Annotated in this window: 39 protein-coding genes, 1 tRNA gene and 5 pseudogenes; 35 read left to right on the top strand and 10 right to left on the bottom strand. The window is 67.5% G+C overall.

The genetic code is table 11. From position 1 onward, the window contains the following. From BQ7388_RS05465 to ffh, 3 genes are all read left to right on the top strand, one after another. Positions 1-1,141 (top strand): AAA family ATPase (locus tag BQ7388_RS05465; RefSeq protein WP_159430794.1); only part of this gene is annotated, 1,141 nt, incomplete at its 5' end. Next, a complete protein-coding gene (gene ftsY / locus BQ7388_RS05460) occupies positions 1,141-2,046 on the top strand; it encodes a signal recognition particle-docking protein FtsY (RefSeq protein WP_009279312.1) in 906 nt (301 codons plus the stop codon). The genes BQ7388_RS05465 and ftsY, both read left to right, overlap by 1 nt. 3 nt (positions 2,047-2,049) lie before the next feature. Continuing rightward, the gene (gene ffh / locus BQ7388_RS05455; RefSeq protein ID WP_072499936.1) at positions 2,050-3,486 is read left to right on the top strand and encodes a signal recognition particle protein; all 1,437 of its coding nucleotides are present in this window, start codon (positions 2,050-2,052) and stop codon (positions 3,484-3,486) included. A gap of 125 nt (positions 3,487-3,611) precedes the next feature. Here ffh and BQ7388_RS05450 read toward each other — a convergent pair whose 3' ends face one another. After that, positions 3,612-4,832: a L,D-transpeptidase family protein gene (locus tag BQ7388_RS05450; protein WP_234946869.1), complete on the bottom strand. Its 1,221-nt coding sequence runs from the start codon at positions 4,830-4,832 to the stop codon at positions 3,612-3,614. A gap of 47 nt (positions 4,833-4,879) precedes the next feature. Between BQ7388_RS05450 and BQ7388_RS05445 the strand changes: the two are divergent. Together BQ7388_RS05445 and BQ7388_RS05440 are read left to right on the top strand one after the other, a co-directional pair. Further along, positions 4,880-5,362: pseudogene (locus tag BQ7388_RS05445) on the top strand (signal recognition particle-docking protein FtsY); the annotation flags it as partial. 3 nt (positions 5,363-5,365) lie between these two features. Beyond that, positions 5,366-6,016: pseudogene (locus tag BQ7388_RS05440) on the top strand (signal recognition particle receptor subunit alpha); the annotation flags it as partial. Positions 6,017-6,096: 80 nt separating this feature from the next. Here the strand turns inward: BQ7388_RS05440 and BQ7388_RS13475 are convergent. Then, positions 6,097-6,492: pseudogene (locus BQ7388_RS13475) on the bottom strand (L,D-transpeptidase family protein); the annotation flags it as partial. A 326-nt stretch (positions 6,493-6,818) separates the two neighbouring features. Between BQ7388_RS13475 and BQ7388_RS05430 the strand changes: the two are divergent. Further along, positions 6,819-7,640, top strand: coding sequence for a TrmH family RNA methyltransferase (locus tag BQ7388_RS05430; protein ID WP_072500465.1), 822 nt, complete (start codon positions 6,819-6,821; stop codon positions 7,638-7,640). 164 nt (positions 7,641-7,804) lie between these two features. On the opposite strand, the gene ftsH is transcribed toward BQ7388_RS05430, so the two are convergent. From ftsH to BQ7388_RS05415, 3 genes are all read right to left on the bottom strand, one after another. Beyond that, positions 7,805-9,700, bottom strand: a complete 1,896-nt coding sequence (gene ftsH, locus BQ7388_RS05425; RefSeq protein WP_062530996.1) for an ATP-dependent zinc metalloprotease FtsH — start codon at positions 9,698-9,700, stop codon at positions 7,805-7,807. 225 nt (positions 9,701-9,925) lie between these two features. After that, a complete protein-coding gene (locus BQ7388_RS05420; RefSeq protein WP_083558280.1) occupies positions 9,926-11,869 on the bottom strand; it encodes a fructose-1,6-bisphosphatase in 1,944 nt (647 codons plus the stop codon). A gap of 338 nt (positions 11,870-12,207) precedes the next feature. Next, the gene (locus tag BQ7388_RS05415; RefSeq protein WP_072499935.1) at positions 12,208-13,302 is read right to left on the bottom strand and encodes a hypothetical protein; all 1,095 of its coding nucleotides are present in this window, start codon (positions 13,300-13,302) and stop codon (positions 12,208-12,210) included. A 752-nt stretch (positions 13,303-14,054) separates the two neighbouring features. Here BQ7388_RS05415 and ileS point away from each other — a divergent pair. Both ileS and lspA read left to right on the top strand, forming a co-directional pair. Next, positions 14,055-16,865, top strand: coding sequence for an isoleucine--tRNA ligase (gene ileS, locus BQ7388_RS05410; RefSeq protein ID WP_072499934.1), 2,811 nt, complete (start codon positions 14,055-14,057; stop codon positions 16,863-16,865). 10 nt (positions 16,866-16,875) lie between these two features. Further along, a complete protein-coding gene (gene lspA / locus BQ7388_RS05405; protein ID WP_062531002.1) occupies positions 16,876-17,382 on the top strand; it encodes a signal peptidase II in 507 nt (168 codons plus the stop codon). 109 nt (positions 17,383-17,491) lie between these two features. On the opposite strand, the gene BQ7388_RS05400 is transcribed toward lspA, so the two are convergent. From BQ7388_RS05400 to BQ7388_RS05385, 4 genes are all read right to left on the bottom strand, one after another. Next, positions 17,492-18,646: a glycosyltransferase family 2 protein gene (locus tag BQ7388_RS05400; protein WP_072499933.1), complete on the bottom strand. Its 1,155-nt coding sequence runs from the start codon at positions 18,644-18,646 to the stop codon at positions 17,492-17,494. A gap of 98 nt (positions 18,647-18,744) precedes the next feature. Then, positions 18,745-19,872, bottom strand: coding sequence for an ABC transporter ATP-binding protein (locus BQ7388_RS05395; protein ID WP_009279302.1), 1,128 nt, complete (start codon positions 19,870-19,872; stop codon positions 18,745-18,747). Positions 19,873-19,881: 9 nt separating this feature from the next. Next, positions 19,882-20,718, bottom strand: coding sequence for an ABC transporter permease (locus BQ7388_RS05390; protein WP_009279301.1), 837 nt, complete (start codon positions 20,716-20,718; stop codon positions 19,882-19,884). 181 nt (positions 20,719-20,899) lie between these two features. After that, positions 20,900-20,974: transfer RNA gene (locus BQ7388_RS05385), tRNA-Asn, on the bottom strand. A gap of 281 nt (positions 20,975-21,255) precedes the next feature. On the opposite strand from BQ7388_RS05385, the gene pyrR reads away from it, so the two are divergent. The 14 genes and pseudogenes from pyrR (at position 21,256) to BQ7388_RS11525 (ending at position 32,950) form a co-directional block, all read left to right on the top strand. Further along, positions 21,256-21,828 carry a bifunctional pyr operon transcriptional regulator/uracil phosphoribosyltransferase PyrR gene (gene pyrR, locus BQ7388_RS05380; RefSeq protein ID WP_009279300.1) on the top strand — a complete coding sequence of 191 codons (573 nt, stop codon included), beginning with the start codon at positions 21,256-21,258 and terminating at the stop codon, positions 21,826-21,828. Beyond that, the gene (locus BQ7388_RS05375; protein WP_009279299.1) at positions 21,829-22,764 is read left to right on the top strand and encodes an aspartate carbamoyltransferase catalytic subunit; all 936 of its coding nucleotides are present in this window, start codon (positions 21,829-21,831) and stop codon (positions 22,762-22,764) included. It begins immediately after the preceding gene. After that, the gene (locus BQ7388_RS05370) at positions 22,748-24,040 is read left to right on the top strand and encodes a dihydroorotase (protein ID WP_009279298.1); all 1,293 of its coding nucleotides are present in this window, start codon (positions 22,748-22,750) and stop codon (positions 24,038-24,040) included. Before BQ7388_RS05375 ends, BQ7388_RS05370 begins: the two co-directional genes overlap by 17 nt. A gap of 65 nt (positions 24,041-24,105) precedes the next feature. After that, positions 24,106-24,903, top strand: a complete 798-nt coding sequence (locus BQ7388_RS05365) for a dihydroorotate dehydrogenase electron transfer subunit (protein WP_200781435.1) — start codon at positions 24,106-24,108, stop codon at positions 24,901-24,903. Then, positions 24,897-25,823 (top strand): dihydroorotate dehydrogenase, encoded by a 927-nt coding sequence (locus tag BQ7388_RS05360; RefSeq protein WP_062531005.1) that lies wholly within the window; start codon positions 24,897-24,899, stop codon positions 25,821-25,823. Before BQ7388_RS05365 ends, BQ7388_RS05360 begins: the two co-directional genes overlap by 7 nt. Beyond that, a pseudogene (locus tag BQ7388_RS05355) lies at positions 25,817-26,170 on the top strand (orotidine 5'-phosphate decarboxylase / HUMPS family protein); the annotation flags it as partial. The gene BQ7388_RS05360 and the pseudogene BQ7388_RS05355, both read left to right, overlap by 7 nt. A gap of 2 nt (positions 26,171-26,172) precedes the next feature. Then, a pseudogene (thiI, locus tag BQ7388_RS05350) lies at positions 26,173-27,234 on the top strand (tRNA uracil 4-sulfurtransferase ThiI); the annotation flags it as partial. 261 nt (positions 27,235-27,495) lie between these two features. Next, positions 27,496-28,059, top strand: a complete 564-nt coding sequence (locus BQ7388_RS05345; RefSeq protein ID WP_062531010.1) for a ComEA family DNA-binding protein — start codon at positions 27,496-27,498, stop codon at positions 28,057-28,059. Further along, complete coding sequence (locus BQ7388_RS05340) at positions 28,046-29,635, top strand: ComEC/Rec2 family competence protein (protein WP_083558277.1); 1,590 nt, start codon at positions 28,046-28,048, stop codon at positions 29,633-29,635. Before BQ7388_RS05345 ends, BQ7388_RS05340 begins: the two co-directional genes overlap by 14 nt. A gap of 9 nt (positions 29,636-29,644) precedes the next feature. After that, positions 29,645-30,310 (top strand): DNA polymerase III subunit delta, encoded by a 666-nt coding sequence (gene holA, locus BQ7388_RS13470; RefSeq protein WP_456319911.1) that lies wholly within the window; start codon positions 29,645-29,647, stop codon positions 30,308-30,310. Then, positions 30,307-30,768 carry a DNA polymerase III subunit delta gene (locus tag BQ7388_RS11940; protein WP_072499930.1) on the top strand — a complete coding sequence of 154 codons (462 nt, stop codon included), beginning with the start codon at positions 30,307-30,309 and terminating at the stop codon, positions 30,766-30,768. Before holA ends, BQ7388_RS11940 begins: the two co-directional genes overlap by 4 nt. A gap of 93 nt (positions 30,769-30,861) precedes the next feature. After that, on the top strand, positions 30,862-31,617 hold the full coding sequence (locus BQ7388_RS05325) for a NifB/NifX family molybdenum-iron cluster-binding protein (RefSeq protein WP_072499929.1): 756 nt from the start codon (positions 30,862-30,864) through the stop codon (positions 31,615-31,617). Between the two features lie 99 nt (positions 31,618-31,716). After that, entirely contained in the window at positions 31,717-32,196 is a 480-nt protein-coding gene (locus tag BQ7388_RS11530) for a hypothetical protein (RefSeq protein ID WP_083558276.1), read from the top strand. A 1-nt stretch (position 32,197) separates the two neighbouring features. After that, positions 32,198-32,950: a hypothetical protein gene (locus BQ7388_RS11525; RefSeq protein ID WP_083558275.1), complete on the top strand. Its 753-nt coding sequence runs from the start codon at positions 32,198-32,200 to the stop codon at positions 32,948-32,950. 150 nt (positions 32,951-33,100) lie between these two features. Here the strand turns inward: BQ7388_RS11525 and rpsT are convergent, their stop codons facing one another. Continuing rightward, positions 33,101-33,364, bottom strand: a complete 264-nt coding sequence (gene rpsT, locus BQ7388_RS05315) for a 30S ribosomal protein S20 (protein ID WP_009279285.1) — start codon at positions 33,362-33,364, stop codon at positions 33,101-33,103. A gap of 138 nt (positions 33,365-33,502) precedes the next feature. On the opposite strand from rpsT, the gene lepA reads away from it, so the two are divergent. The 13 genes from lepA to BQ7388_RS12950 all read left to right on the top strand — a co-directional run. After that, a complete protein-coding gene (gene lepA / locus BQ7388_RS05310) occupies positions 33,503-35,314 on the top strand; it encodes a translation elongation factor 4 (RefSeq protein WP_072499928.1) in 1,812 nt (603 codons plus the stop codon). After that, on the top strand, positions 35,311-36,408 hold the full coding sequence (locus BQ7388_RS05305; RefSeq protein WP_072499927.1) for a tRNA dihydrouridine synthase: 1,098 nt from the start codon (positions 35,311-35,313) through the stop codon (positions 36,406-36,408). Before lepA ends, BQ7388_RS05305 begins: the two co-directional genes overlap by 4 nt. Next, the gene (locus BQ7388_RS13355; RefSeq protein WP_072499926.1) at positions 36,368-37,360 is read left to right on the top strand and encodes a coproporphyrinogen-III oxidase family protein; all 993 of its coding nucleotides are present in this window, start codon (positions 36,368-36,370) and stop codon (positions 37,358-37,360) included. Before BQ7388_RS05305 ends, BQ7388_RS13355 begins: the two co-directional genes overlap by 41 nt. Before the next feature lie 127 nt (positions 37,361-37,487). Beyond that, entirely contained in the window at positions 37,488-37,796 is a 309-nt protein-coding gene (gene mihF / locus BQ7388_RS05295; protein WP_009279294.1) for an integration host factor, actinobacterial type, read from the top strand. After that, entirely contained in the window at positions 37,796-38,389 is a 594-nt protein-coding gene (gene gmk, locus BQ7388_RS05290; protein WP_009279293.1) for a guanylate kinase, read from the top strand. The genes mihF and gmk overlap by 1 nt, the downstream gene beginning before the upstream one ends. Continuing rightward, positions 38,376-38,669 carry a DNA-directed RNA polymerase subunit omega gene (locus tag BQ7388_RS05285; RefSeq protein ID WP_009279292.1) on the top strand — a complete coding sequence of 98 codons (294 nt, stop codon included), beginning with the start codon at positions 38,376-38,378 and terminating at the stop codon, positions 38,667-38,669. The genes gmk and BQ7388_RS05285 overlap by 14 nt, the downstream gene beginning before the upstream one ends. Positions 38,670-38,673: 4 nt before the next feature. After that, positions 38,674-39,039, top strand: coding sequence for a THUMP domain-containing protein (locus BQ7388_RS05280; protein ID WP_072499925.1), 366 nt, complete (start codon positions 38,674-38,676; stop codon positions 39,037-39,039). Then, positions 38,991-39,935, top strand: a complete 945-nt coding sequence (locus tag BQ7388_RS05275; RefSeq protein ID WP_234946868.1) for an RluA family pseudouridine synthase — start codon at positions 38,991-38,993, stop codon at positions 39,933-39,935. Before BQ7388_RS05280 ends, BQ7388_RS05275 begins: the two co-directional genes overlap by 49 nt. Before the next feature lie 25 nt (positions 39,936-39,960). Continuing rightward, the gene (locus tag BQ7388_RS05270) at positions 39,961-41,250 is read left to right on the top strand and encodes a glycosyltransferase family 2 protein (RefSeq protein WP_009279394.1); all 1,290 of its coding nucleotides are present in this window, start codon (positions 39,961-39,963) and stop codon (positions 41,248-41,250) included. A 96-nt stretch (positions 41,251-41,346) separates the two neighbouring features. After that, on the top strand, positions 41,347-42,864 hold the full coding sequence (locus BQ7388_RS05265) for an IMP dehydrogenase (RefSeq protein WP_009279393.1): 1,518 nt from the start codon (positions 41,347-41,349) through the stop codon (positions 42,862-42,864). A 158-nt stretch (positions 42,865-43,022) separates the two neighbouring features. Then, a complete protein-coding gene (locus tag BQ7388_RS05260; RefSeq protein ID WP_009279392.1) occupies positions 43,023-43,325 on the top strand; it encodes an AbrB/MazE/SpoVT family DNA-binding domain-containing protein in 303 nt (100 codons plus the stop codon). Beyond that, complete coding sequence (locus BQ7388_RS05255; protein WP_072499924.1) at positions 43,322-43,654, top strand: type II toxin-antitoxin system PemK/MazF family toxin; 333 nt, start codon at positions 43,322-43,324, stop codon at positions 43,652-43,654. Before BQ7388_RS05260 ends, BQ7388_RS05255 begins: the two co-directional genes overlap by 4 nt. 243 nt (positions 43,655-43,897) lie before the next feature. After that, positions 43,898-44,216 (top strand): hypothetical protein (locus BQ7388_RS12950; RefSeq protein ID WP_234946867.1); only part of this gene is annotated, 319 nt, incomplete at its 3' end.

The raw sequence follows: 44,216 nt of genomic DNA, 5'->3' as shown, positions 1-44,216 counted from the left end.
CGCCGAGGGCAGGCTGTCTGACGCCCGCCTCAAGCTGGCGACCGTCTCCGAGCGGCGCAACCACCTCGCCGTGCGCGAGGAGGAGCTCTCGCGCCAGCTCGCCGACCTCGACCGGAGGCGGGGGACCATGGAGCGCAGCGCCCGCGCACTTGACGTCCTCCAGCTGAGGGTGGAGCCCCTGCACGGGCGCTACGAGGCCGTCCGCGAGCGGGCACTCGCCTGGGCGGCTCGCCTCAAGGACCGCGCGTCGCTTGCCGAGGCGGATTCCGACTCCCTCAAGAAGACCATCTCGGACGCACGCGAGGCGGTGGCACAGGCGAGCCGCGAGCTCGACGCCGCACGGGAGTCCTCGGGCGAGGTGAAGGTCGAGTCAGGCAAGATCGAGGTGCAGGTCCAGAACGCCATCCAGTCCATAGAGGGCAGCGGCTGGGGCCTCGACGACGCCCTCCGGCTCCCCGAGCCCGACGACCGCGCCCAGATGGAGCGCGACGTCGCCCGGCTCAAGGGTGACCTCGCCCACATCGGCCCCGTCAACGAGGTCGCCATGGACGAGTACGAGAGGCTCAAGGAGCGCGCGGACTACATCGGCGAGCAGGTCGAGGACCTCGAGAACGCCCGCAAGTCCCTGCAGAAGATCACCGCGGCGATCGAGCGCAAGATGCGCCGCCAGTTCCTGGTGGTCTTCGACCAGGTGAACGCGAACTTCTCCGAGATCTTCTCCCTGCTCTTCCCGGGCGGCCACGCCCACCTCGAGATGTGCGACCCCGACCACCTGGACGAGACGGGCATAGAGATCGTGGCCCAGCCGCGCGGCAAGCGCATCCAGAAGATGACGCTCATGAGCGGCGGCGAGAAGTCCCTCACCGCGCTCGCCCTCCTCTTTGCCGTCTACAAGACCAGGACGGTGCCCTTCTACGTGTTCGACGAGGTTGAGGCCGCCCTCGACGACTCCAACCTCTCCAAGTTGCTCGACGCCATCGAGCGGCTCAAGGACTCCACCCAGCTCATCGTCATCTCGCACCAGCGCAGGACGATGGAGCAGGCGGACGTCCTCTACGGCGTGTCAATGCAGGCCGACGGCGTGAGCCATGTGGTAAGCCAGCGCCTCGACCGTGCCAGCGGAAAGGTGGTGGAGGCCTGATGGGTCTTCGCGACAGGCTGCGCGAGGGTCTCACCCGCTCGCGCGAGGCGATATCCGAGATCTTCTACATGGGCGGCGAGGTGGACGAGGAGTTCTGGGAGGAGCTCGAGGATCGCCTCGTGATGGGTGACATGGGGGCGGAGGTGGCCATGCAGGTCACCGACGACCTGCGCGAACAGGCCGCGCGCGAGGGCCTCAGGACCTCCCGACAGCTGAAGGAGGCCCTCGCCCAGCGCATAGCGGGGGAGTTCGCGCATGCCGAGCGCGACCCCTTCCGGGACCTCCCGTCCTGCGTCCTCTTCGTGGGCATCAACGGGGCGGGGAAGACCACCACGGTGGGCAAGCTCGCCGGCGTCGCCCGCTCGGAGGGGCGCTCCTGCCTCGTGGGAGGCGCCGACACCTTCCGTGCCGCCGCGATCGAGCAGCTCCAGGTCTGGGGCGAGCGCGCGGGGGTCGAGGTCGTCACGCGGGAGCGCGGCGCCGACCCGGCGAGCGTCTGCTATGACGTGATCGAGAGGGCCGAGCGCGAGGGCTGCGACCTCGTGCTCATCGACACCGCAGGCCGCCTGCACACCTCCCCCGAGCTCATGCGCGAGCTCCAGAAGGTGGTCAAGGTGACGCGCAGGCGCGCGGGCATGCCCGTCTCGGTCGTGCTCGTCATAGACGCCACCACCGGGCAGAACGGCCTCGCCCAGGCCAAGGAGTTCAACGAGGCCCTCGAGCTCGACGGCCTCGTGGTGACCAAGCTCGACGGCACCGCCAAGGGCGGCATCGCCGTCGCCATATCGCATGACCTTGCCCTCCCCATCCTGCGCATAGGCGTGGGCGAGGGAATCGACGACCTCCAGAGCTTCGACGCGCTCGAGTTCTCGCGCGCGCTCGTGGGCGAGGGAGAGGGGGAGTAGACGATGTTCAACAGCCTTTCCGACCGCCTCCAGGGAACCTTCGACAAGCTGCGCGGCAAGGGCCGCCTCACGGAGGACGACATCAACGTCGCCATGCGAGAGATCCGCATGGCCCTGCTCGAGGCGGACGTCAACTACCGCGTCGTCAAGGGCTTTGTGGCGGCGTGCAAGGAGAAGTGTCTGACCTCCGAGGTCATGGAGTCCCTCACGCCCTCGCAGAACGTGGTGCGCATCGTCCTCGACCAGCTCACGCAGCTCCTGGGCTCGACCGAGTCCAAGCTCGTCCTGGCGCAGAACCGCACGCCCAACGTGATCATGCTCGTGGGCCTGCAGGGCTCGGGCAAGACAACGGCCGCGGCGAAGCTCGCCTACCTGCTCAAGCGGCAGGGTCACAGCCCCCTGCTCGCTGCCTGCGACCCCCACCGGCCGGCCGCCGCCGACCAGCTGGCGACCCTGGCGGGAGAGATCGGCGTCGGCGTCTGGCGCGGCGATGTCAAGGATGCCGTCCAGGTGGCCTCGGGAGCCATCCGGCAGGCCGTCGACCACCTCAACGACATCGTGATCGTGGACACGGCCGGCCGCCTGCAGATCGACGAGGAGATGATGCAGGAGGCCGTCGACATCAAGGCGGCCGTCAAGCCCGACCAGATCCTCATGGTGGTCGACGCCATGGCCGGCCAGGACGTGGTCAACGTCGTCTCGACCTTCGCCGAGCGCGTCGACTTCGACGGCGTGATCATGTCCAAGCTCGACGGCGACGCCCGTGGCGGCGGCGCGCTCTCGGTCCGCGAGGTCACCGGCAAGCCCATCAAGTTCGTCTCGATGGGGGAGAAGCCCGACTCCCTCGAGGTCTTCCACCCCGACCGCATGGCCAAGCGCATCCTGGGCATGGGCGACGTCGTGGGCATCATCGAGCAGGCCCAGCAGGTCGCCGACCAGCAGCAGGTCGAGGACGCCGAGCGCATGCTCCGCGAGGGCTTCACCATGGACGACTACCTCTCGCAGCTGCAGCAGATCCGCAAGATGGGCGGTCTCAAGAAGATGATCGGCATGCTGCCCGGAGGAGAGCGCATGCTGCAGCAGGCGGGCGGCCAGATGGGCGACGAGCAGATCGTGCGCATCGAGTCGATCATCCGTTCCATGAGCAAGGAGGAGCGCCTCAAGCCCAAGAAGATCAACGGCCAGCGCCGCAAGCGCATCGCCGCAGGGTCGGGCCGCAGCGTCCAGGAGGTCAACCAGGTCCTCAAGCAATGGGGCGAGATGAACAAGATGATGGGCAAGATGCGGCAGATGACGGGGGCTGCCGGCATGGGCTCCAAGAAGTCCATGCGCCAGATGCGCGGGATGATGCGTAACATGGGCATGGGCGGCGGCGTGGGAGGCATGGACCTCTCGGCGCTCCAGAAGATGTACGGTGGCAAGGGCGGTCGGAAGTTCTAGCGCCATTCGCCGCAGACAACCCGGTCAAGGAGGGCCGCGCTTCGGACCGTTGGGTTCCGGGGTGCGGCCTTTTGCTCGTCTAGGTTAGCTGTGCGAGAGGTACCAGCGCCCCTCTCGCCAGGCGACTAGTAATGCACCACCACGACGTCTCCGACCTTGGCCAGGTCGTACAACTCCTCTGCCTTCGCGCTGGGGAGGTTGATGCAGCCGTGGCTGCCGTCGGTCTGGTAGATGCTCCCGCCGAACCGCGAGCGCCAGCTCGCGTCGTGGAAGGCGTAGAGGTTGTCGATGAAGGGCACCCAGTAGCTCACGTGGCTGACGTAGTCCGGCTCCCCGTCGTGGTCCTCGTCGATGCCCTTGAGGGTCTGGTTGGTCCCCATGTGGGAGTTGACGGAATAGACGCCCTCCGGGGTGCCGTGGTCCTGGCTCGTGTTGCCGGAGACGAAGTCCGACTCCCAGACGAGGCTACCGCCGTCATACATGCGGGCGTGCTGGTTCGTGAGGTCGACGTCGATGTAGCGGTCCCCCCAGTCGGCGGCGCCACGCTTCCCGTACTGCGCGGCGGTGCTCGACCAGGGGAGCTCGACGGAGGTGGCGCTGCCGGCCCTCACGTTCTGTGCGAGGGTTTCCGCGAGCTCGGTGCCGTTGAGGTTCCAGCCGTAGCGTCCGCCACTCACCTTGATGGTGACCCCGTCGGGACGCGTGTACGTGCGCGTGGTGCCCACCGTGTCGAGCTGGCGCGAGAGCTCGCCCGTGGTCCAGGCCTTGATAGCCTCATCGTCCAGGGTGACGGAGAGGTCGTCCTGGACGTGGACCCACTCGGCGATCCTGCCGGCGTCGACCGTTGCGACGGCATTGCCGTCGACCGTGAGGGTCTGGGTCGCGGCGAGGTAGGAGTTGGCAGTCTTGACGGCCTCTGCGAGCCGCCCGTCGCCCGAGAGGATGCTGGGCTGCGCGAGCGCCGACTCGTCGAGCGCAAGCGATGTAGCGCCCTCCTTAAGCGCGGAGCCGACGGCCTTGGTCACGCTCGCGGCGTCGAGGGCCGTTCCCGCCTTCTCGGGGCTCACCACGAAGCCGGAGCTCGTCGGGTCATAGCCGACCGAGGCGTTCACGGGCTGGGTGGCATGGGCGTTGACGGCGTCCACGGCCTTTCCCACCAGCCCGTCGAGCTTGGACGCGTCGAAGGAGGCCTGGGGCCGCACGTCCACCTTGCTGCCCCTAATCGCGGCGACGGGCCAGGCCCAGGCGTTGGTCTGCGCGAGCGCGTCGCGGGCGAAGGCGTCGACGTCGCAGCTGAGGTCCACGTCCGACGCCGAGACCTTGAGGTCGAGTCCCTCGCCCGACACGGCGAGCGCGTAGCTGCTGGTGGCGACGGTCTGCTGTCGGGCCANAGCAGCTCCAGGTCTGGGGCGAGCGCGCGGGGGTCGAGGTCGTCACGCGGGAGCGCGGCGCCGACCCGGCGAGCGTCTGCTATGACGTGATCGAGAGGGCCGAGCGCGAGGGCTGCGACCTCGTGCTCATCGACACCGCAGGCCGCCTGCACACCTCCCCCGAGCTCATGCGCGAGCTCCAGAAGGTGGTCAAGGTGACGCGCAGGCGCGCGGGCATGCCCGTCTCGGTCGTGCTCGTCATAGACGCCACCACCGGGCAGAACGGCCTCGCCCAGGCCAAGGAGTTCAACGAGGCCCTCGAGCTCGACGGCCTCGTGGTGACCAAGCTCGACGGCACCGCCAAGGGCGGCATCGCCGTCGCCATATCGCATGACCTTGCCCTCCCCATCCTGCGCATAGGCGTGGGCGAGGGAATCGACGACCTCCAGAGCTTCGACGCGCTCGAGTTCTCGCGCGCGCTCGTGGGCGAGGGAGAGGGGGAGTAGACGATGTTCAACAGCCTTTCCGACCGCCTCCAGGGAACCTTCGACAAGCTGCGCGGCAAGGGCCGCCTCACGGAGGACGACATCAACGTCGCCATGCGAGAGATCCGCATGGCCCTGCTCGAGGCGGACGTCAACTACCGCGTCGTCAAGGGCTTTGTGGCGGCGTGCAAGGAGAAGTGTCTGACCTCCGAGGTCATGGAGTCCCTCACGCCCTCGCAGAACGTGGTGCGCATCGTCCTCGACCAGCTCACGCAGCTCCTGGGCTCGACCGAGTCCAAGCTCGTCCTGGCGCAGAACCGCACGCCCAACGTGATCATGCTCGTGGGCCTGCAGGGCTCGGGCAAGACAACGGCCGCGGCGAAGCTCGCCTACCTGCTCAAGAGGCAGGGTCACAGCCCCCTGCTCGCTGCCTGCGACACCCACCGGCCGGCCGCCGCCGACCAGCTGGCGACCCTGGCGGGAGAGATCGGCGTCGGCGTCTGGCGCGGCGATGTCAAGGATGCCGTCCAGGTGGCCTCGGGAGCCATCCGGCAGGCCGTCGACCACCTCAACGACATCGTGATCGTGGACACGGCCGGCCGCCTGCAGATCGACGAGGAGATGATGCAGGAGGCCGTCGACATCAAGGCGGCCGTCAAGCCCGACCAGATCCTCANGAGCGCAAGCGATGTAGCGCCCTCCTTAAGCGCGGAGCCGACGGCCTTGGTCACGCTCGCGGCGTCGAGGGCCGTTCCCGCCTTCTCGGGGCTCACCACGAAGCCGGAGCTCGTCGGGTCATAGCCGACCGAGGCGTTCACGGGCTGGGTGGCATGGGCGTTGACGGCGTCCACGGCCTTTCCCACCAGCCCGTCGAGCTTGGACGCGTCGAAGGAGGCCTGGGGCCGCACGTCCACCTTGCTGCCCCTAATCGCGGCGACGGGCCAGGCCCAGGCGTTGGTCTGCGCGAGCGCGTCGCGGGCGAAGGCGTCGACGTCGCAGCTGAGGTCCACGTCCGACGCCGAGACCTTGAGGTCGAGTCCCTCGCCCGACACGGCGAGCGCGTAGCTGCTGGTGGCGACGGTCTGCTGTCGGGCCACGGAGGCCGGCGTCTCGAGCGAGACGTCGACGCCGTTGACCGAGGTGTTGGGCATGAAGACGTTGGACCAGACTGCGACGCCGCCCAGGTAGACCGCGGCGAGACCAGCCACCACGGCGGCCGCGACCTTGGGGGCGCGGCCGGAGCCACCCCTGCCGGGGGTCTCGTCCTGGCGCGTTGGCCCGTCGGCGGGGGAGAAGTGCGAGCCGATCCTCGAGCGGCTGAGGGAGCTCAGCGCCGGGTCGGGCACGAAGGGTGTCGTCTTGGGGTCCTCTTGCAGGCTCATGGCCTCATCCCTTGGTACGTCGTCATTTCCTGCTGCATGGGTAGGGAGTAATAGTACCCTTCGGCTAGGGCATTCTACCAATGGAGGGCGCAACGATGGCAATTCTTCGCATGGCGACGGAGGGCGACCCGCGCCTCGACCCCTACCTACGACTCACCGACCGCCAGCTCAGGAGCCTTCGCGACGAGTTGGAGGCAAGGTGCGTCCTCGAGTCTCTCAACGTCATCGAGCTGGCCGTGGGAGAGGGCCTGGAGCTCGAGTCCGTCCTCGTGGACGAGAGGCACCTGGGCACCCTGCTCGGGCGCGTCCCGCAGCTCGAGGAAGCCGGACTGCCCATCTACTGCTGCGACCGGGAGCTGCTCCAGGACGTGACGGGCATCAGCAAGTCGAGGGGATATCTCGCGGTCGCCCGCAGGCCCCGGCCCCTCTCCGCCGCCGAGGCGCTCTGCGGGGCGTGTCGCGTCGCCGTGCTCGAGAGCCTGGTCGACATCACCAACGTCGGCGCCCTCTTCCGCTCCGCGGCTGCCTTGGGGGTCGACGCGATGCTCCTCTCGCCCAGCTGTGCCGACCCGCTCAACCGACGCGCCATCAGGGTGTCCATGGGAACGGTGTTCAAGCTTCCCTGGGCCGTCGCCGAGGGCGACTGGCCCGGAGACGCCTTCGACGCGCTCCGCTCCGAGGGCTTCCACGTCACGGGCATGGCGCTCGTGGAGGGCGCCCTGCGGCTCGACGACACGTCGCTCAAGGAGCACTCGCGCCTCGCGCTCGCATTTGGCAGCGAGGGCTGGGGGCTCAGCCGCGAGGCGCTCGCCGCCTGCGACGACTGCGCCATCATCCCGATGTCCGCGGGCGTGGACTCCCTCAACGTGGCTGCCAGCAGCGCCGTCGCCTTCTGGGAGCTCTGCGCGAGGCGCTAGGCTCGTCCCCTCCCCACGCTCCTCCATCCGCACGCCGCCCTCGCGCCGGACCTGGAGGAGCGTGCCGACAGAAAGGGCCCCGCCCTCTCCGAATAGGAAAGCGTGGGCTTGATGCTCTTCGCTTGCCGATCGGAGAGGGCGGGGCCTGGGATTGGAGCGTTGCGCTAGTCCTGCTGGTACTTGGGCGCGAAGCCGTCGTCGCGGTTGAGGATGTTCATGAACTCCTCGCCGGTGATGGTCTCCTTCTTCTGCAGGTAGTGCGAAATCTCGTGCAGCTTGAAGCGATTCTCGCGCAGGGTCCTGAGGGCGGTCTGGTGGCCCTCCTCCACGAGCGCGCGCACCTCCTCGTCCACCTCGCGGGCGGTGCCCTCCGAGCAGGTGAGCTGGGAGCCGCCACCCAGGTAGCGGTTGGTCGTCTCGCCCAGGGCGGTCATGCCGAACTTGTCCGACATACCCAGCTGGGTCACCATCGCCCGGGCGATCTTGGTGGCCTTCTCGATGTCGTTCGCGGCACCTGAGGTCATGTGGCCGAAGATCAGCTCCTCCGCCGCGCGCCCGCCGCAGAGCACGGCGATGCGCTGCTTGTACTCCTCGCGGGTGGTGAGGTAGTGCTCGTCCTCCTCCGCCTGCATGGTGAAGCCCAGGGCGCCCGAGGTGCGGGGCACGATGGTGATCTTCGAGACGGGGGCCTTGCCGTCCTGCACGGCGGCGACGATGGCATGGCCGGTTTCGTGGTAGGCGACGACCTCCTTCTCGTGCTCCGAGAGGACCGTCGACTTCTTCTTCTCGCCGGCGATGACGGTGTCCACGGACTCCTCGATGTCGGTCTGGGTGACCTTCTTGCGTCCCATGCGCACCGCGCGCAGCGCCGCCTCGTTGATCATGTTGGCGAGGTCGGCCCCCGAGGCGCCGGGGGTCTGGCGCGCCACGGCGCCGAAGTCGACGCCGCCCTCCATCTTCACGTCGTTGGCGTGGAGCTTGAGGATGGACTCGCGGCCCGCGAGGTCGGGGAGCTCGACGGGGATGCGGCGGTCGAAGCGGCCGGGGCGCAGGAGCGCCGGGTCGAGGGAGTCGGGACGGTTGGTGGCGGCGAGCACCACGATGCCCTTGTGGTTGTCGAAGCCGTCCATCTCGGCCAGGAGCTGGTTCAGGGTCTGCTCGCGCTCGTCGTTGGTGCTCAGGCCCGCGTCACGCCTCTTGCCCACGGTGTCGATCTCGTCGATGAAGATGATGCAGGGCGCCTTCTCCTTGGCCTGCTTGAAGAGGTCACGTACCTTGGCGGCGCCGCGGCCGACGAACATCTCGACGAACTCGGAGCCGCTGATGGAGAAGAAGGGCACCTTGGCCTCGCCGGCGACGGCCTTGGCGAGCAGGGTCTTGCCGGTGCCCGGAGGGCCCACGAGCAGGGCGCCCCTGGGGCAGCGCGCGCCGATCTGGTTGTACTTCTCGGGGCTCTCGAGGAAGCTCACTATCTCCTCCAAGGACTCCTTGGCCTCGTCCTGGCCGGCGACGTCCTGGAAGGTTATGCCGGTCTCCTCCCCCTTGACCTCCTTGGCGCCGGAGCGCCCGAGCCCTGCGCCTCCCAGGCCAAAGCCACCGCCGAAGTTCATCGAGGGTCCGTCCTCGCCCATGGACTTCTTGAGCCTGCGGTTGAGCAGCCAGCCGCCGCCGAAGATGAAGAGCAGAGGGAGGCCATACGAGAGCAGCAGGTAGAACCACACGCTGGAGCTCTGGTCGGGGATGTTTGCCGATATGTCGACGTTGTGCTGTCGAAGCTTGTCAACCAGCGTCGAGTCGCCGGGGAACTGCGTGGTCTCGTATATCTTCTCGCTGTCGCCCTCCCCGGTGGTGAAGCGGATCTTGCCGTTCGAGGTGTCGAGCTGGAGCTGCCTCACCTCGTCCGAGTCCACCATCCCGAGGAACTGGCTGTAGCTGACGCTGGTCACCTGGCTGCTCACGATGCTGGGGTAGAGCGTCGTCCGAACAGCGATGGCCAGGGCGATGGCGATGACCATGTAGAGGATCATCGACTGTCGCTTCTTCCTGTTGTCCATCTCCATCTGGCATTTCTCCTTCTGCCGTGCCTCTGGGCGCGTGCTGGTGTTCGAGCCGTGATTCCCCCGTCCCCTCGCGAGGGGGCGGTTCTGCTTTAGATACCCAAGTTGGGGCGCTTCACTCCCGCTCCACAGGAAGTGGGGCGGGGGAGAGGCGCCTTCCCCCTGCCGCGGAAGCAGGTCGCATGCGAGGCGCATTCGTGCCGGGATGCGGGCCCTCTCGCCTTCGCCCTAGGGGCGCTTGCCCTCGCCCATGCGGCCGGAGCGGTAGGCGTCGAGGAGGCGAGAGAGGTCCTGGATCTGCGCGCGAATGCTGCGCCCGGTGTCGGTGTCGGCGATTTTGAGGGGACGGTCGGCCTGCTCGATGACGGTGACGTCGCTCTCTATGTCCGCGTTCTGGTCGAGTGCCGCGTCCACGCCCTGGAAGGGCTCGTGCGCCTTGATGCGCATGCCGCCCGCGCCGAAGATGAGCGTGTAGCCCGCGATGCCGGTCTTCTTGTGGTAGGCATGGCAGAAGCCGCCGTCTATCACGAGGAGCCTCCCCCCGGCGCGGCAGGGGCTCTCGCCCGCGCGCGCCCTCACGGGGGTGTGGCCGTTGATGATGTGCGAGTGCCTCCCGGTGAGTCCGAACTCCGCGAGCACGCGCTCGCAGACCTCAGGGGAGTTGGTCAGACGGTAGTAGGGGTCCTCCGGCTCCTCCCACGTCGCGCGGTCGGCCACGAAGGTGCGCTCGAAGGTCTTGACGACGCGGCCCGAGAGCGGGGAGTGCCGGCCGCACCAGAGGTACCACATCCAGTCCAGCGCGGGCTGGTCCCCCCGCGTCCACGCGCGGCGCGCGATGCGGTCGCAGAAGTCCATGTACCCGCGGCCCGCGTACTTGACGCCCTCGCCCGTGACGGTGCTGGGGCGCCCGTCCTCGTCGAGCGGCAGGCAGCCATGGAAGAGCAGGTTGCCGTTGCGCACGAGGTAGAGGCTGCCGTGCTCGTAGAGGAAGGCGACGTGGCGACGCAGGCGGTCGCTCGCGCGGAAGGACTTGACCAGGCCGCGCACGACCTCGGCCTCCTCGGGGTCGAGCTCGTAGGGGTGGGCCGTGTTGATGGTGGGGAAGTCGCAGGTCCTGAGCTCGTGCTCCTGTCCGCCGATGGCCACCGTGCCGTCCACCACGTCGATCTTGTCCAGGAGCAGGCGGTCCTGCATGCCGAAGTCGGGGTGCCTCTGGATGAGCTGGCCCTCGAGCTTGAAGAGGATCACGCTGATGGCCTTCTCCATGGGGGAGATGACGTCATAGTCCACATAGGTCTTCTCGGCGAAGAGGGCGAGCTGGCGCAGGCTGATGCCATAGGCGCTCTCGAGCACCTCGAGGGTGCGATAGCGCACGTTGGCGCGGACGACGGCGGCCACGCAGGCCTCGGAGCCGGCCACCGCGCCCATCCAGCAGATGTCGTGGTTGCCCCACTGGATGTCGAGCGAATGGTAGGCCATCAGGCGCTCGATGATCTTGTCGGCGTGCGCGCCCCGGTCAAAGAGGTCGCCTACCACGTGCAGGTGGTCGACGGCGAGTCGCTTGATGAGCGAGCTCAGCGACACGAGGAAGTCATCGGCGGAACCTGTGCCCACGATCGACGAGATGATCTGCTCGTGGTACTCGTGGCGGCTCGTCTCTCCCTGGCCGGAGGCGTGCAGCAGCTCGTCGATGATGTAGGCGTACTCGACGGGCATCGCCTTGCGCACCTTGGAGCGGGTGTAGAAGCCCGAGAGGTAACGGGCAAGGCGCACCAGGCGGAAGAGCGTCGCCGCATACCACTCGTCGGTGTTGGCGCCCGCCGCGCGCACGCGGGCGAGCTTCTGCTTGGGATAGTAGATGAGGGTGCAGAGGTCGGCGCGCTGGCCGCTCCCGAGCTCGGTCGCGAAGATGCGGTCCACCTGCTCGCGGATGACGCCGGAGCAGTTGTTGAGGATGTGCTCGAAGGCCTCGTCCTCGCCGTGGACGTCGCTCATGAAGTGCTCGGTGCCCTTGGGCAGGTTGAGGATGGCCTCGAGGTTGATGATCTCGGTGAAGGCCGAGCGCATGGTGGGGAAGTTCTGCGAGAGGAGCCTAAGGTAACGGAGGTCGTCAGGGCCTCCGTGAGCCTCGTCCGCCGTCGTGCCCGTCGGTTCCAGAGCCTCGCCTGCCAAGGTGTCCCGCCCTTCTCCCCGTCGCGGCCGCGCCAGCTGGGACGAGGCCGCGGAACTCTTGTGCCATGTGCCCATCGTTGGGGACGGCGGCGTCTCTTTCAATGCGCAAGCTGTGGATTTCCGTGCGTGGTAGCCTACGGGCGGCATGGGCGCCGCTTGGCTGCGTGGTCGCGGCGCTTGTGTGGCGTCGGGCTCCGGTGGCGTCAGGCCATCCGTCTTGCCTTTCGACACGGAATTCGCGCAATTCTCGTCAAAAAGCGTGGCAAAAGACAAGATGGATGGCTGGACCCGCCCATCGATCGCCTTGCCGTCGCGTACGGAGCGGCTCTTCGACCATGTCAGCGGCCACCTTCCGGCTCGCGCGCCAGCCGGCTCCTCGGCCAGACCCGCTTGCAGCGCAGCCTCCAGCCGCCAAGCTCCATGGGACGCCACTCTTCCCTGAAGGGGCTTCGCAGGCGAGAGGGGCGTCCCGGCCGCGGGATGCCGTAGCGTTCCAGGAGCGACTCGAAGAAGCCCAGCCTGCAGACGTCCGCAAACGAGAAGCGCATGACGCGCACGCCCGCGGCGCTCAGCCTCGACTCGCGCAACCGTTCCTCCGCCAGTACCTCGACGGCGCTGCGACCCTTGGTCATCTGCGGGTTCACGTACTTCTCGCGCCCGTCCAGCTCGCCGGCGACCCGGTTCCCGTCCGGCAGCGTCCAGAGGAAGTCGACCCGGTAGCTGCGTCCGGGGGCGAACGGGTCCGGCACCTCGACCTGGAGCTCCGGAAGCTCGAAGCCCAGCTCGAGCATCGCTGCGCGGGCGATGGACTCCCCGCCGCTCTCGGCGCGGGGGTCGGCGTGCCGCAGGATGCCAAGCGCCCGGCGGAGTCCCGGCTCGCCGTGATGGAGGGCGATCAGGCGGTCGGCGAGGGTCTCCCAGTCGTCCAGTCCCATGGCCGCCATGCCCGAGTCCGCCACCGCGAGGCCGTCCCTGAAGCCAAGCCTCCTCAGGCAGTCGTAGACGCTCTGCGCAAGGTCGGTGACGTGGACGCCGTCTTTCCAGCACGCCCCTCGTGCCGACGTCGCGTGCCGAACGATTGCTCCGGTGCTTCTCGTGGGCGAGCCAGGGCTGCTCAGGACGTGGAGGGTCCCGACCTCCCGGAGGGGCACCGACAGCCCATGGGCCAGCGCCGCGGACACGTCGCAGAACACCCAGCCGGGATGCCTGGCGCAGAGCGCCCTCATCTTCCAGAGGGCCCTTTCCGGCTCTGTCTGCGCGGCCCAGGCGCTCGTGCGGACGTAGAGGCCATGATGAGGGGAGACCAGCGCGCCCTTGGCTCGCAGCCTCTGCAGCTTTGCCGCGTCCGCCCTCGTGTCGGCATGGACGAGTCTGCGCTCGCGCTCTCCGGCGTCGAGTAGCTTGCCAATCCTCTGGTCCGCGTCGCGCGACATCTCCGCTCCCCCTCCTCGTGCCCTGTGCTTGCTTGGGAGGCAAAGATACCTGTGGGAGGCGTCGTGCGCCTGCGTGAAGCTGCACGATGCCCGCAGGCGAGAGCCGCAGCCTCCTCTCAGGCGCCATTGCCAGGAGCCGCCCGACGCACCATCTTGTCTTTCGCCACGGAATGTGAGCGATTCTCGCCAAAAAGCGTGGCAATAGACAAGATGGACGACCGGGCGTCCGAAAGGCGGCGGGTCTGGCAGGCGACGGCCGGCCGGGCAGCCGAAAGATGGCGGCCTCGGCAGGCGACGGCCGGCCGCATGTGGTGAGCCTGGCGGACCTTGGACGACCGCCACGCGTACCGCCGGCGTGGAGGGTCCGTTCGCCCGCGCATTGCTACCGCCTGCGTGCTATCATCTCTCCCATCAAAAGCTGTGAAGGGGAAGAGTACCCGGGGCAGCGTGGCCAACAGAGAGCGACGAGGCTGAGAAGTCGCGGCCACGTCCCGGAGAACATCACCCCGGAGCCGCGGCCCCAAAGCGGGCGCGACCGGCAACGGGTCGCACGCTCGCGAGTAGGCGCCGTCGGAGTGGCCGCCGTCACAGGCCAGCCGAGTTTGGCGGATTTCCGCTCGCTGGGTGGTCACAAGCGAAGTGTCGTGCGAGCGCTTCGTCCCAGCAGGAGGGACGGGCGCTTTTTTCATGCGTCCGGAGGGGACGCACCCGCGGCGCGCGGGGGCGAAGGGCACGAGAGGAAGGGCGCGAGCGTGGCAAACGAGTACAAGAAGACGATGAACCTCCCCAAGACGGGGTTCCCCATGAGGGCGGGCCTGGCCCAGAACGAGCCGAAGCGCCTGGCCGAGTGGGAGGCCAACGACGTCTACGGGCAGATGCTCAAGAAGAACGAGGGGCACGAGAAGTTCGTCCTCCACGACGGCCCTCCCTACGCCAACGGGCCCATCCACCTCGGCCACGCGCAGAACAAGATCTCCAAGGACATCATCAACCGCTACTGGTCCATGCGCGGCTACCAGACCCCCTACGTGCCCGGCTGGGACTGCCACGGCCAGCCCATCGAGCACAAGGTCGAGGAGATGCTGGGCACCGAGAAGTTCAACCAGCTTCCCACGGAGAAGATCCGCGAGCTCTGCCGCAAGATGGCCGTCGAGCAGGTCGACACCCAGCGCCAGGGCTTCAAGCGCCTGGGCGTCCTCGCCGAGTGGGACAACCCCTACCTGACCTACGTCAACGACTATGACGCCACCGACGTGGAGATCTTCAAGGCGATCTTCGACAAGGGCGCCATCTACCGCGGCCGCAAGCCCGTGCATTGGTGCACCCACTGCCACACGGCGCTCGCCGAGGCGGAGATCGAGTACTCCGACGAGGTCTCGCCCGCCATCTTCGTCCGCTTCCGGATGACCACCGCGCCAGCCGGCCTCGAGCCCTATGCCGACTCGCTCTTCGTCGACATCTGGACCACGACGCCCTGGACGCTTCCTGCCGACGACGCCGTCATCCTCCATCCCGAGGCGAGCTACGTCGCCGTGCGGGTCGACGGCAGGGTCGAGCTCATGGCAGAGGCCCTGCAGGAGAGGTGCTGCGCCAAGTTTGGCTACGAGGGCGCCGAGCTCGTGCGCGACGCCGACGGCGAGCCCTGGCACGCGACGGGCACCGAGCTCCAGGGCAACCGCTACAGGCAGCCGATCTTCGGCGACCAGGGCGAGGAGGGCGTGTTCATCTTTGCCGACTACGTCACCCTGGACGACGGCACTGGCATCGTGCACAGCGCCCCCGGCCACGGCGTGGACGACTACAACGCCGGCATGCGCTTCGGCGTGCCCGTGGTCATGCCCGTCGACGACGACGGCCGCTTCTACGTGGGAGACGGCATGGGGACCGGCGGCCCCTGGGGCGGCATGGAGGTCAACGAGGCCAACCCCAAGATCATCGAGTGGCTCGACGAGCGCGGCGCGCTGATTCTCCACGAGGACATCAACCACAGCTACCCCCACTGCTGGCGCTGCAAGAACCCGGTCATCTTCCGTGCCACCAGCCAGTGGTTCGTCTCCATGGACAAGACCGGCCTCAGGAGGCAGGCGCTCGAGGAGCTCTCGCACGTCGACTTCTATCCCGCGCACTCCGTCAAGCGCATCGGCTCCATGGTCGAGGGCCGTCCGGACTGGTGCATCAGCCGCCAGCGCAACTGGGGCGTGCCCATCCCCGCCTACACCTGCCAGGACTGCGGCGAGACCGTGATGAACGACCAGACCCTCGACGCCGTGATCGAGCTCTTCCGCGAACGGGGCTCCGACTGCTGGTTCACCGAGGACCCCGCCAGCTACCTGGGCGACGCCTGCGTCTGCCCCAAGTGTGGAGGGCACCACCTCAAGGCCAACAAGGACATCCTGGACGTCTGGTGGGACTCCGGCGTGAGCCACACCGCCGTCTGCCGTCACCGCGACAACCTGCAGTTCCCCGCGGACATGTACCTCGAGGGCTCCGACCAGCACCGCGGTTGGTTCATGAGCTCGCTCATGACCTCCGTCGGCGCGTATGGCGTGGCCCCCTACAAGTCCGTGGTGAGCCAGGGCTTCACCCTGGACGGCAAGGGCCGCAAGATGTCCAAGTCCCTGGGCAACGTGATCGACCCCAACGCCGAGTGCGACACCCGCGGCGCCGACATCCTGCGCCTCTGGGTCTCGTCCGTCGACACCTCGACCGACGTCCCCTGCGACGACAGCATCCTCGAGCACGTGGGCGACGCCTACCGCAAGATCCGCAACACCCTCCGCTTCCTCCTGGGGGAGCTCGAGGGCCAGTTCGACCTCGTGGCCGACGGCCTGCCCGTCGAGGGGCTCCTGCCGTACGACCGCCTCGCCCTCGCCCGCATGTGCCAGGTGCACGACGAGGTCTCGCGCGCCTACGAGGGCTACCGGTTCAACGTGGTCTACCGCACCCTGTACGACTACATCATCACCGAGCTCTCCAACGACTACCTCAACGCGACGAAGGACCGCAGCTACTGCGGCGCCCCCGGCAGCGTCGAGCGCCGGAGCGCCCAGACCGTCTGGTCGTACGTCCTCTCCATGCTGGTCCACGACTTCCAGCCCATCCTCGCCTACACCACCGACGAGGCCATGGCGTTCTTGCCCGAGTCCCTGCGCGACGGCCAGCGCTACGCCGCGCTCCTCGACTGGTTCCAGGCACCGATGCAGGCGTCAGAGTACGAGCCGCTCCTCGCCACGTACCAGGCGATGGTCGACGCCCGCGGCGCCTTCACCAAGGCCTATGACGAGGCGCTCGCCTCCGGCGTGGTGAGCGAGAAGACCACCCAGGCCACGCGCGCCGAGCTCACCCTGACCAAGGACGCCTTCGCGCTCCTCGCAGGCGATGGCGCCCCCGACCTCGCCGAGGCCTTCGTGTGCTCCGAGGTCTGCGTCCACGAGGGAGAGGCGCTCTCCTGCGAGGTCCTTCCCGCCAACGGGGAGAAGTGCCCCCGCTGCTGGAACTGGCGCGAGCTGGGCGAGGATGGACTCTGCGCGCGCTGCTCCTCCGTCGTCGGCGCGACAGAGTAGGAGGGCTGACGTGGACGCCACGAGGCCCCTGTCCCGTCGCGGAATGCGCTCCGTGGCCTTCCTCCTTGCTGTGTGCCTCGTCGTGGTGGTCGACCAGGCGGTCAAGGCCGCGGTGCGCGCCCTCTATCCGGTGGGGGAGGGAGAGACGCTGATTCCCGGCGTGCTCGACCTCCTGCACGTGGAGAACACGGGCGCCGCCTTCAGCATGGCGCGCGGCATGGGCCCGCTGCTGGTGGTCATAGCCATCGCGGTCCTCGCCGGCTGCGTGGCCCTGGTTTGGAGGGAGGACATCCCGCTGCCCCTTGCCGTTGCCATCGGCTGCGTCGCCGGTGGGGGAGTGGGCAACATGATCGACCGCCTCTTCCAGGGCTCGGTGACCGACTTCCTCGCCACGCGCTTCGTGGACTTCCCGGTGTTCAACGTCGCGGACGTCTTCGTGACCTGCGGAGTGGCCGTCTCCGTCGTGGGCTACTACCTCTGGGACCTGAGGGGGGAGAGGGGCCCCTCTGCGACGTAGGCCGTCGAACAGTCATGCCAGCGAAGCGCAGGGCCCGCAGCCACATGGCTGCGGGCCCTGCGCTTCACATGGTCTTGCGACCTGGGCGGCACGTCCCTCTCCCCGCATCCTAGATCGAGGCGGAGTGCGTGGACGTCGGCTTGACGAGGCCCTTCTCCGCCGCGCGCCTGCGGGCGAAGATGCCCAGGCGCGAGAGGGCGAAGGCAGGTCCGTTGGTGCACCAGCTGTAGAAGAACTCGCCCACGAGGCTCCTGAGGTAGGGGAGGTCGCTGAAGGGGACCGGCTCGTAGCCGGAAAGCCTGAAGTAGGTGCGCTTGAAGGAGCCCGAGAGCGTGACTATCGATGCCACGACCTTGGGGTCCATGCGCCTGAACATCTGGCTGATCCACTCCCTGACCTCGGGGATCTCGAGCCCGAACTCGTCGATGGCGGCACCCGCGTAGCGGAAGCCGATCACATAGAAGGACCTCAGGATGCCCTCGTCGGTGACGCCGCAGCGGTCGATGACGTCGGCCATGTCGTTCCAGCGCTCGAACGAGAGCCCCGCCTTCCTGAGCACCGACGAGGAGCCGGGAAGGTCCTCTCGGTAGCAGTAGAAGGGCTCGTTTATGTAGACGATGGACTTGGCCAGGACGCAGGTCTGGATCAGGAAGGGGTTGTCCACCCAGCCGGCGCCGGGCACCTCCATGAAGCGTATGTCGTTCTGCGTCAGGAAGTCGCGCCGGTAGATGGCGGACCAGATCGAGGGGTGGTGCTGGATGAGGCGGGGGCAGTCCGCGAGCGTGAAGGGCTCGTCCTCGGGCTTGATGCGACCGTAGTAGGAGCACATGTAGAGGTGCTCCTGCGGGGTCGTGGGCATCCAGACACGTATGTAGGGCGTCTTGACCATGTCGGGCAGGCCGTGGCGCTCGGCGCACTCGAACATGACGTCGAACATGTGGGGGCGCAGGTAGTCGTCGGGCTCCAGGATGCCGACGTAGGTCCCGCGCGCCTCGGAGATCCCGCGGTTCATGTTGGCGCCGTAGCCCGAGTTCTCCTTGTCGATGACGCGCACGCGGGGGTCGCGCGCCTCGTGCTCGCGCATGATGGCCAGCGAGCCGTCGGTGGAGCCATCGTTCACGACGATGACCTCGAGCGAGCAGCGGTCATTTGCCTCGAGCGAGCTCAGCGCCTGGTCCAGGAAGGCCTCGGTGTTGTAGCAGGGAACGATGACGCTGACGTCGATGCCGTCCTGCGCCGTCCTCGTCGGGGCCACGTCTGTCATGCTCTCTTCCGTTTCTGGGCGAGGCGTCGCCCGGTCGCTTCCAAAGGAATTCGAAGGCGAGGACGTCCGCGCCCTCGCCTGGTGCGCGCGTCTAGCACCTAGCCGGCCAGCCGCTTGTAGGCGTCGCAGACCTCGTCGGTGGGGCCCACCATCCGCATCTTGCCCTTCTCGATCCAGCAGACGCGGTCGCAGATGCGTTCCACCAGGTCGATGGAGTGGCTCACGAGCAGGACGGTGACGCCGTCCGACTGGACGAGCTCCTTGATGCGGCGCTCGCACTTCTTCTGGAAGAGGAAGTCACCCACGGAGAGCGTCTCGTCGACGATCAGGATGTCGGGCTCGGTGATGGTCGCGATGGAGAAGGCGATGCGCGCCACCATACCGCTGGAGTAGTTCTTGAGCGGCATGTCCATGAAGTTCTGGAGCTCGGCGAACTCGACGATGTCCTGGAAGTGGGCGTCGATGAACTCCTTGCGATACCCCAGGAGTGCGCCGTTGAGGTAGATGTTCTCCTTGGCCGTGAGGTCCATGTCAAAGCCCGCGCCGAGCTCGATGAGGGGCGCGATGGTGCCCGTGACCTTGCAGCTGCCCTCGCTGGCGTCCAGCACGCCCGCGATGATCTTGAGCATGGTGGACTTGCCGGAGCCGTTGGTCCCCACGAGGCCGAAGGCCTCGCCGCGCTTGACCTCGAAGTCGATGTGGTCGAGCGCGCGGAACTCCTTGAACTTGAGCTCGTGTCGGGCGAGGGCGAGGAAGTACTCCTTGAGTGAGTTGAACTGCTCGGACGCGATGTTGAAGATCATCGAGACGTCTTTGACCTCGACCACGCTGGGCGCGTCCGCCGAGGGCAGGGGAGGCCTCCTGAAGCTCTCGTCCTCCTGGACGGTGACCCAGCGCGACGCCTCCATCACGACACCCGTGTGCTTGTGCCGCACGCTGACGCAGAGCCAGAACGAGCCGGTCTGCGGCGGGATGAAGCCCCATTGGGACTGGTCGTCGTAGACGCCGGAGCTGCCGTGGAGCGGCCCGTCCTCCTCCACGTCGAGCGACCAGCGATAGCGGAACTCGAGGTCCGTCCACTCCACGGCTCCCTCCACGTGGGCTGTCGCGAAGATGGGGGTCGCGTCGTCGACCGTGTCGGCCGAGAGCTTGAGGGTCACGCCCCAGCCGGGCCCCTCGGGGCTCGCTGGCGTCGCGCCGGAAACGTTGCTGCTGGTCTCGGACACGAGCTGCTCCTAGATGTAGAGGATGAACTTGCGCTCGTTCTTGCGGAAGACGAGCGCGCCGACCGCGAGCGAGACGACGGCGCAGCCCGCGCAGGCGAGGTTGAGCTTGAGGGAGGGCATGCGCCCGTAGAGGACGAGCTCCCTGATGTAGCGCACGTAGTGGTACATGGGGTTGAAGACCTCGAGGGAGCGGAGCCAGCCGGGAAGGATCTCCTCCGCGTAGAAGAGCGGCGTGGCATAGGTCCAGGCGGTGAGCACGACGCCCCAGAGGTGCATCACGTCGCGGAAGAAGACCGAGGCGGCGGAGAGGAGCAGCGAGAGGCCGGCGCAGAAGGTCCCCAGGTAGAGGACAAGGAGGGGCAGCATCAGGACGTAGACGGTGGGGGAGATGCCCACGAAGCCCATGACGAGCGCGACGGCGATGAGCGAGAAGACGAAGTTCACGACGGCGAAGAGGACCTTCTCGATGGGGAAGACCCAGCGGTCGATCTTGACCTTCTTGAGGAGCGACGCAGCCCCTATGATCGACGACATGCCCTGGCTCGTGGACTCGCTCATGAGCGAGAAGGTCACGTTGCCCAGGATGATGTAGAGCGGGAAGCTCGGGATGCCCTCCGCGGAGCGGCCGGCCAGGGCGGAGAACACCACCGCCATGACCGCCATCATCATGAGCGGGTTGAGGACGCTCCATGCGACGCCCAGGGCGCTGCGGCGATACTTGAGCTTGAAGTCCTTCGACACGAGCTGGCGCAGGATCGAGGCGTTGCGCTCGCCGGCGGGATACCACGCGTCCTCTCGGGATGTCCTCTGGGCCTTGGGCACGCCTGTGCTCGGAGCTTCTTCCAAGGTTCCTCCTGGGTATGAAATGCCTGCCCACATGCAGGTAGATGCCATGTTTGCACTAATCCTTTTAATGCTATCACACCAATGGCGGCCTCATGCAAACGCCAGACAGCACCAGGCGACGGGCATGCGGCCCGCCCATGGAAAAGGCCCGCGGGAACGAGTCCCACGGGCCTGATGCGTCTGGCTCCCCGGGCAGGATTCGAACCTGCGACACGCTGATTAACAGTCAGCTGCGCTACCACTGCGCCACCGGGGAATTCGTCGTGCGCTGTGCACGGGTGACTAGTATAGCCAAGAGAGACGGTCCTGCAAGCATGAATTTCTGGATTTTTTTCGCCCGAGGAGCAGGTCTGGCAAGGGTGGCGAATCGCCCTTGCCAGCCGACGGAATTCGTGTATCGTTCTCCTTGACCTTTAAGCGCGGTACGAGATACCGGTAAGGTGCGGGACCGATGCGTCCCTACATAGCCTCATCCCAGGTGTCTTGTACCGTCGACAGACGGTCAGGGCATTTTTTTCTAGTTCTGGGAGGAGAGCAATGGAACAGTCCAGACCCAAGGCGACCATCATGGACGGCCAGGCGATGGAGCGGGCGGTGACCCGCATAGCCCACGAGATAATCGAGCACAACGAGGGGGCCCAGCACATCGCGCTGGTCGGCATCATCCGTCGCGGAGAGACCCTGGCCAACAGGCTCGCCGAGGCCATCGAGAGGATCGAGGGCTCGCGTCCCCAGATCGGGTCGTTGGACATCAGCTTCTACCGTGACGACGTCATGCGCAACATCGCGCCCGTGCTGCACGCCACCAACATCCCCTTCTCGGTCGACGGCAAGGACATTGTCCTCGTGGACGACGTCCTCTACACCGGTCGCACGGTGCGCTCTGCCCTCAACGCGCTCATGGACTACGGCCGCCCCAAGACCGTCCAGCTGGCGGTCATGGTCGACCGCGGGCACCGCGAGCTGCCCATCCGAGCCGACTACGTGGGCAAGAACGTGCCCTCCTCCCACGAGGAGGACGTGCGCGTCTGCGTGGAGGCCCTCGACGGCCGCGACAGCGTCGAGATCTGGGACGTCAACAGCGAGAAGAACTCCGGAGGTGCCAGGTAAATGCTCTCGGTCAAGCATCTCATCGACACGTACAGCCTCACTGCCGATGACATAACGCAGATCCTCGACACGGCCGCCTCCTTCGAGTCGGTCAACAACCGCGCCATCAAGAAGGTCCCCGCCCTGCGCGGCCGCACCATCGTCAACCTCTTCCTCGAGCCCTCCACCCGCACCAAGAGCTCCTTCGAGCTGGCCGAGAAGCGCCTCTCGGCGGACAGCCTGAGCATGGGGGGCTCCACCTCGTCGGTCGTCAAGGGAGAGAGCCTGGCGGACACCATCCAGACCATCGACGCCATGAACGTCGACATGTTCATCTGCCGCGCCAAGCTGGCGGGCACCCCGCAGAAGATCACCGAGAACACCGACGCCGTGGTGATCAACGCCGGCGACGGGAAGCACCAGCATCCGACGCAGGCGATGCTCGACCTCTACACCATCCGCAAGAACTTCGGGCACCTGGACGGGCTGAAGGTCGCCATCGTGGGCGACCTCGCGCACAGCCGCGTCTGCGGGTCACTGGCGCCCGCGCTCAAGACCATGGGCGCCGACGTCACGCTGGTCGGCCCCCCGACCTTCCAGGTGGACGACCCCGACTGGTTTGGCTGCCCCCAGACCGCGAGCCTCGACGAGGTCATCGAGGACATGGACGTCGTCTACATGCTCCGCGTGCAGCTGGAGCGCATGGAGGGCGCGGCGATTCCCTCCCGCCGCGAGTACAACCGCCTCTACGGCCTTGACATGAAGCGCGTGAGCCGCATGAAGGACGATGCGATCATCTGCCACCCCGGCCCCATGAACCGCGGCATGGAGATCAACGCCGACGTGGCCGACTGCGCGCGCTCGAGGATCCTCGACCAGGTCAATGCCGGTGTCCTCACCCGCATGGCCGAGATGTACCTGCTTCTGGGAGGAGAGAACAATGCCGTTTCTGCTTAAGGCTGCCCACGTCGTCGACCCTCAGCTTGGCCTGGACGACGTCCGTGACGTGCTCGTGGACGACAAGGAGGTCGTCGCGGTCAAGGAGTCGCTCGAGGCCCCCGAGGGCTGCGAGGTCATCGACTGCTCCGGCAAGTACCTCCTTCCCGGTCTGGTGGACATGCACGTCCACTTCCGCGACCCCGGCTTCGAGTACAAGGAGACCCTCGAGACCGGCGCCCGCGCGGCCACGCACGGCGGCTTCACCGACGTCGCCACGATGCCCAACACCGACCCCGTGATCGACACCGGCACCGGCGTGCGCTACCAGATCGACCGCGCGCACGCCGCGGGGCTCTGCCACGTGCGTCCCATCGGGGCCCTGACCCGCGGACAGAGGGGCGAGGCCCTGGCCGAGATCGGCGACATGGTGATGGAGGGCGCCTGCGCCTTCTCCGACGACGGGCACGGAGTCCAGAGTGCCGGCATCATGCGCACCTGCATGGACTACGTCTCCCAGTTCGACCGCGTGGCCATCGCGCACTGCGAGGACGAGTCGCTCACGGCACACGGCGTCATCAACGAGGGCAGGGCCTCCACGAGGCTCGGCATGTTCGGCTGGCCCGCGCTGGGCGAGGAGATGGAGATCTATCGCGACATCGAGCTCTGCCGACTCACCGGCTGCCCGCTGCACATCGCGCACATCTCGACGAAGAAGGGGCTCGACCTTGTCAAGGCCGCCAAGGCTGAGGGCCTGCCCGTCACCTGCGAGGTGACCCCGCACCACCTCTTCCTCAACGAGGACGACATCACCGACGCCTACGACACCAACCTCAAGATGAACCCACCCCTGCGCCTTCCCTCCGACATGGAGGCGCTGGTCGAGGGCATCCTGGACGGGTCGATCGACTGCGTCGTGACCGACCATGCCCCCCACGCCCAGCACGAGAAGGACTGCGAGTGGGAGATAGCCTTCTTTGGCACCGTCGGGCTCGAGACCTCGCTTCCCCTCATGCTTACTCACCTTGTGCGCACGGGCCGCATGAGCTGGGATCGCCTGGTCGAGGTCATGGCGGTCAACCCGCGCCGCATCCTCAGGCTGCGCCCCGTCCGCGTCGAGGCGGGGTCGCGCGCGGACCTCACGCTGGTCGACCCCGAGCTCGAGGTCAAGGTGGACGAGGACTACCTCCAGGGGCTCTCGAAGAACTCCGCCTTCCTGGGGCAGACCCTCGTCGGTGCCGCCACGGACGTCTTCGTGGACGGTCGCCGCACCCTGGTCGATGGCGTCGTCGCCTAGCCTGGGCCTCTGTCGGACAGGAGGCGTCCCTCGGGGCGCCTCCCCTCGTAGCGGGGAGTAGCGAGTTGATTCCTAGCTCTGGCGTGGGGCTGCACGAGTTCGAGGTCGTCTCGAACGAGGAGGTCGCTACCTCCACCTGGCGGCTCGTCCTGCGCGCGCCCGCCCTGGCGGGCTCCATTCGGCCCGGCCAGTTCATGAACCTCGAGGTTCCGGGGGACCCCAGCCACCCCCTGAGGATCCCCCTCTCGTTCGCTTCGGCCGACGCCGTCGCAGGGACGGTCGATCTGGTCTATGCGGTGGTGGGCGAGGGGACGGAGCGCCTTTCGCACATGGCTCCCGGGCAGCGCTCGACGGCCGTGGGGCCAAGCGGCCATGGCTGGAGGCTGCCGGAGTCCGTGCCCGTCCGCGTCCTCCTCGTCGCGGGCGGCGTGGGCGCCCCTCCCATAGTCGCCGCCGCGGGCATGCTCGCCGGGGCAGGGGTCCCCTTCGACGCCGTCCTGGGCGCGCAGACCGCCTCCAGGCTCTGGGGAGAGGAGCGGCTCTCGTCCCTTGGCGCCGGGACGGTGCTCGTCACCACTGACGACGGGAGCCGGGGCATCAAGGGCTTCACGACCGACGCCATGTCCCGCCTTCTGGGGGAGAGGGACTACGGCCTCGTCATGAGCTGCGGGCCACAGCCCATGATGGCCGGCGTGGCAAGGCTCGCGCGCTCGGCGGGCATCGCCTGCCAGGTCTCGACGGAGCGGATGATGGGCTGCGGGTTCGGCGCCTGCAACAGCTGCAACGTGACCATGGCGGCAGGGGGCTACCGCTCCTGCTGCAGCGACGGGCCCGTCTTCGACGCGGAGGAGCTGGCATGGTGAGCGAACCCAGGATGGCCGTCGACCTTGGCGGGATCAGGATGAAGAACCCCGTCAACACCGCCTCGGGGACCTTTGGCTACGGCTGGCAGTTCGAGGGATTCTTTGACGTGTCACTGCTCGGCGCCATAACGACGAAGGGCTGCTCCGCCGTCCCCTGGGACGGCAACCCCGCGCCGCGCCTGGCGGAGGTCGACTCGGGCATCCTGAACTCGGTGGGGCTCCAGAACCCGGGCATCCCCGCCTTCGTCGAACAGGCCGGGGAGTACCTCCAGGGCCTGCGCGACCGCGGCTGCCAGGTCATCTGTCAGGTCGCTGGTCACTCGCTCGGCGAGTACGCCCGCGCCGTGGAGCTCTATGACGAGCTGGCTCCCTTCGCCTCAGGGCTCGAGATAAACATCAGCTGCCCCAACGTGAGCCAGGGGGGTGCGGCCATGGGCGCCACGCCACAGGCCGCCGCCGAGGTCATGAGGGCCGTACGCGACCGCACGAAGCTTCCCCTGGTGGTGAAGATGGCCCCCCATGACGTGTCCGAGATCGCCCGCGCGCTCGAGGCGGAGGGCGCGGACGCGCTCTCGCTCATCAACACGATCCCCGCGATGGCGATAGACGTCCGCAGCCGCAGGAGCCGCCTCTCGCGGCCCACGGCAGGCATGTCCGGCGCCGCCATACACCCCATAGCCGTGCGCATGGTGTGGGAGGCCCACAAGGCCGTGGGCCTCCCCCTCGTGGGCATCGGGGGCGTGCGAACGGGCGAGGATGCCGCGGAGCTCATCCTGGCGGGTGCCACGAGCGTCGCCGTGGGGACCGCAAACCTCACCGACCCAAGCTCTGCGCCCAGGATCCTGGCGGAGCTGACCGACTGGGTCCGCGACCAGGGGGTCGCGGACGTCAACGACCTGATTGGAGCCGTGGAATGCTAAGCGAGTCAGAGGCGCGCGAGAGCGTCATCGTCGCACTGGACTGCGACCGCAAGGAGGCCCTGCGGCTTGCCGGCCAGCTCGAGGGCAGGGCCCGCTGGGTCAAGGTGGGCATGACGCTCTTCTATGCCGAGGGGCCCTCCATCGTCCGCGAGATGGGGGAGAGGGGGCTCAGGGTCTTCCTGGACCTCAAGCTGCATGACATCCCCTTCCAGGTCTTCGGGGCCGCGCGCTCCGCCTCGCTCAGTGGGGCCGACATGCTCTCGATCCACGCGCTGGGGTCCGCGCAGATGGTGAGCCAGGCCAGGGCGGGCGTGGAGAGGGCCGCCGAGGAGTGCGGGAGAGACAGGANGTGGCGAGGGCCGTCTCCCGCGTTCCTGGCGTGGCGCGCGTCTCGCTCGCCTACGTCTGCGCGCTCGACAGCGACGAGTTCAGCGCGGCGGCGGTGAGGGCGCTGCATGAGGCGGGGGACTTCCAGAGCTTCAAGGTGCACGCGCGCCGCTCGTCGACCACCTATGAGCTCCACACGCTCGAGCTCAACCGTCTCGTCGGCTCCGTCCTCTGCGACGAGTTCCCCGACAAGAGGGTGGACGTGCACCATCCCGACGTGACCGTCTACGTCTACGTGGTGCAGGGCTGCGTCTATGTCTATGCGGCCTCCATGCCGGGCGTGGGGGGGCTTCCCGTCGGCACGGCGGGCAAGGTGGTCACCCTGCTCTCGAGCGGCTTCGACTCTCCCGTCGCGACCTGGATGGTGGGCCGCCGGGGCGCCGTCTGCGTCCCCGTGCACTTCTCGGGCCGTCCCATGACCGCGGACACCAGCGAATGGCTCTGCCAGGACATCGTCCAGGCGCTCGAGCCCTCCGGCATGGTGGGGAGGATGTACGTCGTGCCCTTCGGGGAGCGCCAGAGGGAGATCTCGCTCGCGGTGCCCCAGGGCCTGCGCATCATCACCTACCGGCGCGTCATGTTCGCCGTGTCCGAGCGCATCGCGCGGCTCGAGGGTGCCAAGGCGCTCGTGACGGGCGAGTCCCTAGGCCAGGTCGCCTCGCAGACGCTCGACAACATCGCCGCGGTCAACGAGATGGTGGGCCTGCCCGTCCTGCGCCCCCTCATCGGTTCCGACAAGCAGGAGATAATGCGCCGCGCCGAGGAGATCGGGACTTACGACATAAGCAGCCAGTCCGCCGACGACTGCTGCACCCTCTTCATGCCGCGCCGTCCCGAGACCCACGCCCGCATGGACGAGGTTCATGCCGCCTGGGACTCCTTCGACCACGACGCCATGATCGACGAGCTGGTCGAGAAGGCCGAGTACGTCGACTTCGACCAGTGCCCGTCCTACAGGCCTCCCAGGGGCCTCAGGGCGAGGCACTCGAGCCTGGCCCCGATCGAGCCTGACCGGAACGCATAGAAACCCCAGCTGACGCCCTAGATGCTTGCAGCTGCCTGCAAGTATGCCGCCAGCCAGCTGCAAGCCCAGTTTTATTCCCCGCCGCTTCGCCCCGCCCCCGCCTCCAAGATGGGGGCGGGGGTGGTCTCTTTGGCACAAAGGGGATTTGGCGGCGGAAGGAAGGGCGGGTCGATCGCGAGGTTGGGGCTCGCGCCGTCGCGAGGTACGATCGCGGCGTGCGCGCTCGCCTGTCTCCTCGCGGCAGGCGTCGGCGCCTGGGGTATGGGAGGGCGGGCATCCCAGGGAGAGGCCGCCACGGTTGACGTCGCGGCCGAGGGCGTGCCTGGGGCAGACCCGGAGGAGGCCGCCGAGGGAGGCGCCGCAGTCCAGGAGGCGCCCGAACCGGCTGCGGTGCTGGTGCACGTTGACGGGGCCGTCGCGCGTCCGGGGCTCGTCGAGCTGAGGAAGCGCAGCCCGCGCGCCAACGATGCCGTGGAGGCAGCCGGGGGGCTTCTCGACGACGCCGACTGCACGAGCCTCAACCTCGCGGCCGAGGTGAGGGATGGCGAGAAGATACACGTTCCCCACGAGGGCGAGGCCGCTGGGTCGGTCGGGACCGCGTCCGTCATTCCGACCGGTGGTCGCACCGAGGGCCAGCTCGTGAACCTCAACACGGCGGACGTGGCCGCGCTTCAGTCGCTTCCGGGCGTGGGCTCCGCGACAGCCAGGGCCATCGTCGAGGACCGAGAGGCTCATGGCGACTTCGCGAGCGTGGACGACCTCGCGCGCGTGTCGGGCATAGGGCAGAAGAAGCTCGAGAGGATCAGGGACCATGCCTGCGTCTAGGGCGCGGGCGGGGGAGGGGATGCCGCGCCCGCAGATTCCCACGAGCGCCCACCTGCTGGTTGCGTGCGTCCTCGTCGAGCGCGCCGTGCTGGGTGGCCGCCTGCCGTCCCCGCCTCCCTCCCACGTCACTGCGCTCGTCGTCGCGTCATGCGCGATGGTCGTCTTGGCCGCCTCGTCGGCCACTGTTGGGGACGGACTGCGCCTGCCCGTCGCAGGCGTCATCCTCACCCTGGCCCTGTCCACGTCCCTCGCCTGGGCGCTCTCGGGCCTCCTTGCCCGGGGGATGGGGCTCTGCGAGGCGGAGCTCGGTCGCGTCGCGGGGTCGAGCTGCACCCTGCTCGTGGAGTCGGACTCCGTGTGCAGGCGGGGGAGCCACTCTTGTCGTGCGAGCGTGAAGCTGCCTTCGGGCAGGAGCTGCCGCGTCTGGCTGCGCTCGCCCCAGAGGGTTTGGATGGGGGAGCTGCTTCGCTGCAGCACGCGCTGGTCGCCCCTCGACCAGGACGGCTTTGGCGCGAGCTCCAGGATGCAGGGGGCCGTTGGGAGCCTGCGGATCGTGTCCATCTCCTCCAGGTCCTGGCAGCCGGGCCCCTTGGGTCGGCTCAGGGCCTGGCGCTCGGACAGGTTGGAGGGGCTTTTCGCCCAACCCACCGACTCGGCGGCATGGATCGCGGGCGTCGCCCTCGGCAGTCCCGCGCTGGCGTGCGAGAGGGGCATGGGCGAGAGGCTCTCCCGCTGCGGGCTGTCGCACCTCCTGGCGGTCTCCGGCAGCCATCTGGCCATCGCCACCTCCATCGCCTGCACGCTCCTCCTCCGCCTCGACATGCCGCTTGCGCCCCGTCTCGCGGCCTCCCTCTCCCTGGGGATGGCGCTCGTGCTGCTCTGTGGCGCGCCACCGTCCGCCGTGAGGGCACTTCTCATGTCCGCCTCGGCCTCTGGCTCGGAGCTCCTGGGAAGGCGCGGACATGCGCTGTCGTCCCTCTGCCTCGTCGGGTTGGTGATGGCGCTCCTCGACCCCTCGCTCTCCGGGAGCCTGGGCTTCCTGCTCTCGCTCGTCTCAGTTGCGGGGCTCTGCCTCCTTTCCTGGCCGACGTCCCAGGCCCTGCGCCGGGCCCTGGGACGTCTTGCGCCCCCATGGGGCATGGGGCGCCGTCGCCTGCCCCGGCCGCTTTCCAAGCTCTCGTCCGTCACCCTCGACCTCGCGTCGGCCAGCCTCGTCGCCCAGGTTTCGACCCTGCCCCTGTGCAGCTCCGCGTTCGGGACGCTCTCGCTGGTTGCCCCCCTCTCAAACCTCCTGGCGGTCGTCCCCTTCACCCTCGGGCTCGCCACGGGCCTCCCCGGGCTCCTGCTCGAGGGTCTGCTACCCTGGGCCCGACTCCCCCTGGACGTGTCCCGATGCTGCTTCGAGCTGCTTTCCGCTCTGGTGGGCGCACTCTCCGCCCTTCCCCTCGCCGCCGTGGGACTTCCGGATTGGGGAGGGGTCGAGCCCCTCCTTTGGTCGGGCCTGGTCGCATTGGCCCTCGTCCGGTCATGCGTCCGCATGGAAGAGGACGACCACCGTGGTCGCCATGTGTCATAGTGGTCTGACGTGCAGAAGGGGGTCGTCTTGACAGGAAAGGCATCGGGGGCTCTTCTCCCCGCATATCTGGCGGTGGGCAGCAACTCCGTCAAGGCCGGGCGCGTCGTCGAAAGGCTCCGCGCGCGCCTCGACGACGGACTCGCGGCCTTCAACCTCGACGAGCGGGAGTCGGCTGCCGTGAGCGAGCCGGGTGAGCTCCTCGCCTCCCTCAACACGCTGCCCGTCGGCCCTGGCCAGCGCCTTGTCATCATCCACGGGGCGGACAAGCTTGCCAAGCCCTGCTCGGAGGCGATCGTCGGGTACCTCCAGAACCCCAATCCCGGTTGCGTCCTCNCCCCCGAAGGCCCCCCCCGCCTCTACAAGGCCGTGGCGGCGGTGGGCAGGGATGCCGTGATCGACTGCGGCGGAAAGAAGGCCTGGCAGCTCCCGGCGGAGGTCCGCCGGCTCGCCCAGCGCCGGGGGATGTCAATCGACGAGTCCGCCGCCCGCGAGCTCGTCGACCGCGTTGGCGAGTCGATCGCCCTGATAGACGGCCAGCTCAAGACCCTGAGCGAGCTCTGCCGGGCAAGCGGCTCCATCACGCGTGCGGACGTGGTGGAGCACGTCGCCCGGACGGCGGAGGTGAAGCCCTGGGACTTCCTTGACGCCGTCTGCNCGCCCGGACGGCGGAGGTGAAGCCCTGGGACTTCCTTGACGCCGTCTGCGACAGGGGCGCCGGAAGGGCCCTCTCGGTGTACGCGCTCATGCCCGCGAACTCCGAGGTCAGGCTCGTCTCGCTCCTCGCCGCGCGCCTGCGGGAGCTCGTCTGCGCCCGCTCGCTCATGCGCCGTGGCACCATCGCGGGCCTGGGCGGCGAACTCCTCGCCTATGACTCGATCGCGGCGACTCCCGCGGTGAGGCGCAAGGGGTCGAAGAGGCCAGCGAAGCCCCGCGCGAAGCAGGATTGGCAGCTCAAGAACCACCAGAGGTGGGCCGGTTCGTTTGGCGATGGTGAGCTGGAGCGCGCGCTTGTGCTCTGTGGGGGCGCGGATGCCGCCCTGAAGGGCGGCGCCGACCCACGCAGCTGCGTCAGCTCCCTCATCCTGGGCGTATGTGGCGCGGCTCCATCGCGTCACGGGAGCCTCCCGTGCTGACCTGCCCTCTCTAAATCTTTTGACATATTCCAACATCTCATCCCAAGAAGCCCTATACTACTTGCTGACATTTGCCATTAAGTAGGAGGTCCCATGCTGGGAAGGCGACCCAAGGTCAGGGAGGTGGGCCTGGTGCCCGAATACCTCCGCTTCGCACCGGACGGGGTGGCGCACGAGCGCGTGCTCGAGCTGGCCCTCGACGAGCTCGAGGCCATTCGGCTCATCGACCTCTTGGGGCTGGACCAGCAGGGGGCGGCGTCGCGCATGGGTGTGGCCCGCTCCACCGTCGCCAGCATCTATGACCGGGCGCGGAAGAAGGTCGCGGACTTTCTCGTGAATGGCGGGGAGCTGGTGGTGGGAGGCGGAAACGTCCGCCTCCGCCCCGGCATGGACGCCCGGGACGGGTCCTGGGCGCTTGAGAAGGGAGAGCGAACCATGAGGATTGCGGTCACCTATGAGGACGGGAAGGTCTTCCAGCACTTCGGGAGGACGGAGCAGTTCAAGGTGTACGAGGTCGAGGGAGGCAAGGTCACCTCGTCCCGGGTGCTGGGGTCCAACGGCGTGGGCCACGGCGCTCTGGCGGGGCTGCTCTCCGAGGGAGGGGTCGACCTCCTCGTCTGTGGCGGCATCGGCGGTGGGGCCCAGGCTGCCCTGGCCCGCGCGGGCATAGAGGTGTACCCCGGGCAGGAGGGCGATGCGGACGCGGCGGTGGACGCGTACCTTTCCGGACGGCTCGTGAAGCTCGAGTCTGCCACCTGTGACCACCACGACCACGAGCACGGCCATGGTTGCGGCAGCCACGAGGGCGATTGCGGAGGGCACGACCACGAGGGCGGCTGCTGCCATTGAGGTTCGCGAGGCGGCCGCGCCCCGGAGTCAACGCGCACATCCCGCGTAGCCGCGCGCTTGTTGGTTGCCACGTCGAGGACTGGAGGTTGGACTAACCCGATGAGAGACATCGCCATCGGTTTCGTGACTGGTCGGAAGAGCTTTCGTAACGTTCTGAAGACCTTTGCCTGCCACTGGAGGGGCCTGATCAGGGAACACCCCGTAGGCATTCACCTGATCGTTGCCTACGACCTGGAGTACAACCACACGAGCGTGGACGACTACGTCAACCTCCAGGACGAGATCAGGGACACGTTCCGGTCAGTCTCCTTCATTGGGCCCGAGTCGGTACGAGGCATGTGCGAGGACCTTTGTGGCGGAGGGGCCTTGGAGGAGAGGGAGGCACGGCAGCTCTTCGGCAGGGGCTATGCGGGCAAGAGGAACGTGGTCCTGTACGAGGCCATACGCAGGGGCATGGATGCGCTCCTCTTCCTGGATGACGACGAGTACCCCCCTTGCCGTGACGAGTCGGGATGGGCTCGCGTACTGGTGCGGCCAAGACGTCTTCCGAGAGCACGTCAAGGCGCTCGGCACGTTTGACGTGACCAACGGGTACCACTGCGGCTACGTCTCGCCCATACCCCACATGGGCTTCACGGACGACTTCACGGAGGACGACTTCAGGGTCTTCGCCGACGCCGTCAGCAACGACATCCTCAACTGGGACGGCATGTCGGCCGTGATGAGGAACGGTGGGGTGACCTACGCGGATGACGGGGCGCTCGCGGAGCCAAGGGTGACGGCCCTCGAGCGCGGGAGGACGGACGGGCTCCCGATCTCTGGGTCGAACCTCGGCATCAGGCTGACGGATCGCACGCGCACGGTCCCGTTCTTCAATCCGAGCGGGGCGAGGGGAGAGGACGCCTTCTTTGCGGCGGCGTTGGGTGACCAGAAGGTCGCGCGCGTGCCGGTCTACACCTTCCACGACGGCTTCATGCGGTATTCGGGCCTCCTGCAGGGGAACCTCCCCCTGCGCCTGGGGCGCGTCGAGGCCACGGATCCGAGGGTCGTGGAGAGGTTCTACAAGGCCTGCCTCGGGTGGATCCGCTACAAGCCGCTGCTGATGTGGCTTGCGGGGCGGGACGACTTCGATTCCAGGGCGCGGAGGGTGAGCGGGGAGCTAAGATACCTCGCCCCAAGGATGGAGAGGCGCTTTCACCTCCCGTTTGGCCAGGTTGCCAGGGAGTTCTCCCGCTTCTCCAGACGCGTGGCGCTCGACGAGGAGAACTACGAGGCGAACCTGGCCGCCTGGGAAAAGCTCATGCGGGCGACCGTCGTCCATGGGCGTCCCTAGGCCCCCACGCGACCCGGTCGCGCTTTCGGGATGGAGCCCGACATGTCTTGAGGGGGCAGCTCGGCAGGTTTGGTCCGCCGACATAAATTAGACGGACCCAGAACTCAGCTCCGGGCCCGTCGACGTTACGACGATTTGAGGGGAAGCGGCCTACTTCAGGGTGTTGACCAGCTTCTGGACGCCGCTCTTGCGGTCGGCGGCCTGGTTCTTGTGGATGATGCCCTTGGAGGCAGCCTTGTCGAGGAGACGACCGGCCTTGTTGGCGGCGTCCTGGGCGACGGTGGCGTCACCCTCCTCGACGGCAGCGCGAACCTTCTTGACGGCGGTCTTCAGCTCGGAGCGGACCGCCTTGTTGCGGACGCGGGCCTTCTCGGCGGTGATGATGCGCTTCTTCTGAGACTTGATGTTAGCCACGTGCGGTTCCTTTCAGTACTTATCCCTGAGGCCTCTGAACTTAATGAGGTGAAGGACGTGGGGAATCCGACACCTGACACGGCGAGGTCAACCAGCGCAGTATAGCACTCCACCAGCCTTTGGGATAATATCATCCGCATGACTACCAACGATACCTCACATATCCGCAACTTCTCGATCGTCGCTCACATCGACCACGGCAAGTCGACCATCTCGGACCGCATCCTCGAGTTCACCCACACGGTCGAGCAGAGGGACCTCGCCTCCCAGATGCTCGACTCCATGGACATCGAGCGGGAGCGCGGGATCACCATCAAGTCCAATGCCGTCCGCGTCATGTACGAGGCGGACGACGGGGGGACCTACCAGTTCAACCTCATCGACACGCCTGGTCACGTGGACTTCACCTACGAGGTCTCGCGCTCGCTCGCCGCCTGCGAGGGGGCCGTCCTCGTGGTGGACGCCACGCAGGGGGTCGAGGCGCAGACCGTCTCGAACGCAAGCCTCGCCATGAACGCCAACCTGGACATCGTCCCCGCGATCAACAAGATCGACCTCCCTTCGGCCCATCCCGAGGAGGTCAAGGCCGAGATCGAGGACGAGCTCGCCATTCCCGCGGAGGACAGCGTGCTCGTCTCGGGCAAGACCGGAGAGGGCATCCATGAGCTGCTCGAGGCCATCGTGTACCTCGTCTCTCCCCCCAAGGGCGACCCGGACGGCCCGCTCAAGGCGCTCATCCTGGACTCCTACTTCGACGAGTATCGCGGCGTCATCGCCACCGTGCGCGTCTTCGACGGGTCGGTGCGCAAGGGCCAGCAGCTCAAGATGATGGCCCTTGGCGACTCCTTCACCTGCTACGGCGTCGGCGTCAAGCGCCCGCTCGAGACCCCGCTCGACCAGCTTGGGGTGGGCGAGGTGGGCTACGTGGTGACGGGCCTCAAGGAGCCCGGGCTGGTCAAGACCGGCGACACCATCACCGAGGAGGCCAGGCCCTGCGCCGAGCCCTGCCCGGGCTACCACGAGGCGAAGCCCATGGTCTACACGGGGCTCTTCCCCATAGACAACAAGCAGTACGAGAACCTCCGCGACGCCCTCGAGAAGCTCCAGGTGAACGACCCCTCGCTCGTCTGGTCCCCCGAGACCAGCGTGGCCCTGGGCTTCGGCTTCCGGGTGGGCTTCCTGGGACTCCTGCACATGGAGGTTGTGAAGGAGCGCCTGGAGCGCGAGTTCGGGCTCGACCTCATAGCTACCTCGCCCTCCGTCAACTACCACGTGTTCACGACCGACGGCGAGATGGTCGAGCTCACGAGCCCCCAGGACCTGCCGGACGTCACGCGCATAGACCGCATCGAGGAGCCCTACCTCAACGCCAAGGTCATCGTGCCCCCCGAGTACATGGGCGCGGTCATGCAGCTCGCCATAGACCACCGCGGGGTCACGAGGGACATGGTCTACCTCAGCGAGAAGTCCGTCGAGATGCACTTCGACATCCCCCTCGCCGAGCTCATCCTGGACTTCTTCGACCAGCTCAAGAGCCGCACCAAGGGCTATGCGTCACTTGACTACGAGTTCGCGGACTATCGCGAGTCACCGCTCGTGAAGCTCGACATCCTGCTCGCGGGCGACGAGGTGGACGCGCTCTCGTTCATCGTGCACCGCGACAAGGCCTACGCCCTGGCGCGTGGCCTCTGCGACCGCCTGAAGGAGATAATCCCGCGGCAGCAGTTCGAGGTGCCCATCCAGGGTGCCATCGGCAACAAGATCATCAGCCGCTCCACCGTGCGTGCCGTGCGCAAGGACGTCCTGGCAAAGTGCTACGGCGGCGACATCTCGCGCAAGCGCAAGCTCCTCGAGAAGCAGAAGGAGGGCAAGAAGCGCATGAAGTCCATCGGCTCGGTCGAGGTGCCGCAGGAGGCGTTCCTCGCCGTGCTCAAGGTGGACGACGAGTGACGTCCGCGGCCAGGGGCCAGGGGACGCTTCGGATCCTCGAGGGCCTCGCCACGCCAGCCGGGCTCAGGCTTCCTGACGCCCGTCCCGTGCCGCGGGCGGACGTGCGGGCGCGTCTGGCGCAGAACCCCTTCCTCGTGGCGCCCATGGCCGGCGTCACCGACGGCGCCTACCGCCTCATGGCGAGGGCGGGCGGGGCCTCCCTCGCCTACACCGAGATGGTCTCGGTCGCCGGCATACACTTCGGCGGCCAGAAGACCTGGGACCTCGTCCTGCCCGCCGAGGGGGAGCCCGATGTCGCCGTGCAGCTCTTCGGGTCGAAGCCCGAGCAGTTCCGCGAGGCCGCCCTCGAGGTGGCCGAGCGCCTGGGGCCGCGCCTCGCCCTCATAGACGTCAACATGGCCTGTCCCGTGCCCAAGGTGACCCGCAAGGGGGAGGGGTCCGCCCTCATGGACGACCCCTCCCTCGCGGCCAGGATCGTCGGAGCCTGCCTCGAGCAGGGTCAGGTGCCCGTCACCTGCAAGATTCGCCGCGGCCGACGCGACGGGGAGGAGCAGGCGCCCGAGTTCGCCCGCGCGCTCGAGGCCGCCGGGGCAGCCGCCATCGCGGTCCACGGAAGGAGCGCGAGCCAGCTCTACCGCGGTCGCGCCGACTGGGGCGTCGTGCGCCGGGTCGCCGGGGCAGTCGACGTGCCCGTCATAGGCTCGGGTGACGTGGAGGACGCTGGGGCGGCGCTGCGGATGCTCGAGGAGACGGGCGCCGCGGGCGTGATGGTGGCCCGCGGGAGCTACGGCAACCCCTGGGTCTTCTCGTCCGCGCTGGCCCTCGCGTCGGGCGAGAAGCCTGCGGCGCCCACCCTCTCCCAGCGCCTCGCGGCCTTCGAATGCCACGTGAGACTCCTCGACGCCACCGGCGGCCACCTCGCCCGCGCCCGCAGCCTTGCCGGTTGGTACCTGAAGGGGCTCCCTCACGCCGCCGCCTGGCGGGACGGCGCCATGCGCTGCGTGAGCCTGGACGACTACCTCGGGCTCCTCGCCAGGGTGAGGGCATTCGCGGGTGGGGACGCCGCGGGCCGGGAGGACGTCCGCCGTGGGTGACGGTCCCTCGCCCAACGCCTGGGAGGGCCGCCTCCACGCCACGGCGGCAGAGGCCCTCTACCTCCACCTGCCCTTCTGCGAGAGCAAGTGCGCCTACTGCGACTTCGCCTCCTGGGTCACCCGGGAGGGCGACCCCCTCATGGGCGCCTACGCCCGCGCCCTCGGCTCCCAGGTCCGCGAGCTCAAGGGGGCGGGGCTCCTCTCCTCCTGCAGGACGGCCTACCTGGGAGGGGGCACGCCCAGCCTCCTCGGCACGGACGGGCTGTCGGACCTCGTGCGCGCCGTCGCCTCGACGACGGCGGCAGAGCTGAGTGTGGAGGCTAACCCGGAGTCCCTTGCCGAGGGGATGGCCGGCGCGCTCGCCGAGGCGGGGGCGACGCGCGTCTCCCTGGGGGTCCAGAGCCTCGACGACGGGGAGCTTCGCCTCCTGGGACGCGCGCACGACGCAAGGACGGCCCTTCGGGCGCTGGGGGACGCCGTCTCGAGCGGGCTCGACGTCTCCTGCGACCTCATGTGCGCCATCCCCCGTCAGACGTCCGAGAGCTGGGCCAGGAGCCTCCGGGGCGTGCTGGGCGAGGGGGTCGGGCACGTGAGCGTCTACCCCCTCGCCATCGAGGACGGGACGGCCTTCGGCAGGGCCGTGGACGAGGGGCTCATGGACGAGCCGGAAGACGGGCTCGCCGCGGAGCTCATGGAGGAGGCGGAGCGGATCCTGGGGGAGGCGGGCCTCTCCCGCTACGAGGTGGCGAGCTATGCCCGGCCAGGGCGCGCCTGCGCGCANCCGCCGCGGCGATTGCGGCCGGCGCCTCGAAGCTCGTGGTGGGCCGCCCCGTCACGCAGGCGGGAGACCCCGTGGCCACCTTCGAGTCCATCGTTTCCGAGCTCTGCGAGGGCTAGGCGCCCTTCGGTTGCGGTCGATTCGGGGCCATTTTGTGTAGAAGAATGGCCTTGAAGAACAAAGCTGCAGTTGTAGACTTGTAAAATACCTAGTCAATTGGCAAACTATGGGCTTGCGCCGACGGCTCGTACTTGCCGTGACGTATGGATCACGACGTATTTTTCCGATGTTTGGAGGAACCATGGCACTACCTCAGCTTACCGACGAGCAGCGCAAGGCCGCACTCGAGAAGGCCGCTGCCGCTCGCCACGAGCGCGCTGAGCTCCGCGACAAGATCAAGAGGGGTGACATCACCCTCGAGGAGGTTCTTAACTCCGAGGATCCCATCGCCAGCCGCCTGAAGGTCTCCGCCCTCATCGAGTCCCTTCCCGGCTACGGCAAGGCCAAGGCCACCAAGATCATGGACGAGCTGGGCATCTCCGCCACCCGTCGCGTCAAGGGCTTGGGTGCTCGCCAGCGTGAGCAGCTCATCGAGGTGCTCTCCAAGTAGTGCCTAGGACCCCACGACTCTTCGTCATTTCCGGACCGTCAGGAGCGGGGAAGGGTACGCTGCTCTCGCAGGTGCTGAGGCAGCGTCCCGACCTGGGCCTGACGGTCTCGGCTACCACGAGGAACCCACGCCCCGGCGAGGTGGACGGCGTCTCGTACCACTTCCTCGGCGAGGACGAGTTCTCGCGCCTCGTCGCGGAGGGCGCCTTCCTCGAGTGGGCGAACGTCCACGGGCATCGCTATGGGACGCTGAGAAGCGAGGTGGACGACCGTCTCGCCCGCGGAAGCTCGGTGGTGCTCGAGATAGACCCACAGGGAGCCTTCAACGTGCGGCGCATCTATCCTGATGCCGTGCTCGTCTTCATCGAGCCCCCCTCCATGGAGCTCCTCGAGCAGAGGCTCCGCGCCCGTGGCACCGAGGACGAGGCCTCCATAGGGCTGCGACTCTCCAACGCCAGGCTCGAGATGACGCGTGCGCACGAGTACGATGCGCGCGTCGTCAACGACGAGCTCGAGGCAGCGGCGGCCCGCCTCGCGGACACGATCGATTCATTCGAGAAAAACGGAGGGAACTCCCAAGATGGCAGTGACTAAGCCCGAGATCGACACCCTGCTCGACCAGACCGAGCAGAACCCCTTCCTCCTCTGCGCCGTCGCGTCCAAGCGCGCCTGCGACATCAACAACATGGTGCGCGGCCAGCACCTGCGCGTGACGGCCATCCAGGAGTTCGACGACATCACGCCCGTCATCTCCGGGGAGGACCCCGTCTCCATCGCCATGTCCGAGATCGAGGACGGCACCCTGAGCTTCGTCAAGGACGAGTTCGACAACCAGATCAAGGGCTCCAACGCCCAGGTCGAGCACAACCTCTAAGCGCATGCCGAGAAGAGTCTGCTTCGTCCATTACCACGAGATCGGCCTCAAGGGGAAGAACCGCTCGACCTTCGAGAACCAGCTCGTGAGGAACCTGCGCCGCGCCCTCAGGGACTGGCCCGTCGGTTCCGTCAGGCGCATCTCCGGCCACATCCTGGTCTCGCTCGAGGGTCGCGACGCCGACGAGGAGGTGGCGAGGGCCGTCTCCCGCGTTCCTGGCGTGGCGCGCGTCTCGCTCGCCTACGTCTGCGCGCTCGACAGCGACGAGTTCAGCGCGGCGGCGGTGAGGGCGCTGCATGAGGCGGGGGGCTTCCCGGGCGCATGCCCAGCCGCTCCGCCTGCGCGCACCTCGTCGAGGGTGGCTCCGTGACCATCAACGGCACCCTCGCCACCAGCAAGAGCGAGCGCGTCCTCCTGGGCGACCGCGTCCAGGCGAGCGTCCCCGAGCCCGAGCCTGCCCCGGGCTCCCTGACCCCCAACCCCGAGATACCCCTCGATGTCCGCTTCGAGGACGACTACCTCATCGTCCTCTCCAAGCAGGCGGGCCTCGTCTGCCATCCCAGCCCGGGACACGTGGACGACACACTGGCAAACGCCCTCGTCGCCCACTGCGGCATCTCTCGCCTGGGAACCCTGCAAGGGGACGACCGTCCCGGCATCGTGCACCGCCTTGACATGGACACCTCGGGGCTCATGGTCGCCGCAAAGGACGACACGACCCAGAAGGCGCTCCAGGACCTCATCCGCATGCGCGTGCTCGACCGTCGCTACGTCACGCTCGTCCAGGGCTACGTGGCCCCCGAGCAGGGCACCGTCACCACCGGCATCGCCCGCTCCACCCGAGATCGCCTGCGCATGGCGGTCTCGGACGACCCCATGGCGCGCGAGGCGATCACGACTTTCACCACCCTGGAGCGCTTCGAGGCGAGGCGCTTCGACGATGGTTACAGCCTCCTCGAGTGCCACCTCTACACCGGGCGCACCCACCAGATTCGCGTGCACATGCGCCACCTGGGCCACCAGGTCGTGGGCGACCAGCTCTACGGCCGCGGGGACGACCGGCAGAACCGGGGTCTCAGGCGCCAGTTCCTGCACTCCTGGCACATCCGCTTCGACCATCCCGCTACGGGCCAGACCATCGAGCTCGCCGACCGCCTGCCATCGGACCTCCTGGCTGTACTAGAATCTTTGAAGGGAAGCTCGATGGGTCGCACCGAGGCAGGGGAGAGGATCTGCCCCCAGCTGGGCATGGGCGACCTCTCGTAGCGCGCACACGAGGAGAGGTAGGGCCGTGTTCAACAGGTTGGGACTCACGCCGATAGTCATCTTCAACGGCATCATCTGGCTGTTCTTCACGCTCGCCTACTTCTACCAGCTGGTCTACATCATCCGCGTGATGCTGCGCGGCACGGTCGTGCTGCCGAAGGCGAAGCGGAACCACAGCTACGCCTTCGTGATCGCCGCCCACAACGAGGAGCCGGTCATCGGCAACTTGGTGCGTTCCATCCTCACCCAGGAGTATGACGGGATTATAGACTGCTTCGTCGTGGCGGACGCCTGCACCGACTCCACCGCGGACGAGGCGCGCAAGGCCGGCGCCATCACCTGGGAGCGCAACGACCTCGTGCGCAAGGGCAAGAGCTGGGTGCTCGACTACGCCTTCGACCGCATTCTCGACGAGTACGGGGAAAAGTACGAGGCCTTCTTCGTGATGGACGCGGACAACATCATCGCGCCCGACTACGTCCAGGTCATGAACCAGGCCTTCGACGCCGGCTACCTGGTCTGCACCAGCTACCGCAACTCCAAGAACTTCGACTCCAGCTGGATCAGCTCGGCGTACGCTCTCTGGTTCCTGCGCGAGGCGAAGTTCCTCAACAACGCCCGCATGATGCTGGGCACGAGCTGTGCCATCTCGGGATCGGGTTGGCTCGTCGCCGCGAGCATCATCCGCGGCATGCACGGCTGGAACTTCCACACCCTGACGGAGGACATCCAGTTCTCGACCTTCTGCTGCGCGCACGGCATCCAGATTGGCTACGCTCCCGCGGAGTTCTTCGACGAGCAGCCCCTCACCTTCAAGGCGTCCTGGATTCAGCGCATGCGCTGGACAAAGGGTTTCTACCAGGTGTTCTTCTCGTACAACAGGAACCTGCTCCATGGCATAGGCAAGGGGCAGTTCGCCTCGTATGACATGCTCATGACGGTTGCCCCGGGCATGATCCTGACGCTCCTCTCCGCCTTCGTGAACGCGTCCTATCTAATCGTAGGCTACCTGAGCCACGGCTTCATCGCCACCGATGGCGAGCTGGCCATGTGCGTGGGCTCGCTCATCATGACCTTCGCCTCTATGTACGTGGTGTTCTTCATCCTCGCCGTCATCACCACGATCAGCGAGCGCAAGCACATCCACGCCAAGAAGAAGTGGCGCATCTTCACCAACCTCTTCACCTTCCCGCTCTTCATGATGTCCTACATCCCCATCACGGTCGCGGCCCTGTTCAAGAAGGTCGAGTGGGTCCCCACGAAGCATGACATCGCGGTCAACTTCGACGATGTCATGGGGGAGGGCGCGAGGTAGCCCGAGCCTGTGCCGGATGCTAGAATCGACCACAACTTAGTCTGCAAGATGCGCCACGGCCCAGGTCGTGGCGCATCGCGAAGAAAGGGGAGCTGCATGGCAACGTTCTTCGAGGGAGAGTCCCACACCTTCTCCGAGTATCTTCTGGTTCCCGGCTACTCCTCCCACGAGAACGTCCCGGCGAACGTCTCGCTCGAGACGCCCCTCGTCAAGTTCAGGCGCGGCGAGGAGCCTGCCATCAAGATGAACATCCCCATGGTCTCGGCCATCATGCAGGCCGTCTCCGGCCCGCGCCTGGCCGTCGCCCTCGCCCAGCAGGGCGGCATCTCGTTCATCTACGGCTCGCAGACCCCCGAGGACGAGGCCGCCATGGTCCGCGAGGTCAAGACCTACAAGGCCGGCTTCGTCGTGTCCGACTCCACGCTCACGCCCGACATGACCCTGGCCGACGTGCTCGAGCTCCGCGACCGCACGGGTCACACCACCATGCCCGTGACCGAGGACGGCAGCCCCCATGGCAGGTTCTGCGGCATCGTGACCAGCCGCGACTACCGCGTGTCGCGCGACGACCGCGGCAAGCTCGTCAGCGAGTTCATGACCCCCGCCGCCGAGTGCGTGACGGCGGACACCACGGTGCCCCTCAAGGTCTGCAACGACATCATCTGGGACAACAAGGTCAACACCCTTCCCATCGTGGACAAGGACGGGAACCTCTCGTCCCTCGTCTTCCGCAAGGACTACGACTCCCACAAGTCGCGCCCCGACGAGCTCCTCGACGAGCACAAGCGCTATATCGTGGGCGCCGGCATCAACACCCGCGACTATGCGACCCGCGTGCCCCTGCTGGTGGAGGCCGGTGCCGACGTGCTCTGCATCGACTCCTCCGAGGGCTACTCCGAGTGGCAGAAGCTGACCCTGGACTGGGTGCGCGAGCATTACGGCGACTCCGTCAAGGTCGGCGCGGGCAACGTGGTCGACGCCGAGGGCTTCCGCTACCTGGCGGACTGCGGGGCCGACTTCGTCAAGGTGGGCATCGGTGGCGGCTCGATCTGCATCACTCGCGAGCAGAAGGGCATCGGCCGTGGCCAGGCCTCCGCGCTCATCGACGTTTGCCGCGCCCGCGACGAGTACTTCGAGGAGACGGGCGTCTACGTGCCCGTGTGCTCCGACGGCGGCATCGTGTACGACTACCACATGACGCTTGCCCTGGCCATGGGTGCCGACTTCCTGATGCTGGGCCGTTACTTCGCCCGCTTCGACGAGTCGCCCACGCGCAGGCTCAACGTAAACGGCTCCTACGTCAAGGAGTACTGGGGTGAGGGGTCTGCCCGCGCCCGCAACTGGGCTCGCTATGACCTCGGGGGAGAGAAGAAGGCCCTCTCGTTCGTCGAGGGCGTCGACTCCTATGTCCCCTATGCGGGCCCGCTCAAGGACAACGTCGAGAACTCCCTCACCAAGGTTCGCTCCACCATGTGCAACTGCGGGGCTCTCAACCTTCCCGAGCTGCGCGACAAGGCCAAGATCACCCTGGTCTCGGCCACCTCGCTGGTCGAGGGCGGCGCGCACGACGTCATGCTGAAGGACTCAAACTCAGACATGAACTTCCGCTCGTAAGAGGCGGCGCCCGCGACGAGCCAACCTCGTCTCGGTCGAGGCCATGCGACTTTGGGCGAGAGGTCCCCGGCACGAAGCCGGCGGGCCTCTCGCCTTGTTTTGGCTGCTGGACGTTGGGTATGATATGTAGAAGAATATCCATATCAGGGGGTGGAAGGATGAATGCCGTCGCCACGATGGAAGGCACTACGAAGCTCGGTCGTTGGGGCGGCTCACGGGCGGTGCGCATACCCAAGCCGATGTGCGACCTGCTTGGGGTCGATGTCGGAGCGACGCTTGACGCCGTCGGTGGGTCGGATGAGGAGGGACCATTCATCACCCTCAGACCCCTTGGTCCCCACCGTTCGTACGGTGACGCCCCCTATCAGAGCATAGAGAGCCTCTTTAGGGGCTACGAAGGAAGTGAGCCGAGCCCAGAGCCCGACTGGGGGGATGACGTCGGGGCGGAGGTGGTGGAGTGACGCCGCTCGAGCAGGGCGACCTCGTCGAGGTGAGCTTCACCCCGGCAGTGGGACATGAGCCTGCGAAGTCCAGGCCTGCCGTGGTTCTGAGCACCTATGGCTTCAACTGCAGGTCGAACCTGGTTGTGGTTGCGCCAGTCACCAGTACGAACAACGGCTATCCCTTGCACGTCCCGTTGAGCACGGGGCTGGTACGGGGTTACGTTCAGGTGGAGGCCCTGCGTTGCCTCGACCTCGAGCGCCGTGGATACGAGCTGCTCGGCGTCGTGCCTGAAGCCACCATGACCCGCGTGATGTCCCACGTGCGCTCGATATTTGACCTCAGGTAGGTGCCTGCCGCAGCCGGTTTGCAGGTTGCCCGGCCTACGACAGCGTTCCTTCGGGTGGCAGTGGCTTCGTTGCCGTCCCTCCCCGCCCGATTGGCCTGCCTGCGTTCGGTCGGGCTTGCGGCCTTGTCGGACGGACCCCCTGGGTTTCGCACGAGTTTTTTTGCCGCCGGGTCCCTCTGTTCCATCCGGTGGAGATAAAATTACTCTGTATGAAATTTAGTATATAAAAGCAAAGGAGTGAGAATGTCCACAAGGAGCTCTCGGGAGCTGGGCCTGGGAAGGCGGTCCCTCGTCACTGCGCTCACGCTCGCCCTGGCACTGCAGGGATTCCCCGCGGTCCCGGGCTATGCCGAACCGGCATCGGGCGCCGCCGCCGCATCGACCTCTGAGCCTGTGTCCGACGGGCAGGACGTTCCTGACGGGACGGCAGCGTCAGCAACATCGGGAGACGCTGGCGCCGAAGGCGTCGAGGCTGCCGACGCCGCTCCTGCTGACGAGGAGGCGAGTCCCTCCGCTTCTGCTGAAGCGACGGCCGCCGAAGCACCCGCCCTCGCCGCGGCAC

Origin of the sequence: Olsenella phocaeensis (assembly GCF_900120385.1) — a bacterium.
GTDB classification, from domain to species: Bacteria; Actinomycetota; Coriobacteriia; order Coriobacteriales; family Atopobiaceae; genus Olsenella_I; species Olsenella_I phocaeensis.
Note: the sequence above shows the minus strand (reverse complement) of the source record. Positions and strands in the feature narration are given on the sequence as shown.

Excerpts from the sequence above, each read along its gene's own strand:
- ftsY (WP_009279312.1), top strand. The coding sequence starts at position 1,141 with ATGGGTCTTCGCGACAGGCTGCGCGAGGGTCTCACCCGCTCGCGCGAG.
- ffh (WP_072499936.1), top strand. The coding sequence starts at position 2,050 with ATGTTCAACAGCCTTTCCGACCGCCTCCAGGGAACCTTCGACAAGCTG.
- BQ7388_RS05430 (WP_072500465.1), top strand. The coding sequence starts at position 6,819 with ATGGCAATTCTTCGCATGGCGACGGAGGGCGACCCGCGCCTCGACCCC.
- ftsH (WP_062530996.1), bottom strand. The coding sequence starts at position 9,700 with ATGGAGATGGACAACAGGAAGAAGCGACAGTCGATGATCCTCTACATG.
- BQ7388_RS05415 (WP_072499935.1), bottom strand. The coding sequence starts at position 13,302 with ATGTCGCGCGACGCGGACCAGAGGATTGGCAAGCTACTCGACGCCGGA.
- BQ7388_RS05400 (WP_072499933.1), bottom strand. The coding sequence starts at position 18,646 with ATGACAGACGTGGCCCCGACGAGGACGGCGCAGGACGGCATCGACGTC.
- pyrR (WP_009279300.1), top strand. The coding sequence starts at position 21,256 with ATGGAACAGTCCAGACCCAAGGCGACCATCATGGACGGCCAGGCGATG.
- BQ7388_RS05375 (WP_009279299.1), top strand. The coding sequence starts at position 21,829 with ATGCTCTCGGTCAAGCATCTCATCGACACGTACAGCCTCACTGCCGAT.
- BQ7388_RS05370 (WP_009279298.1), top strand. The coding sequence starts at position 22,748 with ATGCCGTTTCTGCTTAAGGCTGCCCACGTCGTCGACCCTCAGCTTGGC.
- BQ7388_RS05360 (WP_062531005.1), top strand. The coding sequence starts at position 24,897 with ATGGTGAGCGAACCCAGGATGGCCGTCGACCTTGGCGGGATCAGGATG.
- BQ7388_RS05345 (WP_062531010.1), top strand. The coding sequence starts at position 27,496 with ATGGGAGGGCGGGCATCCCAGGGAGAGGCCGCCACGGTTGACGTCGCG.
- BQ7388_RS05340 (WP_083558277.1), top strand. The coding sequence starts at position 28,046 with ATGCCTGCGTCTAGGGCGCGGGCGGGGGAGGGGATGCCGCGCCCGCAG.
- BQ7388_RS05325 (WP_072499929.1), top strand. The coding sequence starts at position 30,862 with ATGCTGGGAAGGCGACCCAAGGTCAGGGAGGTGGGCCTGGTGCCCGAA.
- BQ7388_RS11530 (WP_083558276.1), top strand. The coding sequence starts at position 31,717 with ATGAGAGACATCGCCATCGGTTTCGTGACTGGTCGGAAGAGCTTTCGT.
- lepA (WP_072499928.1), top strand. The coding sequence starts at position 33,503 with ATGACTACCAACGATACCTCACATATCCGCAACTTCTCGATCGTCGCT.
- mihF (WP_009279294.1), top strand. The coding sequence starts at position 37,488 with ATGGCACTACCTCAGCTTACCGACGAGCAGCGCAAGGCCGCACTCGAG.
- BQ7388_RS05285 (WP_009279292.1), top strand. The coding sequence starts at position 38,376 with ATGGCAGTGACTAAGCCCGAGATCGACACCCTGCTCGACCAGACCGAG.
- BQ7388_RS05280 (WP_072499925.1), top strand. The coding sequence starts at position 38,674 with ATGCCGAGAAGAGTCTGCTTCGTCCATTACCACGAGATCGGCCTCAAG.
- BQ7388_RS05275 (WP_234946868.1), top strand. The coding sequence starts at position 38,991 with ATGCCCAGCCGCTCCGCCTGCGCGCACCTCGTCGAGGGTGGCTCCGTG.
- BQ7388_RS05265 (WP_009279393.1), top strand. The coding sequence starts at position 41,347 with ATGGCAACGTTCTTCGAGGGAGAGTCCCACACCTTCTCCGAGTATCTT.
- BQ7388_RS05260 (WP_009279392.1), top strand. The coding sequence starts at position 43,023 with ATGAATGCCGTCGCCACGATGGAAGGCACTACGAAGCTCGGTCGTTGG.